General features: G+C 57.9%; 46 protein-coding genes (2 of these 46 cut by a window edge). 4 read left to right on the plus strand and 42 right to left on the minus strand.

The window, feature by feature from the left end; translation table 11 throughout:
• The 22 genes from BMZ79_RS20385 to BMZ79_RS20490 all read right to left on the minus strand — a co-directional run.
• Nucleotides 1–624: the start of a YhgE/Pip domain-containing protein gene (locus BMZ79_RS20385; protein WP_090643078.1), read on the minus strand. It extends 885 nt beyond the left edge of the window; 624 of the gene's 1,509 nt are visible here — the first part of the coding sequence; the start codon lies at nucleotides 622–624; its stop codon lies off the left edge, out of view.
• Nucleotides 625–693: 69 nt separating this feature from the next.
• Nucleotides 694–1,317: a TetR/AcrR family transcriptional regulator gene (locus tag BMZ79_RS20390; protein ID WP_177222237.1), complete on the minus strand. Its 624-nt coding sequence runs from the start codon at nucleotides 1,315–1,317 to the stop codon at nucleotides 694–696.
• Between the two features lie 236 nt (nucleotides 1,318–1,553).
• Nucleotides 1,554–2,114: a P-loop NTPase family protein gene (locus tag BMZ79_RS20395; RefSeq protein ID WP_090643083.1), complete on the minus strand. Its 561-nt coding sequence runs from the start codon at nucleotides 2,112–2,114 to the stop codon at nucleotides 1,554–1,556.
• A 75-nt stretch (nucleotides 2,115–2,189) separates the two neighbouring features.
• On the minus strand, nucleotides 2,190–3,482 hold the full coding sequence (locus BMZ79_RS20400; RefSeq protein WP_218154739.1) for a glycoside hydrolase family 5 protein: 1,293 nt from the start codon (nucleotides 3,480–3,482) through the stop codon (nucleotides 2,190–2,192).
• A gap of 41 nt (nucleotides 3,483–3,523) precedes the next feature.
• Complete coding sequence (locus BMZ79_RS20405) at nucleotides 3,524–4,066, minus strand: GNAT family N-acetyltransferase (protein WP_177222238.1); 543 nt, start codon at nucleotides 4,064–4,066, stop codon at nucleotides 3,524–3,526.
• 96 nt (nucleotides 4,067–4,162) lie between these two features.
• A complete protein-coding gene (locus BMZ79_RS20410; RefSeq protein WP_090643088.1) occupies nucleotides 4,163–6,175 on the minus strand; it encodes a glycosyl hydrolase in 2,013 nt (670 codons plus the stop codon).
• A 61-nt stretch (nucleotides 6,176–6,236) separates the two neighbouring features.
• Nucleotides 6,237–7,193: a carbohydrate ABC transporter permease gene (locus BMZ79_RS20415; protein WP_090643592.1), complete on the minus strand. Its 957-nt coding sequence runs from the start codon at nucleotides 7,191–7,193 to the stop codon at nucleotides 6,237–6,239.
• Between the two features lie 63 nt (nucleotides 7,194–7,256).
• A complete protein-coding gene (locus BMZ79_RS20420) occupies nucleotides 7,257–8,162 on the minus strand; it encodes a carbohydrate ABC transporter permease (protein WP_090643090.1) in 906 nt (301 codons plus the stop codon).
• Entirely contained in the window at nucleotides 8,159–10,735 is a 2,577-nt protein-coding gene (locus BMZ79_RS20425) for a DUF5696 domain-containing protein (RefSeq protein ID WP_090643093.1), read from the minus strand. The genes BMZ79_RS20420 and BMZ79_RS20425 overlap by 4 nt, the downstream gene beginning before the upstream one ends.
• Nucleotides 10,736–10,749: 14 nt before the next feature.
• Nucleotides 10,750–11,370 carry a Yip1 family protein gene (locus BMZ79_RS20430; RefSeq protein WP_090643096.1) on the minus strand — a complete coding sequence of 207 codons (621 nt, stop codon included), beginning with the start codon at nucleotides 11,368–11,370 and terminating at the stop codon, nucleotides 10,750–10,752.
• The gene (locus tag BMZ79_RS20435; RefSeq protein WP_090643098.1) at nucleotides 11,351–12,820 is read right to left on the minus strand and encodes an NHL repeat-containing protein; all 1,470 of its coding nucleotides are present in this window, start codon (nucleotides 12,818–12,820) and stop codon (nucleotides 11,351–11,353) included. Before BMZ79_RS20435 ends, BMZ79_RS20430 begins: the two co-directional genes overlap by 20 nt.
• Before the next feature lie 13 nt (nucleotides 12,821–12,833).
• The gene (locus BMZ79_RS20440) at nucleotides 12,834–13,700 is read right to left on the minus strand and encodes a carbohydrate ABC transporter permease (protein WP_090643101.1); all 867 of its coding nucleotides are present in this window, start codon (nucleotides 13,698–13,700) and stop codon (nucleotides 12,834–12,836) included.
• A gap of 3 nt (nucleotides 13,701–13,703) precedes the next feature.
• Nucleotides 13,704–14,615: a carbohydrate ABC transporter permease gene (locus tag BMZ79_RS20445; RefSeq protein ID WP_256252937.1), complete on the minus strand. Its 912-nt coding sequence runs from the start codon at nucleotides 14,613–14,615 to the stop codon at nucleotides 13,704–13,706.
• A 72-nt stretch (nucleotides 14,616–14,687) separates the two neighbouring features.
• Nucleotides 14,688–17,624: an extracellular solute-binding protein gene (locus BMZ79_RS20450; protein ID WP_371263754.1), complete on the minus strand. Its 2,937-nt coding sequence runs from the start codon at nucleotides 17,622–17,624 to the stop codon at nucleotides 14,688–14,690.
• A 242-nt stretch (nucleotides 17,625–17,866) separates the two neighbouring features.
• Nucleotides 17,867–19,285: an ABC transporter substrate-binding protein gene (locus BMZ79_RS20455; RefSeq protein ID WP_090643103.1), complete on the minus strand. Its 1,419-nt coding sequence runs from the start codon at nucleotides 19,283–19,285 to the stop codon at nucleotides 17,867–17,869.
• Between the two features lie 651 nt (nucleotides 19,286–19,936).
• Nucleotides 19,937–21,010, minus strand: a complete 1,074-nt coding sequence (locus BMZ79_RS20460; protein ID WP_090643106.1) for a LacI family DNA-binding transcriptional regulator — start codon at nucleotides 21,008–21,010, stop codon at nucleotides 19,937–19,939.
• Between the two features lie 58 nt (nucleotides 21,011–21,068).
• Nucleotides 21,069–21,962: an ATP-binding cassette domain-containing protein gene (locus tag BMZ79_RS20465; protein WP_090643109.1), complete on the minus strand. Its 894-nt coding sequence runs from the start codon at nucleotides 21,960–21,962 to the stop codon at nucleotides 21,069–21,071.
• Between the two features lie 3 nt (nucleotides 21,963–21,965).
• Nucleotides 21,966–24,833, minus strand: a complete 2,868-nt coding sequence (locus BMZ79_RS20470; protein ID WP_256252916.1) for an ABC transporter permease — start codon at nucleotides 24,831–24,833, stop codon at nucleotides 21,966–21,968.
• 40 nt (nucleotides 24,834–24,873) lie between these two features.
• On the minus strand, nucleotides 24,874–25,887 hold the full coding sequence (locus BMZ79_RS20475) for an efflux RND transporter periplasmic adaptor subunit (protein ID WP_177222239.1): 1,014 nt from the start codon (nucleotides 25,885–25,887) through the stop codon (nucleotides 24,874–24,876).
• Nucleotides 25,880–26,545 (minus strand): ABC transporter ATP-binding protein, encoded by a 666-nt coding sequence (locus BMZ79_RS20480; protein WP_371263755.1) that lies wholly within the window; start codon nucleotides 26,543–26,545, stop codon nucleotides 25,880–25,882. The genes BMZ79_RS20475 and BMZ79_RS20480 overlap by 8 nt, the downstream gene beginning before the upstream one ends.
• A 426-nt stretch (nucleotides 26,546–26,971) precedes the next feature.
• Nucleotides 26,972–27,505, minus strand: coding sequence for a GNAT family N-acetyltransferase (locus BMZ79_RS20485; RefSeq protein WP_090643119.1), 534 nt, complete (start codon nucleotides 27,503–27,505; stop codon nucleotides 26,972–26,974).
• Between the two features lie 151 nt (nucleotides 27,506–27,656).
• On the minus strand, nucleotides 27,657–28,109 hold the full coding sequence (locus BMZ79_RS20490) for a VOC family protein (protein WP_090643121.1): 453 nt from the start codon (nucleotides 28,107–28,109) through the stop codon (nucleotides 27,657–27,659).
• Nucleotides 28,110–28,309: 200 nt separating this feature from the next.
• Here BMZ79_RS20490 and BMZ79_RS20495 point away from each other — a divergent pair, with 200 nt between their 5' ends.
• Complete coding sequence (locus tag BMZ79_RS20495) at nucleotides 28,310–28,729, plus strand: YmaF family protein (RefSeq protein ID WP_090643124.1); 420 nt, start codon at nucleotides 28,310–28,312, stop codon at nucleotides 28,727–28,729.
• A 120-nt stretch (nucleotides 28,730–28,849) separates the two neighbouring features.
• Here BMZ79_RS20495 and BMZ79_RS20500 read toward each other — a convergent pair whose 3' ends face one another.
• Nucleotides 28,850–29,518 (minus strand): Type 1 glutamine amidotransferase-like domain-containing protein, encoded by a 669-nt coding sequence (locus tag BMZ79_RS20500; protein WP_090643126.1) that lies wholly within the window; start codon nucleotides 29,516–29,518, stop codon nucleotides 28,850–28,852.
• A 268-nt stretch (nucleotides 29,519–29,786) separates the two neighbouring features.
• Here BMZ79_RS20500 and BMZ79_RS20505 point away from each other — a divergent pair, with 268 nt between their 5' ends.
• Complete coding sequence (locus tag BMZ79_RS20505; protein WP_143089008.1) at nucleotides 29,787–30,152, plus strand: hypothetical protein; 366 nt, start codon at nucleotides 29,787–29,789, stop codon at nucleotides 30,150–30,152.
• A gap of 398 nt (nucleotides 30,153–30,550) precedes the next feature.
• Here BMZ79_RS20505 and BMZ79_RS20510 read toward each other — a convergent pair whose 3' ends face one another.
• The 7 genes from BMZ79_RS20510 to BMZ79_RS20540 all read right to left on the minus strand — a co-directional run bounded on the left by BMZ79_RS20510 (nucleotide 30,551) and on the right by BMZ79_RS20540 (nucleotide 40,831).
• Nucleotides 30,551–31,390, minus strand: coding sequence for a phytanoyl-CoA dioxygenase family protein (locus BMZ79_RS20510; protein WP_090643131.1), 840 nt, complete (start codon nucleotides 31,388–31,390; stop codon nucleotides 30,551–30,553).
• A 19-nt stretch (nucleotides 31,391–31,409) separates the two neighbouring features.
• A complete protein-coding gene (locus BMZ79_RS20515) occupies nucleotides 31,410–32,942 on the minus strand; it encodes an extracellular solute-binding protein (RefSeq protein ID WP_090643134.1) in 1,533 nt (510 codons plus the stop codon).
• Nucleotides 32,943–33,111: 169 nt separating this feature from the next.
• Nucleotides 33,112–33,972, minus strand: coding sequence for a carbohydrate ABC transporter permease (locus BMZ79_RS20520; protein ID WP_090643136.1), 861 nt, complete (start codon nucleotides 33,970–33,972; stop codon nucleotides 33,112–33,114).
• On the minus strand, nucleotides 33,966–34,826 hold the full coding sequence (locus tag BMZ79_RS20525) for an ABC transporter permease (RefSeq protein ID WP_256252938.1): 861 nt from the start codon (nucleotides 34,824–34,826) through the stop codon (nucleotides 33,966–33,968). Before BMZ79_RS20525 ends, BMZ79_RS20520 begins: the two co-directional genes overlap by 7 nt.
• 234 nt (nucleotides 34,827–35,060) lie before the next feature.
• Complete coding sequence (locus tag BMZ79_RS20530; RefSeq protein WP_090643141.1) at nucleotides 35,061–36,818, minus strand: cache domain-containing sensor histidine kinase; 1,758 nt, start codon at nucleotides 36,816–36,818, stop codon at nucleotides 35,061–35,063.
• A gap of 6 nt (nucleotides 36,819–36,824) precedes the next feature.
• The gene (locus tag BMZ79_RS20535; RefSeq protein WP_090643144.1) at nucleotides 36,825–38,378 is read right to left on the minus strand and encodes a response regulator; all 1,554 of its coding nucleotides are present in this window, start codon (nucleotides 38,376–38,378) and stop codon (nucleotides 36,825–36,827) included.
• 203 nt (nucleotides 38,379–38,581) lie between these two features.
• A complete protein-coding gene (locus tag BMZ79_RS20540; RefSeq protein ID WP_090643147.1) occupies nucleotides 38,582–40,831 on the minus strand; it encodes an FAD-dependent oxidoreductase in 2,250 nt (749 codons plus the stop codon).
• 132 nt (nucleotides 40,832–40,963) lie between these two features.
• Here BMZ79_RS20540 and BMZ79_RS20545 point away from each other — a divergent pair, with 132 nt between their 5' ends.
• A complete protein-coding gene (locus BMZ79_RS20545; protein ID WP_090643149.1) occupies nucleotides 40,964–41,767 on the plus strand; it encodes an AraC family transcriptional regulator in 804 nt (267 codons plus the stop codon).
• Between the two features lie 147 nt (nucleotides 41,768–41,914).
• Here BMZ79_RS20545 and BMZ79_RS34740 read toward each other — a convergent pair whose 3' ends face one another.
• The 10 genes from BMZ79_RS34740 to BMZ79_RS20590 all read right to left on the minus strand — a co-directional run bounded on the left by BMZ79_RS34740 (nucleotide 41,915) and on the right by BMZ79_RS20590 (nucleotide 52,336).
• A complete protein-coding gene (locus BMZ79_RS34740) occupies nucleotides 41,915–42,076 on the minus strand; it encodes an SDR family oxidoreductase (protein ID WP_371263766.1) in 162 nt (53 codons plus the stop codon).
• Nucleotides 42,076–42,291 (minus strand): SDR family NAD(P)-dependent oxidoreductase, encoded by a 216-nt coding sequence (locus BMZ79_RS35600; protein ID WP_218154749.1) that lies wholly within the window; start codon nucleotides 42,289–42,291, stop codon nucleotides 42,076–42,078. Before BMZ79_RS35600 ends, BMZ79_RS34740 begins: the two co-directional genes overlap by 1 nt.
• Before the next feature lie 198 nt (nucleotides 42,292–42,489).
• Nucleotides 42,490–44,295 (minus strand): sensor histidine kinase, encoded by a 1,806-nt coding sequence (locus tag BMZ79_RS20555; protein WP_090643152.1) that lies wholly within the window; start codon nucleotides 44,293–44,295, stop codon nucleotides 42,490–42,492.
• 23 nt (nucleotides 44,296–44,318) lie between these two features.
• Nucleotides 44,319–45,764 carry a response regulator transcription factor gene (locus tag BMZ79_RS20560; RefSeq protein WP_090643154.1) on the minus strand — a complete coding sequence of 482 codons (1,446 nt, stop codon included), beginning with the start codon at nucleotides 45,762–45,764 and terminating at the stop codon, nucleotides 44,319–44,321.
• A gap of 158 nt (nucleotides 45,765–45,922) precedes the next feature.
• Nucleotides 45,923–47,557 (minus strand): extracellular solute-binding protein, encoded by a 1,635-nt coding sequence (locus BMZ79_RS20565; protein WP_256252917.1) that lies wholly within the window; start codon nucleotides 47,555–47,557, stop codon nucleotides 45,923–45,925.
• Between the two features lie 74 nt (nucleotides 47,558–47,631).
• Nucleotides 47,632–48,528, minus strand: coding sequence for a carbohydrate ABC transporter permease (locus BMZ79_RS20570; protein WP_090643159.1), 897 nt, complete (start codon nucleotides 48,526–48,528; stop codon nucleotides 47,632–47,634).
• The gene (locus BMZ79_RS20575) at nucleotides 48,522–49,502 is read right to left on the minus strand and encodes an ABC transporter permease (protein WP_256252918.1); all 981 of its coding nucleotides are present in this window, start codon (nucleotides 49,500–49,502) and stop codon (nucleotides 48,522–48,524) included. Before BMZ79_RS20575 ends, BMZ79_RS20570 begins: the two co-directional genes overlap by 7 nt.
• 258 nt (nucleotides 49,503–49,760) lie before the next feature.
• On the minus strand, nucleotides 49,761–50,174 hold the full coding sequence (locus BMZ79_RS20580; RefSeq protein ID WP_371263756.1) for a YetF domain-containing protein: 414 nt from the start codon (nucleotides 50,172–50,174) through the stop codon (nucleotides 49,761–49,763).
• Nucleotides 50,114–51,265, minus strand: coding sequence for a serine hydrolase domain-containing protein (locus BMZ79_RS20585; protein WP_090643164.1), 1,152 nt, complete (start codon nucleotides 51,263–51,265; stop codon nucleotides 50,114–50,116). Before BMZ79_RS20585 ends, BMZ79_RS20580 begins: the two co-directional genes overlap by 61 nt.
• Nucleotides 51,266–51,316: 51 nt before the next feature.
• The gene (locus BMZ79_RS20590) at nucleotides 51,317–52,336 is read right to left on the minus strand and encodes a phosphotransferase (protein WP_090643166.1); all 1,020 of its coding nucleotides are present in this window, start codon (nucleotides 52,334–52,336) and stop codon (nucleotides 51,317–51,319) included.
• 300 nt (nucleotides 52,337–52,636) lie between these two features.
• Here BMZ79_RS20590 and BMZ79_RS20595 point away from each other — a divergent pair, with 300 nt between their 5' ends.
• A complete protein-coding gene (locus BMZ79_RS20595) occupies nucleotides 52,637–53,416 on the plus strand; it encodes a S8/S53 family peptidase (RefSeq protein ID WP_090643169.1) in 780 nt (259 codons plus the stop codon).
• On the opposite strand, the gene BMZ79_RS20600 is transcribed toward BMZ79_RS20595, so the two are convergent.
• Nucleotides 53,413–57,063: a hypothetical protein gene (locus BMZ79_RS20600; RefSeq protein ID WP_090643172.1), complete on the minus strand. Its 3,651-nt coding sequence runs from the start codon at nucleotides 57,061–57,063 to the stop codon at nucleotides 53,413–53,415. The two genes, BMZ79_RS20595 and BMZ79_RS20600, sit on opposite strands and share 4 nt — an antisense overlap.
• Nucleotides 57,064–57,119: 56 nt before the next feature.
• Nucleotides 57,120–57,671: the final stretch of a hypothetical protein gene (locus BMZ79_RS20605; protein WP_090643174.1), read on the minus strand. The gene runs 990 nt beyond the window's last position; only the last 552 of its 1,542 coding nucleotides appear in the window; its start codon lies beyond the right edge, outside the window; the stop codon is at nucleotides 57,120–57,122.

The following is a 57,671-nucleotide window of genomic DNA, read 5'->3' on the forward strand; positions in this document are numbered from 1 at the left end:
CAGCACGACCGGCGCGCTGCCGTTCGAGCTGTTCGGGCCGATGGCGTTGATGCTGCGGCTCGTTACCCGGATCGGCTCGGCGAGCGCGTCCGTCTGCGCGGGCGTAAGCGTGCCGCCCGGCCCGGATTTCGCCAGCAGGCGATCGCGAAGCTGCGCGTTCGCGCCGCCGAGCATTTGGGTCACGATGCCGCTTGCCATCGTCGCGCCGTTATAATTCATGCCCTGGTTCACGTACAAGACGGCGGAAGCGGACCGCGGATCGGGCGAGAGCAGGCTCGACAGCTTCTTCGAGAAGTCCGCCGGAATGACAAGCGCGGCATAGGCCTCTTCGCGGTTCATCGCCTTGACGGCCGCCTCCTCGGAAGCGACGACGCGCCAGACCAGCGCCGGTCCCTCTCCTCCCGGCGGCACGGCATTCCGAAGGCGCTCCGATAGGTCGCGGCCGAAATTCGTGTCGCCGGCGGGCGTCATGCTCCCGGCATCGCCCTGCACGAGCAGTACGGGCAAGTCGCGCGGTACCGGGTTAACGCTTGAACCGAGCTGGGCCAGACCGAGGACGAGCACGACGAGAAAGACTAGGAAGACGGTAAGATAAGGATGCCTCTGTCGAAAAAAACGGATCATAACAAGTTCGAGCCTCCACTTGATTCTTAATTCATTCTACGTTCGGTTAACAAAAGGGCAAAAAAGAAATCACTTTCGCCATTGGGACACGGAGAAAGCGACCATGTTACGGATATGGCTCTCGATTTCGACGTCAACCACGTTAATGAAGGAAACCTCGCGGAGCGCGCAGACGACGCCGAGCGCCAGCAATTGATGCGCGGCCAACGCATAGTCCATCTCATGGATTTCGCCTGCCTCCGCCCGCTTCTTCAGTACCTCGGTGAGCGACTGGTGGCGCAGCTTGATCATCTCGGACATGAAGTTGCGCTGCTCCGATTGAATGGATTCCGCGTCGCGGAACATCATCCGGATGAAAGCACGGTCCTCCGTCAGCGTTCTGTACAACCCGATCAGAAACTGGGCGAGCGCGTCTTCCAGCCGCTGGTTCAGCTCGATCGAAGCAAGCAGCTTATCCATGCTGGCCATCCGCGCTTCCTGCGCTTCGACGAAGACGGTTTCCAAGATCTCCTGCTTCCCGCCGGGAAAATAATGATACAGCAAACCGTCGGTAATGCCGACGTGCTTATTGATCATCCGCATCGAAGTGCCGTGAAAGCCGTGCTCCGCGAACAACTCCTTGGCCCCTTGAAGAATCTGGCCTCTCCGCTCCGCCGCCTGCATGTCTCTGCTCGTTCTGGGAATCCTAGTCACTGCATTCGCCTCACTGTCCTTTGATTTCATTCAACGATTGTATAACGAGATAGTAAACGATATTTACTCGAAAGTCAATTTAGGAGCGGCGCGGAGCATCATGCGAAATATGGAAGGGAACCGGGGTGTCGCGCTCCTTCGCGACAAAATAGTCCAGCCCGATATTTCTGGCTGGACTATCGTGATTGCGGGCATCGATCGCCGGATGCCGGCCGGCCGCGGTTCCTCAAATAAGGTTATGATCCATCCTCCGTTGAACGGTGCCATTCTACGATGCCCCATCTGCGGATAATTTCTCGGGCTATTTCGGACGGCGGCTTGTTTTCCGCGTCTACGACGACGTGCTCCAGCTTCTTGACGGCGAGTTCCGCGGCGAGTTGGGCGGAGCGCCGGAGATGCCAATTCAACGATTCGAACGTCTTCTCCCTGCCGCGAATCCGGGCATGGTTGACCTCAAGCGACGCAACCAGTCGAACTAAGAATAGCTCGGCTCCGGGTACCGACCGTCGGATCTCGTTCAGATCCGCTTGGCTTTCCATGACGCTGGGAATAATCAGGCACTTGGCGCCATGCGAGCGATAATTGCTCCAGACGGCAGCAAGATTGCTAAAGCCGAGTTCCTTGTTAAAAGGGTCGTCTTGGGGCGGTGGGAATCCGCGCCTCACATGATCAAGGTCGACCACCGCATGCGGAAGCGCATGGTCGTATTCCAGCGCTTCCGACAGCGCATCCGCGGTACTCGATTTTCCGATGCCCACGGGTCCGATGATAATTAATACGGGAACTTGCGCGTGCATAGCATTCACCTCCGAATGAAACGTTCGTTCATCCCTTCTGCCCTTACCCGTCCGCCCTTTCCCCGCTGTCCCCCTTCAATGGGCCTGGTTTGGCGGAACGAGCGCGTCCAGCAATTCCTGCCGGTACTGATTAGCCGCGGGGTCATAGACGCCGAAGCCCGCGCAAAATTCCCAATAGGCCCAACCGAAGCCGCGCTTCTCCGCTTCCTCGCGCACGGCGGTCGTCCAGCGCGCCCGCGAAGGCATATCGGCTTTGCCGTACGCGCCGAATTCGCCGAGATAGATCGGACGGTGATGCTCCTTGGCCCAATTGTCCGCCTTGTCGAAGGCTTCCGCGATCGAGCGGGGACTTGCCGGATTCGTTTCCGCCGGATTCGCATTGTAATCGCGGAACCAATCGTCCACCCATTTCACCAGCTTGGCGGCCGCGATCGGCTCCACCTTCCGCGACGGGGGACCCGGCCACGCGACGCCGACGGTTCCGATCTCCGGCCCTGCCCACTCCGCCCCCTGGTGCGTGAAGGGAAAAGGATCGTAGTAATGGAACGTCGCGACGACGTTCCGTTCGCTATCCGGTATGTCGAGCGACGCGAGATCCGCGAAGTTGCTCCAATTGACGGACCCGATAATGACGGTATGCCACGGATCCTCGCTCCGAATCGAATCGAGCGTCTTCTTCAGCAGCCGGTTCCATTTGGACCACGTCAGAGAACCGTTCGGTTCGTTGAGCAGCTCGAAATACACGTTGCCGGGAAGCTCCTTGTACCGCGCCGAGATTTGCTTCCATAGCGCCAGGAAACGAGGCTCCTGCTCAACCGAATCCAGATAGAGCTCATCGTAATTATGCATGTCCAGCACCACGTTCAGCCCCTGCTTCAGCGCCTGGCCGATGACCCAATCGATGCGGTCGAAAAAATCGGGCTCGATCGCGTAAGGAGCCTTCGCCTCCGCATGCCCCGACCACTTGATCGGGACGCGGACCGTTTCGAAGCCCGCATCCTTGATCGTCTTGAAGTAGCTTTCCTGTAAAACGACTCCCCATTCCCCTTCCGTCGGCGCCTCAAGCGCGTTGCCGAGATTGACGCCTCTCCCGAGCAGCTTCGCCTGTTGAAAGACGTCAAGGGGCGCCGACTGCGGGGCGCGCTTCGGCAGCTTCGGATCCGGCGCCGACTGGGACGAAGCAGCCGGAGCCGGGGCCGGCTCGGGAGACGGCGGACGCTTCTCCGCTTCGTTCGCCGCCTTCGCCTCGGCGACAGGCTCCGTCTTGTCGGATGCTTCGTTTTGATGGGTTTGCGCGTTGCCCTTGCACCCCGCTGCCGAAACAAACGCGAGCAGCGAGACCGCGAGCGCAATCGTCCGTAATTTCAATGCCAACGCCCCCCTCAGCCGACCTGACCGGTCCGCTCGCGCTACGTTTCTTGCAGCGCTTTTGCCAAGATGAAGATCACTTCTTTGGGATTGTAGCTGCGTCTTAGTTCTTCTCTTCGTAACCTCCCATTTTCATAATCAGCCACCCGGACCCGCTCCAAGTGCTCATGGTTGGCTCCGATGACGACCAATTCCGTTGGTTGATAGCCGTTTTTCAAATAAAACGCTTCTACTTTGGGATCATCCGCCGAGCCTACGCCCATCGTCTTATATCCCTTTTGCTTCGCGGCTTTTTCGAATACATGCAGCATGTTCGTTCCCAGCCCGACCCTGGCATAAGGCTTGGTAACATCCAGATTAACCGCGATCCCGTTCACATTCATGACCGACTCGTTTTTCTTGGACGGACTTCCGTAGCACACGCCGACTACCTCGCGGCCATCCGCCGTGACGAAGTACAAGTCAGGTTCGCTCTTCACCCGCCGCATAAAATCCTCAAAGGTCTCGCGATCCAAATACTCGCGTTGAAAGGCATAAGCTTGCTTATAATCCGATTCCTCGATCAATCTGATCGCGATCCCCACCGGGCAGCCCTCCGTATTCATTCATCCATCCGATTGCCGACGATTAACAAACCTGCAAGTCCAGGGAGCGGCATGCGGGCGAGCAGCCGATGCAGCTTAACGATAGACGGATGCCCGGATGCTTCGCTCGAGCGGCGAGTAGCCGCCCGCTCCTTCCCGCTGCAGCGACAGCCGCTCCTTCAGCGGAGACGTCCGGTTGCACATGAATCGAACCTTCCCGCTGTGATTCGGCGACGCGGCATGCACGAGAAACGGATGGCATAGAATGACGTCCCCGGCCTCTCCCGTCGTCTCCGCGACCTGCAGCCGCGTGCCGTCTTCGTCGATATAGGCCTGCTCCATGAAAAAAGCGTTCCGTTCCTCCGCGCTCATCGGTTCGCCGTCCCGTCCCGTCAGCTTGGCGAAATACGGGTGCTCGGCATGAAGGGCGCGAATGCCGTCCCCCAGCTCGACGCCTTCCGGATACCGGGTCAGGTGACGCGCGACCGTCTTATGCGAGCCTTCCACGACCAACGTGCCGCCGCCGTGCGGCGCGATATCCGAGAAGAGGCACAGGCAGAGCAGACCTTGCTCCGGCGAATCGACGTAATGCCGGAAATGAATGCCGTCCCAGTGCCAGCCGTTCGTCGGCACGAACCAAGGCTCGCCCTTGCCGACGAAGAAATTGACCGGCCACCAGCCCCAGCCCGGCAGCTTGTCACCTTCCGTCTCGCCGGCGACGAAGCGATGGATCGTGCGGCCCGCGCCGGTCAAGTCCTCGACCGCGTCGGCGAACAGCGCCGTATTGCAGGCGTCGAACGCGGCGTGGCGGTAATTTTCGCGGATGTTGACCATCGGCTCCCGCCACGTCGAGGGGTCCTCGCGCAAGACGCCGGCCTTCTCTTCCAGCTTGCCCCACAGGAACGACTGCGCCTCCAGAGCCGCTTCCCGCGGAAAGGCGCCTTTAATATGCACATAGCCTTTGTCGATGAACTGTTCGATTTGTTCGGCCGTCAGCGCGCTAATGCGCATGATTCCATCAACTCCTCTGCTAGAATCGGACGCCCTCCTAATCGGAACGCCGTTGTCTTCGCGATTCGTCCGGCCTTCGGGATAACGGAGGAGATCGGGCAGCTCGTCGCGCGTCACCGTGAAGGGATGCCGATAGACTTTCTTAAGCATCTCCGCTTCGGTATAGCGCTCCGATACGACCGTCTCGCCATCCTGCAGCTTATGCAGAAAATCGCCGTACCACGTGCAATTCCACAGCCAGAGCGCGCCGCTTGCGATCATGAGGTCGGGATCCGGAAGCGGTCCGTTCTCGGAGAGCGCGATGAGCTTCGCGGACTCCGTATAGCTCATCGCCTGCCGGAAGCGGTCAACGTGCGGCTCATAATTCCGCGCGGGCGAATACGCGTCTTCGCCGATGATGTCCACGTACGCATCGCCCGGATACCAGTCCTTATGCTGTCCGTTCCACACCCAGATCAGATTGTGCAGGCCGTGCAGCCCCGTCATCCGGTCGTACATCAGCTTCCAGAGCCGGATGCACGGCTCCGGTCCCTTGGCGCCCCACCAGAACCAGCCGCCGGACGCTTCGTGGAGCGGCCGCCACAGGACGGGGACGCCGGCTTCCCGGAGCCGCGCGAGCAAGCCGGCGATCGCGTCGATATCGCGCAGCAGCAAGGCGTATTCCTCCGAGGACGGATCGTCCATCGCCCGGGCCAGATCGAACGTCGTGGCCGCGGTATAGAAGCCGCGGTGCCAGCCGTTGTCGGGCGGCTGATCGACCAGATCCTTCGGCGCGTTCCAATGCCAGCAGAAGGTGACGATTCCGCCTGCCCGCCACCATGCCAAGGCAAGCGCCGTATCGGTACCCACGGCGCCGCGCTCCGCGCGGGACGGCGAATCGTTCATGAAATCGAAGCCGCCGACGGCCGGATAGCGCCCCGTCTCCCGGAAGATCACGTCCATCTCCGGCGTTGCGCGGACGCCGATCTGCTGTCCGGTCAGCATCCGTTTGCCGTACGTATCGCACAGATACGCCATCAGCCGCTTCGCGCAATCGTCGGCTTGCGGGTTAATCAGGTTCGGTTCGACGTTCATCCGCCACGCCCATTCGACATTCATGCCGCTCCCCCCTTGTCGGTTCGTTTGTTCTTGCCGCGCTTCGCTTCCGCCGCTCCCTCGCTTAGCCTACGACGCCCGAACGCTCGACGCTCTCGACGAAGAAGCGCTGCACGAACAGGTACATCGCGATCAGCGGGGAAATCGCGAGCAGTATGCCGGTGTCGACGATCAAGGACACTTGGTTCGGATCCACCTTGACGTTCGTGCCGCTGCCGATGCCCATGATGCCCGGCAAGTACTGGTTCACGTCGGCGGGCAGCGAAGACACCTTGATCGACATCAGGTCGCTCGCGCTGTTGAACAGCGAGGCGTAGAAGATGTCGTTGTACTGCCAGACGAACGCGAACAGAATGACGGTAATGAGCGGCGGAATCGCGTTCGGCAGCATGATCGTGAAGAAGGTGCGGATGCCGCCGGCGCCGTCGATGAGCGCCGCCTCTTCGATTTCGCCCGGCATGCCGCGGAAGAACTGGCGGAAAATGTAGATGAACAAGCCGGACTTCAAGCCGTTGGCGAAGGCGGCCGTAATCATCGACGGGCCGTAGGTATTGAGCATGTTGATGCCGTCTTTGCCGGTGATCAGATGGATGACGCCGAACAAATCGAACGAGCGGAAATGAATGTACATCGGGACCATCAGCGTGCTGGACGGAATCAAGATCGTCAGCACGACGAGCGTGAACAGGATGTTCTTCCCCGGGAAGTTAAACCGGGCAAAGCCGTAGCCCGCCAGCGAGCACGAAGCAGCCTGGAGAAGCGTCGTGGACGCCGCGAAGAGGAGCGTGTTCTTCAGCAGCGGCCAGTAATTCAGCACGGCCATCGCATACCGCACGTTCTCCATCGTGAAATGCACCGGAATCATGTAGATCGTCGGATTGTAGATATCCGCCTTATCCTTAAAGGCGACCGACAGCTGCTGCAGGATCGGATACAGAATGATGAACGATATCCCGATGATCAGCACGTAACGGAACATGAGCCACAGCAGCGACGCCGTCTTGTTGCGCGCCTTTTGCATTTGTATGACGACGGCTTCGTTTTGCAAATCGGGGAATTTCAATGCCTTCGCCCTCCCATTCGCTCAATTGTAGTAGAACACCCTTCTGGACACGAGAATGCCGACGATGATGAGGATGACGCTGATGACCGCGGTATATATCCATGACATCGCGGCGCTGAGCCCGAAGTTTTGCGACTGGAACGCCGTATTGTAGATCGTCGTCGTCACTTGGCTGTTCGTGAACGAGTCGATGATCGTATAGATGATGTTCGTCAAGATCAGCGGGCTGACCATCGGGAACGTAATCTTCCAGAACGTCTCGTACGCCGTCGCGCCTTCCATCTTGGCGACCTCGTACATGGACACGGGGACCGATTGAAGCGCGGCCAGGAAGATCAGAATCTGCACGCCGGAGCTCTTGATGATTTCGTAGATGCGCTGCACGGCGCTGATGATGTAGTCGATAAACCACATCGGCAGTCCCGCGTCGGACAACGTGAAGGCGAGCGTCAGCGGGTCGAAGCCGTTCTGCTGCTGCCCCAGCTCCTTCGCCATCTCCGAGCTGCCGGTCAATTGAATGAGGCCCGACGTTTGGGCCGCGGCAATGGCGCCGGAGGCCAGAATGACCGGCAGGAAGAAGATCGCGCGCGCGAACGGGCGTCCGACGAATCGGGTGTTCAGCATCGTCGCCGTAAACAAGCTGAAGAACAGGATCATCGGCACGTTCCATGCCATCTCGCTCAAGGACTGCGTTAGAATCCGGTTGAAATTCGGATCGATCGACAGCGCGTTCTTGAAGTTATCCCATCCGATGAAGTCGAGCGTGTACCCGCCTCCCGGGGCGATCTTCATGTTGCTGAAGCTGAAATGAATCGATTGAAACAGCGGCGTCGCGAACAAAAACACGAACCCAAGCAGCCAAGGCAGGATGAACAGGATGCCGAGCAGCGCGCGTTTCTGCGTCAAGGTCAATCGTCTGATGTTCACGGTCCGTCACCACCCACGGTAAAATTTTTCGCGCCGATTCGCACGTCTTGAACGGCGACCGGCTGATCCGTATAGTTCACGTAAATCGACGTCCCGTTGCTGTAGCCGACCTTGACGACGCCGGGCTTCAACCGCGCATGCTCCGTAATCGTCTCGCGCTGCAGCCCGGCCAGCACGCTGTTCAGCTTGCCGTACAAATCCGCCGCGTCCCCCAGCCAATCCGAGTAATGCGTCGAGAACATCGACTCGTACGCCGTCAGCTTCAGCTTGGAAGACGACTCGTAGGACCAGAAGAAATGCGGCGCGGCGCCGTATTCCAGCGAACGAAGCAGATGGTACGTCAAGTCCTGCTCGTCGTCCAGGTTGATCGGCGCGCCGGCATACTCCTTGTAGCCGTGGACGACCATCTCGTAGAACGGAACGGCCTCGTCCTCGATGCTGAACGCGCTGGAAGCCATCGGCACGTTCAGCAGCCGGTCGGCGTATTTCAAGGCGTATTGGTTGCCCCCGGTGAGCATCACGTTCGGATAGCTTTTTTCGATTTTGCCGAGCTGATCGGTCACGATATTCTTGGCGACGTCCCGGAACACGACGCGATTGACGCGATAATCGGCCGTCAGCGTATCGCCCATGTCGCGCAGCGCGACCGAATCCATTTTGTACTTCTTATAGCTATCGACGAACTGATCCACGAAATACGGCAGCTTCGCCGGCGACAATAGATAGAAGGAGCCCCACTGGGCGTTCATCGCGTTCAGCGCCCGGTCGTACGGCTGCAGCAGCGCCTGCTCTCGCGTGACGAAGCGGGCCGCGTCCGAAGCCGGCTTGAAGTCATGGTTTTCGCGCAGCACATGCTGGAAAGCGACGTCGGGATACAAGTTGCCGCCCATGTCCTTCAGCTGAGCCGCCAGCCTGGACAGGTCCGATTTGCTGCCCAGCTGGCCGTCGAGCTTGACGGTCTCCGGAATCGTGTGATCGATTCCTTCGTTGAACCAGCCGACGTAGCGCATCTGCACGTTGGACACGCCGGCGGCCTGGATTTCCTTGGCGATTTGGCTCGCTTGGCCGATCGTCGTCATCGTCATCAGCCCTTTATACGGCACGCCGAGAAACGATTTGCGTATGTCCACCGCGCCGAGCAGGTCGACGTAGAACGGCAGCTGCTCTTGGGCCTTCAGCGGCTGCAGCACGCCTTCCTTCGCCAGATTGTTCCGGTACAACGCCGCCATGCCCGAGTACGACGCCCGGTCGCCGGAAAGAAAATCGTACCGAAGCTGAATGTCGCCCGCGAAGCGATCGTCCGTCAGCAGCTGGAATTCGTCCACCTTGTTGCCTTTGTACAGCTCGAGCTCGTCTTCGCCGCGAATGGCGAAGCTGGCGTAGGCGCTGTTGTAGGAATTTTTGCGGCCGCTGATGTCCGCATTGATGCTGGCGATGCCCTCGCCCTTCTCGATCGTGGCGAACCATGCCTCGTCGCCCGTCTTCATGCCGAACACCGGCAGCCGTGCGGCCTCCGCGATCTGCCCGCGACGCTTCGAATTATCGTTCTCGTCGTCGCCGTACACCCGCTGCGCATAGACCTCTTCGCCCGTTTTGCCGTTATTCAGGTGGATCAAGCTGCCCGAACCGTCCGGAACGAGCATGTAGCCTTGCTCATCCTGGCCCGCCGCGCCGAAGAAGTCGAGCAGCTCGACGGAGCGGATCTGGTAGCCCGGGCTCTCCTGAATGTCCTTCACCGGAACGCGCACGAGCAGCGAGTCGCCGGAGAGCCGGTATTCGATCGGAATCGTAAAGTTCGGCTTAGCCGAAGCGCTGCCGCCGGACGCGCCGTTCTCGTCGTTGTCCGCCTTCAGATCCTCCGGCGTGTACCCGGCTTTGGCGAAGGCGTCGAGCATCCGCTTCAGCACGAGCGCCCGCGACACTTCCGTATCCAGCCGCTCGAGCACGTCCGGATTGTCGTCCAGCGGATAATACCGGTTCGATACGTAATCCGCCGTCTTCTTGTCCAGCTTGCCGAGCACCTTCTCCTCGAACCGTTTCTTGCCGATCCGCTTCGGCAGCGCGTCGATCCCGAGCGACGTATCCCCGATCGTATAGGTGATCCGCACGCCGTTCTCGATCCCCTCCGCCTTGAACTGCTTCCGCTGGATGCTGTCCGTAAAATTGGTGATCGCGCCGAGCGTTCCGATCGAATCGCGGTAGTTCAGCGTGACTTGCGCGGCCAAGCGGTCCTTCTCGAACGGCGACGCTTTGGCATCCGAGCCGATATCCCCCGGATTGCTGTGCCACGCCTTGCCGCTCGCCCGGTTAAGGACGGCGATCTCGGTCGTGTCCGGATTCATGTAGAGCGCGAGCGCATCCGTCCGCGCAACGAGCTTCATGCCCGGGACGGCGTTGCTGCCGTCCGCCATATACGTCAGTTCGTTCGCCGCGGCAGGCTTCATGTCCGATCGCGCGAACGCCGCGATGTCGGCGGCGGGCGCGCCTTTCGCATACAAGCGATAGGCGAATGCCGAAGCGGCGATAATCCCGGCACAGGCCAGCGCCGCATACCATTTTGTTTTTCGTTTCATGGGCGCGGCCTCCTTTAAGTCCGGAATATGAGTTCACGGTATACGTCATAGATGAACCAGTAAATCTGCGAACCGAGGCTGAACGCCAAGGTGGCGATGAAGACGACGAACCCCATGGCGATGACGGTCAGCGCCATCGTCAGCACCGTCTTGGCCGGCGTGTATTGGTGGACGGTCATGATGCCCACGAACAGCATCACGACGAACCAGAGGCTGGAGATGCTGTTCAAGAGATAATAGAACGCCGTCTCCTCCTGCGTCATGAATCGGCTGACGAACGTCATCGGCAGGTTGATGAGCACGATCGGCAGCAGCGCGTACCCGGTCGCCATCACGATCTCTTTGAACTTCCCTTCCCCTTCCATGAGCGTCGTGATCGACCAGTTCGCGATGCAGAATAACAAGAAAGGAAGAATCGTGAACTCCAAATCGTCCAGGCTGTTGAGCGTGCGCGGATCCGCCATGTTGACGAGAAAGCCGGCAAATTGCTTCTGCAAGATCGTCGTCAGGACGAGCGCGAGCAAGATCAGCAGCGCAACCTTCAATTTGCCCTTGCCCTCGTACTTCATGTCCCAGAATCCGTCGAACGGACGCACGATAAGATGGAGCGGAAATTTAAGAAAGTCCTGCTTCACGCTTCACAGCCCTCCTTCTATTGACGAGTCTGGCAACGCGATACGCGATAAACGCAATGACGAGAGTAAGCACGACGGTCATGACCGTGCCGAACTGTTCCTTCAGCACTTCCCGGCGATAGCGCTTGTACGCGACCGAAAAGTTTTTGCGGCTCATGCCGAGCTTGAAATATTCCATCGCCTTCTCGTTGTTCTTTTGCATCAGGAGCGACTTGCCGATGCCGAGGTAAGCGATTTCATAGTTCGTGTTCAAGCGAAGCACGTCGCTCCATATCTTGACGGCGACGTCGTCGTTGCCGTTGTAATGCTCCGTCGTCGCCTGCCGGACAAGGGTGCCGAACGCCGTCGGACGGAAGAGGACGATGTTTTTCTTGCCGCTGTCCAGCACCGCGAGCCGATCGCCGATCTGCTCGACGGCGACGGGCGTATTGAAGACCCCGAGCTGGTTGCCCCGGCCGCCGAAGGCATACAGCAAGTCGCCTTCGTCGTTGTAGGTGAACAGCCGCGCGCGGTTGGCGTCGAGCGCGACGTACATGCCGCCGCCCAGCACCTTGATGTCGGTGAACTTGGACGGACCCGAATTGTTGCCGAACATCCGGAAGCGGATATCGCCCTTGACGGGCCAGTAGCCGAGCCGCTTCAGGACGTCGTCGCCGGACGGATTCAGCCGCCTGATCGGCGTGTCGGACGCGATATCGATCGCGGTCGCATACACGAAGCCCTTGGGGTCGATGTCGGCATTCGAGAATTCGGTCGGGATGAACAGCTGCATCTGCGCCTTCTGCGCCTTGGTGGACAACGACTTCCAGAGCCGGTCCCAGACGGAAGGCGACACGTTGATCGTGCCGACATAGCCCATGAAACGATTCTTGTCGTCGAACTGCATGATGCCTTCGAATACGCCGCGCGCGATGACGAATACGCGATCCGCCGCATCGACCGTGACTTTGAGCGGCACGAATTTGAAATCCGCGGGCAAAATATCCGATTTCGGAGCCGCGATAATGCGGATCAGCTCGCCTTGCTCGGACAGCACGACGACGCGGCCGTGGTCGGTGTCCGCCACGTACAGCTCGTTCTTGTCGGAGACGAACAGCCCCTGCGGCGCCGCGAAGCCGTCCTTCTTGCCGTCGTTCGTGAACGTCTTGATGACGTGATCGACGCGCAGCTCCGGATCCAGCACGATAATCCGCGCGTTGCCGCTGTCCAGGATATACGTGGTCTTATCCGGCGCAACGAACATGTCGCTCGGCTCTTTGAAGTCGCCGACCCCCAAGCTTTCGCCCGTTAACGCGGCATCCGGCACGTACGGGGCCGGCAGCGGCGATGAATCGCCGTAGTAATCGTACGTGTAGGCTTCGTATGGCGCAGCCGCCGACGCCGAGGGAATGCCGATCGATGCGGCCAGCGACAGGATGGCGGCCAGCAGCAAAACTCTCTTCAAGCGCACGCTTCCACCTCCCTTAGTCCTTCATGCCGGAAGTCGTCATCGTTTCGATAATGCGGCTTTGCGAGAAGACGAACAAGGCGATCGGCACGCTCATCAGGATGAGCGCGACGGCCGAGCCGACGCCGGCGCGCGCGATGCCGCCGAAGATGATCTGGTTGGACGCATAGTGAAGCGTCTTCAGCTGCTCGCTATAGATGAAGCCGTTGCCGTCCGTTCCCCAGAGCATCTGGAAGAGCAGGATGACCAAGGTCAGCCAAGCCGGCTTCACGTTCGGCATGACGATTTGCCAGAAGATCCGGTATTCGTTCGCGCCGTCGATCTTGGCCGACTCCAGCAGCGCGTCGGGAATTTGCTCCATGAATTGCTTCATGAGGTACAAGCCCAGCGAGAACGCGAACGCCGGCACGATCACGGCCCAGTACGTATCGATGAAGCCGATCCAGGACATGACCATGTAGTTCGGAATCGCCGTTACTTGAGGCGTGAACATCAGCGAGAGCACGACGACGGTGAAGACGAGCTTCGACCCGGGAAACTTGTGCTTCGCGAGCGGATACGCCGCGGCCGATGCCAGCAGCACGTGTCCGACCACGCCCATTCCGGTTATGAAGAAAGTGTTGAAAATGTACCGGGAGAACGGGACCCACGATTGGCCGAGCAGCGTCATCAGATCGATGAAGTTGCTCGTCGTCGGATGCCGAACGAAGAGCGTCGGCGGGAACAGGAAGATTTCGTCGAGCGGCTTGAACGCCGCGTTGATCGCGTACACGAGCGGCAGCGCCATGAAAGCGGCGACGGCAGCCAGAAACACGAACATCCAGAACGTTCCGGCAAACGAACGGTTCACTCGTTTCTTGCGAATGGGAAGCGCTAACCTCATCTTCTATTCCCCCACCCTCCTGAGAAGTCGCTGCACGACCAGGTTCGTCCCGACCATCAAGGTGAACAGCACGGTCGCGATCGCCGATGCGTAGCCCATCTCGAAGCGGATCGTACCGAAGTCGATCAAGTGCGTGACGATGGTTTCGGCCGCGTAGTTGACGCTCGGGAAGCCGGCCAGGTAGATGGACACGTCCGCGATCGCCAAGGACGAGGTGATCTGAATGACGGCCCCGAACATCAGCTGCGGCTTCATCGAAGGAAGCGTGATGTACCACAGCTCCTGCCAGCGGTTCTTGATGCCGTCGACCGCGCCCGCTTCGTACAGCGTTTTGTCCACGGTTTGGAGTCCCGCGATGAAGGCGAGGAAGCCCGTCCCGAGACTGAGCCAGAGCTGCACGAGGATGATGATCGGCATGATGTACTGCTCCGTCTTCAGCCATTGAATCGGGTCGAGCAGTACGCCCGTCTTGATCAGGAACCCGTTCGCGATGCCGTAACGGTCTCCCGAGAAGATCATCTGCCAGAGGAAGTAGACGTTCCCCGAGATGGACGGCGCGTAGAAGATCAGCGTCATGAACGCGCGCAGCTTCGGGCGAAGATCGTTGATGATCCAGGCGAAGACGAAGCAAGCCAGATAGCTGAGCGGTCCGGTAATGACGGCGAAGAGGATGGTATTCTTGATCGCGATCAAGAACACGTCGTCTTCGAGGAACAAGCGGGAGTAGTTCTGCCAGCCGATGAAGCGCGGGAATTCGAGCATGTTGAAGTACGTAAAGCTGATGACGACGGACATGATCACGGGCAGCACCGTGAAGACGGCAAACAGCAGCATGTAGGGCGACATGAGGATATAGGAATGCTTGTGCGCCTTGATTTCCTTCCATTTGATCGCCAGCCAGCTTGTCGTTTTCACGGCTGGCGTCCCGGCGGCTACGGTCACGGAAGGCTGACTCGGTGTACCGATCGTTGACACGCGGATCCCTCCTTATTCCGGCAGGCCGAATTCTTTGCGCTTCGCTTTGATCTCGTCTTGAATGTATTGGGTGTAATCCATGATCGCTTCGCGCGCTTCCGTGTTTTTCTCGACGACCACTTTCAAGAACGCGTTCTGCAAATGGCGCCCGGTGAAGTAGCCGCCCGGCACCTCGGGAACGCCCCTGACGTACGCGAACTGCGCTTTGAGGTTATCGTAATCGGCGACCGGCCAAGGCAAGCTGTCGAGCGCTTTGATGTTCGCCGTCGGATAGCGCGCGGAAGCTCCTATCAGCGCCTCCATCTCCCGGCCGAAATTCGTTTGGGTCTTCTCGTCGGTCCACCATTTCATGAATGCCCAGGACGCGTCCTTGTCCTTCGCGCCGCTCAGCATCAGCGTGCCGTTGCCCGTGCTCGGCGTATCTCTGCGGATGGTGCCGTCCGCCTGCTTGGTGCCCGGAATCGGCGCGAAGCCCCACATGCCGCGGATTTCCGGCGCGAATACGGTGAGCTGATTGTACGTGGTGTAATCGACGATCCCGATCGGCATTTCGCCGGTGCGGAACCGGTTCGCGAAGTCGAATTCGCGTTCCAGCTTGTAGTCGCCGTACAGGTCCGTCCACGTCTTGAACGTTTCGACGCCGATTTTCGAATCCAGGTCGGACGCTTGGCCGCCCTCCCGGTAGAATTGACCGCCGTTCTGCATGAGGAGCGAGCCATAGATCGAGTTCGGCGGAATGTTCTGGCCCGGCACCGGCACCGATGTCTGCGGAACCGTGATCGGCATGCCGAACTGCATCCGGTTCTTGCTTAGGACGGTGAGCAGCTTATACACGTCGTCCCACGTTTGCGGCACTTCAAGGCCAAGCTCCGCCAGCACGTCCTTGCGGTAGAAAAGCATGTTGAAGGTTTGCGTCTCCGGCAGCGCGTAGACGCCCTGCTCGTACGTGTACGGAACAAGCGCGCTGTCGCGGAACCGCTTCGCCACGTCCGGATAATCGGAGAATCGCGTCAAGTCGGCGGCCGCGCCGCGCATCGCGTAGTTGACCGGAATATCGTTGCTGATCTGCATCGCGACGTCCGGGCCGCGGCCGGCCAAAGTTGCCGGAAGCAGCGTGTTCATTTGCACGAGCTTCAAATTCACGTTGATGCCCGTTTGCGGCGTGAACGTTTCGTCGATCATCGCCTTCAGCGTGTTCGCCTGGTCCCGGCCGCTGCCGATCCAGACGGTGATCGACTGCTGGTTCTTCTCCTCCGAATCGTTGCCGATCTGGTTGTAATCGATCACGAAGGAATACGCGAACGTCGATAGCTCGTGCTTCAGCTTCGAGAAGAAGCCCTCTCCGGACGAAGGAAACTTCTTGTCCGGCGACGCAATGTACATTTCGTCGAGCTGAAGCGGCATCTCGATCGCCTTCTGGAGCCAGGTGCCGAGACCGCCGGCGTTGCTCTTGAATGCGGCGAGTCGGCGCGGAATCGTATCGGGATCCTTCACCAATTCCTTCAGCTGCAGCGCCATCGTCTTCAGGAGCGCTTCGGAGTCGCTGCTTCCGCCCGACAGCCGTTTCAGCTCGGCGCCGACGGCGGAAAGCCGGTCGCTCTCGGATTGGAACGTTTCCAGCATCTTCGGCACTTGCTTATCCAAGCGGTAATCCCGGTATTTATCCGGCGATGCGCCGGTAATCATGATGATTTTGCGATACATGGCATTGAGCGTGTACAGGCTCTCTTTCACTTCGCGGATGAGCGGAGCGAACTCGCCGAGCGTATCTTCCATGCGAATGACGTTCTTGCCTTTTTCGAGCTTGAACAGGTACGGCTCGTCGCCGCCGATGACGTCGATGCGGTAGCCGTTCTTGTAGCGGAACGGAATTTGTTCGGCTTCCTTGAACGGAACCTCGCCGTTGATCAGCAGACGGCGCGTCGCGTACAAGCCGCGAACGAATTCCTGCTTGGACTTCAAGGCGATCTTATAGAGTCCCGTTTCAGGCGCGTCGACTTCCCACTCGATCCATTGTCCCGGCAGACGCCAGTTATAGCCGCCGATCGTATTGACCCGGATGAGCTTCGGGCTGTAAGGCGTAACGGAGGAGGTGGAACGCTCCGTCTGCGGATACAGCGTCGGCGACGACTTCGCGACGGCCGCTTCGCCTTGCACGGTAATCAGCCGGCTGTCGGCCTTCTTGAGCCCGTCCTTCTCGTACTGCTTGAGCGCGGCTTCATAAGTCGCGGGCTGCTTCTGCCGATACAGCTTCAGCTGATGTAGAACCATCGGCTCGCGCTGCGAGACGAACGTGAGCGTGTGTTGGCCGGCGCTCAAGTAAAACTTGAACGGATCGGCGTAGTAGCCGTCCGAATCCTCGAGCAGCGCATCGCGCCACGCCGGCTTCTCGATTTGCTCCGGCCGCAGGTCGTTGCCCAGATTGTCCTGCTTCATATGATCCAGCTCGTTGTCCCATACGCGATCGAATTGCAGGTAAGACGCTTCCGTGAACGGAACGACGCCGTCGATTTGCAGCGATCGCTCGATGCTCGAGCTCTTGCCCGCGATCGGGTAATAGTCAAGCCCGATGTTATAGAAGCCCTCTTGCGTCACATGAATGTCCCAGGATACGCTGCCCTGTTCGCCGGTCTTAAGGGACGTGCCGGCCCGGCCTTCATAATCGTCCAGCTTCTCGAAACCGTCGCCCTCCACCTTGGCGTAGCTTGCGGCATCGAGAACGATCTCCTGATCGGCGAAGCCGGCGTTCTCGTGCTTCGACAGATAGTCCGCGTAATCGCCGCGGCCCTCCTGCAGCGTCGACCAGGCGCCTTCGGCGAACGCCGATCGGCTTCCCGCGGCTGCCGTGCCGTCCTTTCCCGATCGGGACCATACGGCGAGCAGCGCAATCGCGATGACGACGCATGCCGCCGTCATTCCCCATTTCTTCAGGCGTTTTCTCCCTTTCAATGTCAGCCCTCCCAAGCGGCGGATTGATCTGCGGTTCTCGCATCCCGCTGACGAAAGCGCACTCGCGTACCGTCGTCTTCCTGGAACGCACCTATATGGATACCAAACACGTTAGCCTAATGTTTGATCGTGTTATCCGCTTCGTTAGCCGGTTGTTAGGCTCGCTTTGCATAGAAAAGGAGGGTTGTACCGGCACGTCCGGCCTCCCCTCCCTTCCTTCCCTATCAACAGGTGTCCATGCGTTATTTTAATTTATCGAGCGCGGTTTGCGCAGGGGCTTCGTACTTCTTAACCGTGGCGGTCACGGATTGGTTCTTCTTGATGATGTCGTCCAGGATCGAGAACCACGGGTAGTCGGCAACGCCTTCTTCAAGCGAGATCCGGCCGGTATTGTTGATGTGCTGCAGCGCCATATCGATGTCCGCTTGGTTTTTGAAGAGCGCTTCCAGACCGTTTTGGCCGAGGTATTCTTCCGTGGAAGGCACGTCCTGCAGCTCTTCGTAGATTTGGTACACGATTTGCGGGTCTTTTACGCCCTTCGGAATGACCCAGCCGTTCTGGGCGGTGTTCGCGTAGGTGAACTTGCCGTCGCCGCTCGGACCTTGCGGGTTCGGCACGACGCCGACTTCGAACGGCAGGCCGCCGACGTTCCAATCGAAGTTCGAGGACATCGCGACGTCGCCGTCTTTGAACGTGGACGTTTCATCCCAGCTGTTTTTGTCGCCTTTTTTGACTTTCACGACGTTTTCTTTGTTGTACAGCCGGTTGATGAATTCCAGCGTTTCGATCATTTTCGGATCCGTGAAGCCGACGGTCAGGTCGTCGTTGACGAACAGCGCGCCGTTCGTTACGCCGAAGTCGCGAGCCGCGCCCGGCGCCCAATCGGAGAAGCCCCAGGTATCCGGCTTGCCGTCGTTATTCGTATCCGTCGTCGCCTGCTTCGCGACTTCGAGGAATTTATCCCAGTTCCATTGCCCGCCCGCATACAGGTCCTGCGGATCCGGCAGGCCGAGCTTCTTGAACAGATCGCGGTTGTAGAACATGCCTACGGTCGAGACGCCTTTGCCGCCGAAGAAGTACTCGTCCCCGAGGAGCTGCGGAAGCTTGATCGTGTGTTCTTGCTCGTTGTTGATATCGCTGGTGCCTTGGGTATACTCGCTCAGAGGAAGGATTAAGCCTTGTTTGATCGGGGCAAGCGCTCGCTTGAACTCAAGGATGGAGATGTCGGCCATCGGCGTTCCGGAGAGCGCGGCCGTCGTGAACTTATCCATGTATTTATCGAACGGGATGTTGTCGTATTTGATTTTGACGTTGTATTTCTTCTCGATTTCGTGCAGTTTATCGAGCGCTTTCTTGGAGTCGGCCGTATCGCCCTTCGGCATGCCGTCCCACCAGGCGGAGATATGGATTTCTCGCCCGCCGAGGTCGATCGGAGCGGGGGCGTCCTCGTTCGTCGCCGCCGCGTTGTTGCCGGAGGCGTCGTTGCCGGCCGAAGCATTGTTCGCTGCCGCGTCATTGCCGGCAGCCGTGCCCGTCGACGCGTCGTTGGCAGGCGGATTGTTCGCGGCGTTGCCGCCCGCGTTATTGCTCCCGCCTCCGCATGCCGTTAACGTAAGCATCGTCGTCGCAAGCAAAAATGTAAGTGCTTTCACTTTTTTCATTTGCAAAACAACCTCCCGCTTTTTAATGAGCAATATCCGTTTGCTCCGGCAAGGTCTACCGGTTTCCGAGATGGATGTTTAGTTCCCTCTTCTTCGTAACCGTTTTCATTCTATTGTTTTAGCGTACCCCCATCACCACCGGTTTGCGAAGTGTTTGATGACTTGCATGTCAATAATAGCATCGCGATCCAAAATCAGTCAATCAAATTTTTGCAAGATTCACAACATTTTGGCAACATTATTGTAGTTTTGTTTTTATTTTGTTATTTTATTAGGGGTATTCGATCGCCCGTGACCGCGCGCAAAAAAGAGCCCCTCCTCGCATCGCATTCGTTTGTAGCGCCTACAAACTGCGCTGAAAGGCGGAGACTCCGGGTCAAGCCATTTTGGATCCGATCGCGATCATCGATGTTTCTTAGCGCGAGTAGGTTGCGTATTCCTCTAGTTGCGGCAGGCAATGCGCGATGAAACGGAGAGACGGCGCAGCGTGGATGACGAGCCGCATATGCAGCCGTAAGTTAGCCCATTCGGGCCGGGAGAGGGAAACAACGGTTAGACGTAGGATTCGGTGATCCGATGCAGGCAAACGCACTCAAATCGACAGCGTTCACGGCAAATTTTTTAGCAAAAATTTAGGTTGTCTGCCGCGCGTTATTGCGCTTCTGCCTCCGCCGCCTCATGCTCTTCTTGCTCGGCTTCGCCGCTTAACGGGTAGGCGTAGTTCTCCCGCAGAATAACGTCCGCATAAATCAGTTTTTTCTCATGCGCGGTTCCCGGGTTTTGAATGCGCCATAACATCTGGTCCACGGCGCGCATCCCGAGCAGCTCCTTGTTCACGTTTACCGTCGCGAGAATCGGATGGGTATCGCAGGTGTTGTCGAAGCCGGTTACCGCGCAGCGGGCCGGCACTTCGATCCCCAGGTAGCCCAGCTGCTCAATGAGGAACTTCGCGTTGACGTCATGCGCGCATACGTAGACTTCCGGCAGGTCGACCGGCCGATATTGCTTGAACAAGAGATAGATATCCTGCGCTTCGGGGCCGATCAGCATAGGGTCCTGTTGCAGTTCGATCTGGCAGTTCTCCAGCGCCGAGCGGAACGCAAGCCATCGGTCGAAGTAGCTTTGGGCATCCTTGATGTTCCCGACGAATTGAAATTTGCGGTACCCTTTGCTGATCAGCGTCATCATCATCTGCTGCATGCTGTTAAAATTGTCGGTGAAGATCGTATCGCACGCAAAGACGGGATCGCTGTGATCGACCATGACGACGGGAATGTCCATTTGCTTGATCTTAAGCAGCATTTGCGTCGAGACGGTCCCGATCGTAATAATGCCCTGAATCGCCGCCGGATTCAGCAGCTTGAATACGTTATCGTCGGAAGGCTCCGTTATGGTGATGATGTCGAGCCCGCGCTGGCGAAGACGCGAGGACACGCCTTCGAATACCGGCCCCCAATAAATGTGTTCCTTGTTCTGGTACCGTAAGTTCGGAAACATGACCACGATCGTGCCGTCCCACTTGACCTCCTCGAATTCCTGCAGCTCGCCCGTGAAATGCTGCTGCTGCTCGTTGTTCTTGAAGTACCCCAACTGGCCGGCGACGCGCAAGATTTTTTCCCGCGTTTTGGCGCTCACGCCGCTCTTCCCGGACAAGGCGCGAGAAACGGCGAACTTGGATACACCCGCAAAATCGGCGATTTCTTGAATTCTCACTTTTCCTCTCATGATGTCCCATCCGTTTCTCTTTTTATTTTTCGTTTGGTCGTCGCAGCGTTTAGCTCGTTCAGCCTCCCGTTTTGCCTGCCGGCGAGATGGGCCGCAAAACGATATGATCCTCTTCCAGCCGCAGCACGACCTTGTCCGCGTCCTTGGCGCCTAGGGCTTCCAAGTAGCGCTCCGGCACTTGAATCCGGCCGGAACGATCCATGACGGCATATTCGATATGGGTATCGAGCTCCGTCTCTTCGCCCGGCGCGTCCTCCGCCTCGCGCTCCTCCGTACGTCGGATCATCTCCGACGACGTCCGGCCGTCCCGGATGAGCACGACCCGCTGCACCTGTTTGGCCAGATCCAGATCATGCGTCACGATGACGATGGTCAAGCCCATCTCGGCGTTCAATCTGCGGAGCAACGCCATGATTTGGTCCGAGGTCCGCGTATCCAGCGCGCCCGTCGGCTCGTCGGCGAGCAGCAGCTTCGGCCGGTTGGCCAGCGCGATCGCGACGGCCACGCGCTGCTGTTCGCCGCCCGAGAGCTGCTGAAGCTTGTGGCCGGTCCGCGAACCGAGTCCGACCGCTTCGAGCAGCTCGATCGCCCGGAGCCGTTTTTGCTTCCGGTCATGCAGCAGCATCGGAATTTCGACATTCTCGCGCGCGGTCAAGTAAGGGACGAGATTTCGCGCTTTATTTTGCCAAATAAACCCGACGGTTTCGCGTTTATAGACGTTCAGATCGTTGTCGGTCAGCTTCAGCATATCCTTGCCGGCGATCGTCAACCGGCCTGCCGAAGGGCGGTCCAAGCCGCCCAGCATGTTCAGCAGGGTTGATTTGCCGCTGCCCGAATTGCCGATGACCGCAACCATTTCGCCTTGGTTCACCCGCAAGTTCAATCCTTGCAGCGCAACGACCTCGACTTCGGCGGTTTTATAGATTTTAACTAGATTCTCGCATGTAATCAATAGCTAATCCTCCCCGAGCTTGACCGCTTGGTGAATATTCATCCGCTTCATCAGCCAGGTCAGAATGACGAGCCCGGCGGCAAGCATGAGACAGGTCGAGATGCCGAGCCGGAAGACGTCCGCATGATCGCTAATGACTTGGAAAGGCGGCACGATCCGGCCCGGATCGAAGGAAAGCTGGAACAACGGCACGTAAATTTGCCCTGCGGCGAATCCGGTCGCGATGCCGATGAAGAAGCCGGCTCCTGTCGTCAGCAGCTGCTCCAGGGTCATCATGCCGAGTAGCTGCTTGAAGGAAATCCCCATCGCGCGATAGATGCCGAATTGCAGCATGCGCCCCTGGAGCAAGAGCAGCCAGAAGAGCATGAAACCAAGGAAGCTGACGGCGAGCGAAATGATGAAGCCGAGCGTCATGACGCCGTTGATCGCCATCCGGAACGGATCCATGCGGCTCTCGGCAATGCTGCCGATCGTATCCTCGAATTTCTCGAGCTTGATCTGCCGCTTCTCCATCTCGCCTAGCAGCGCTTGCCTGTTCGCGCCGGGCTTCAGCTTCAGCCAAACGTCGTACGGCTCCATCCCGAGCTCGTTTTGGATCGTATCCAAGTGGCCGACGATCAGCATGGGATTCCGCGGCTTGCCGTCGCCTTCCTTCGGCCCGGCGACCGGATTCGGGTTGAAGGCCGGAAAATACGGCACGATGCCGTATACGACGAGGCGCGTCGGACGAATCCCTTCCCAGCCCACGTCCAGCGTATCGCCGACTTTGGCGCCGTAATAATCGGCTGCGGTCTTCGACAGCAGCACCGCATGCGTATCCGAAGCGATCACGTTCAGATAATCATAGAACGGGTACGGCGTCAGGCCGTCCTTCATCCACGCGGCATTGCCGAAGGCGTCCGTATCGATGCCCACCAGCTTGACCTTGCCGCTCTTCGTGCCCAGCCAGGCCTCCCCTTCTTCCTTCGTAAATACCTTTGCGGCCGTATCGACGCCCGGCAGCGATTCGATCAATTCGAACGGCGGCTCCATGTAATGGATGATGTCCGGCGGCGGCGCCGACTGCACCGGCTGCGTCGCCTGCGGAACCGGCGAGGCGGCCGGCGGCGCATCGTTCTCCCAGTGCTGGCGAAGCACGATGTCGCTGCCGCCGGCGTACCGGATTTGGTCTTCCATGTTCACGTTCAGCGTGCGTGCCGTATTCGCGTTATAGATGCCCGTGCCGACGGTCAGAATCAGAAACAGCATGAGCCCGTGATAGATGCGGTTCCGTCGAATGACCAGCAGCAGCGTCGTGTAATATTGCGGCGCCCACAGCCTGCGGCCCATCCGGTAAACGACCGCCACGAACAGCGGATACAGCCGAATCATCAGAAGGCCGAAGCCGAGAATGAACAGCGTCGGGATCGTATAGAGCAGCGGATCGGCGGACAGCGATTTACCGTCCAGCCCCAGCTTGACGAGATCCGTCATCCGCTGCCGGAACACGTAATGGCCGTACAACGCGATGGCGATCAGCACGAGGTCGACGGCGAAGAGCTGCCAAACGGGCCGTTTGCCGTCGCGCGCCTTCGCCCGCTTCTGGTCGACGATCGAGTGTTTCGTTGCGACGAAGACCGGAATCAGGTTGAGCACCCAGGCGGCGATTACCGCGCCAGCCGCGTATTTCCAGCTCTCGGCGTCCATATCCGCCTTCATCGATCCGCGGTCGACGAAGTTCAGGAACGTGCTCGTCGCTCCGAGCACGCGCGTAAAGGCGACGCCGAGCCAAGGACCGATGGCGAAGGCCGCCAAGGCGAGCAGCCCGAATTCGACCGCGTACATCAAGACGAGATGTTTCCGCGACGCGCCGCGGCTGCGAAGCACGGCGATCTCCGACTGCTGGCGTTCGACGAGCATGCTCGTCACCATGAAGAAGTAGAACGCGATCAGAATAAACAGCGGCACGTTCAGCGACCAGAGCAGCGCGCGCAGCGTCTTCTCCCGTTCGCCGTAAGCCGTCATCGCCTCGCTGCCCGGCACCGAAACGGAGGAACTGACCGAATAATTGTACGCCCCCATCATATCCGGCGCCAGGTTCGTCTTCAGCTGCAGCGCGTAAGCGGCCGTATCGAGATCGAATCGCGAATAATCGCCGATCGCCGTCCCGCCGAGCTTGCCGATGATGATCGGACGCTTCGCGATGAAATCCCGTTCGAACAACCGCTCCGGCAGGAAAAGCGTGTTCTGGTCGTTCTTCAAATCCTGCATGCCCCAGAACGGATCGTTCAGATCCTTCTCAGCGATGACGGCGACCGGCTTGACGCGGATCGCTTGATCCTTCACCTTCGGATCCTTGATGTCGTATTCCTGTCCGAGCAGCATGCCGAGCTGTCCGAGCGCGCTGTCCGTGACCATGACCTCGTAGACGCCGTTCGCCTTCGCCGCCGAAGGCAGTTTGCCGTCGATCAGCCGGACATGGGCTTCGATGCCGGAGCGCATGGCCAGCTTGGCGCTGCGCTTCACGTTCGGATCGACGCGCGTCGGATCGGCCGGCGCAAGCCCGAACCGGACCGTCTCGACCAGCTTCTGATCCTGCGTCACGTGGAGCAGCGGATTCCCGGCAATATGCGAGGACCAATAAGCGTCGAACCGCTTCAACACGCTCGCCTGCACCTTCGCGTTGTCCGTTTGCATGGTGAACTGCGCGGCGACCATGCCCGGATGCTCCCCGGTCTGTTCGTAGCTCCGCTCCAAGTCCAGTACGAGCATATGATGCAGCACGGCGTTCTTGTAGATCGGCATGCTCGACGTCAGCGCGATGCATAAGAGCATGCCGCCGAACAAGCAGATGACGAGCCAATAGTTTCGGGCCATCTTTCGCAGCAGCATGATGAGAACGGATAACATTCCCTCGATTCCCCCCGGTGGCTTAAGGAAGAATGATCTTCATTCCTTCCTGAACGCCTTTCACGATCTCGTATTCCGTCGCGGTCGCGAGACCGGTCTCGATATCGATCTCCTTGCGCCGCTCGCCTTCCAGCACCTGCACGAACGTACGGCCGAAATACGCGCGGATCGCGCTCTTCGGAAGCACGATGACATTATCGCGGCGGGCCGCGACGATCGTCGCCTCCGCATGCGCGCCGAACGCGGCGCCTTCGGGCAGCTTATCGAGCTCGATGTACACGGTCTTGCCGTATTCGTCGCGCAGCCGTTCATCCGCGGTTTCCGGAGCGGAGGCCGGCGTCTGCGTCACCTTGCCCTTGTACGTTTTGTCCTTATACGTGACGTCCGCTTCCATGCCGAGCTTAATATCGGCAAGCGCCGGATTGGCGGTTACTTCGAGGGCCAATCGCATGCCGTCCGGCTGAGCGACCGCCGCCAGCACGCGCCCCGCGTCGAAATGATCGCCGGGCTGCAAATCGGTCGAATAGGAGACGACGCCGTCCGTTTTGGCGCGAATGACGCTGCCGTCGGCCTTCTTCTTCGCCTTGTCGTACAGCAGCTCGGCAAGCTCGAAATCCAGCTTGGCGATATGCGCGCTTTCCGCGTCTCCGTCTCGAGTCGCGTCGCTCAGCGCCTGCTTCTTGCGTTCGTATTCGATTTGGCGCTCCAGCAGTTCGATGTCGGACCCGTTATTCTCCAGGGTGACGAGCACGTCGCCTATCTTCACGGCGCTGCCGGCCCTGACGTCCACCGACTGGATGACGCCCGCGTCCTGCGGTTGATAGTACGCGATCTTCGTCGGCACGAAGGCCGCGGAGCCCGAAACCTGCTTCACGATGCTGCCGCTCTTGGCGTCGATCGTCCGAATCTCGGCCTGCGCCGGCTTGACGAGCGGAGGCTTTAACGGCGCCTGCTCGTTCGGCAGCAAGCTGCAGCCGGCCGGCGCGGCACTCGCGATGAGCAGCGCGCCGAGCGCCAGCGCCCGGGCTTTAGACACGCTTGATGGTATCCGAACCAATTCGTCCATCCTCCAGTGCATGAACCTGATCGACGAGATTCATGATGTGCGGGTCGTGGGTTGTGAGCACGACGCTTACGCCTAGGGTGCCGACCAGTTCACGGAATACTTCGATGATTTGTTTGCCCATGCGGGAATCCAATTCGGCCGTCGGTTCGTCCGCCAAGATCAGCTTCGGCTTGTGGGCGATGGCCCGGGCGATCGCGGTGCGCTGCTGCTCGCCGCCGGAGAGCTCCTGCGGGCGATGGTGCATGCGCTGCGCCAGTCCGACGAAGGAGAGCGCTTCATCGGCCAGCCGTTTGCGGTCGGAAGCCGGCGCGCCGGCAATCCGGAGTCCCAGCTCGACGTTCTCGAACGCGCTCAAGTACGGCACCAACGCGAACGATTGAAAAATCAGCCCGATTTCTTTTTTTCTCATCTCGTTTTTTTGCTGTTCGCTCATTCGGCTTCCGTCTCTGCCGCCATAGAAGACCGCCCCTTCGCTCGGAGCGTCCAGCGCGCCCATAATATTCAGCAAAGTCGTCTTGCCCGAGCCGGACCGGCCCTTCAACGCGATCAAGGAACCCGCGCCGACGCTGAGCGTGGCGCCTCTTAATGCATAAACCCGCGTTTCCCCTCTTCCGAATACGCGCGTCACGTTGCGGACATCCAGTATCGGAGCCCGCGAAGCCTCTGATTCACGCAAAATCAATCCCCCCTTTGACAATCGGCATCGCTTCGGTAAACGCTTTCATTTCCATAACTCTACTATAGCAAACGGTTATTAAATAGTACATTGCCTGTTATGCGATTTTCCGTTATTTGTTATGAATATTTTTAGGATCGTGCTAATATTCCGCCGAACTCTTATGCATAAGGAAACGCTTTTCCTCCTTGCCCATGCAAAAAGCCCAGGATCTTCATCCTGGGCTTTTTGCATGAGCGATTGAAACTCTTTATGCGGGTCCCTAAAGGTTTTCCGGTCCCGTCCGAATTTGGTTTGCTATCTCGTCCATTCGGTTGCGAACCATTTCGAATCCGACGTCGCCCGCGCCTTAGCGGCCGCGGCCAGTCATCGAATCGGTTAGAGCGGTTTATCCATAAAGGTCACAACTTCAGCGTCCATTCTGGTATTCCCTTCCGCATCCATCGAACCCCAGCGAATCGTTAAGTCGCCATGGCCCCAATCGACGTAGCCGAGCTTTTCGTAAAGCCGTTTCGCATCCGGATTGTCGCTGCTGCCGACTTCCAAGCCGATACGGGTACAACCATGCTCTTTTGCCAACCGCTCCGCTTCGCCTATGATTGCCGTTGCGACCCCTTTGCGCCGGTATTCATCAATCGTCAATCCGCCTTCAAGAAAGGCGCTGTTCGTCACATCGATCCGAGCGGATACTGCTTCATCCTGAGGCCCGCTCCATCGAACGAGGAAACCGCCGACCGGAGCTTCGAGATGCCAAGCAATCAGATATACGCCTTCGCCGTTGCTCTGGACCTCGTATCTTCGATGTTGGGGGCGGGAATAGTCCCCGGGCGAGAAGATGCGATGCACGCAATCGATTTGAACCGCTTCAGCAGGTTTTACGACAAACTCAAACGGCTTTTCCGGATCATCCATATGCTGTTCCTCCGCAGATCATGAAAGAATGGTAGTTGAAGTGCGCATGTGTTAATCGTCCGTTAGTCAAACAAAGGCCCCCGAACCATCTTGGTCGGCCGCCTTCGTCAGCGGAATCCCGTCCGGGTCGCCATGCGATTTTCAACGTCGCTTATTTCTTTCCGAGTTGTTCCGCCAAACCGATTAGAAGCCCTTCGTGTCCGCGAATGTAGCAGAGCCGATACGAATTTTCGTATTGAACCACTTCGCCAACGAGCTGAGCGCCATGCTTCATGAGCCTGGCTACCAATTCGTCAATGTCTTCGACGGCGAACATGACGCGTAGATACCCAAGGGCATTTACGGGAGCAGTCCGGTGATCCGATACGGGAGGCGGAGTGAGAAATCGCGAAAGTTCAAGGCGGCTGTGGCCATCCGGGGTAACCATCATCGCAATCTCGACATGCTGCGAACCCAGCCCGGTTACGCGGCCAGCCCATTCGCCTTCGACGGTAGCCCGCCCTTCGAGCTTCAAGCCGATCTCCTCGAAGAAAGAGATTGCGCCGTCAAGGGATTCTACCACGATGCCGACATTGTCCATTCGTAGTAATTTGTTATTGTCCATAAATTCTCTCTCCTTATGGGTGCGAATGTACTGCCTAATCACCTTCCTATTTATTTTATCAGAGATTTCTAATTTCTTCCTAACAATTAACATCTAGTCACAATTAAAGCTTGTGCCGGGCGGGCTTAAGCCGCTTCCCGCATCTTCTTTCTCCATAGACTAATCCTGTACTTTATTCCTTATAAGAGAAGGAGCCCCATATGAAAATTCCCGTTACTGGGTTTGTACTGGATTCTGGAGACGATGATCGTCAGCACTCGCACAAACTTTATATAACTTCCTTCAATGGAAGCCCGGTTCATGTTCATTCCATTTCCGGTATAACATCCATGAATGACGGACACGCTCACCAGTATGCGAGCTGGACTGCCCCTGCCCCCACCGGTGTACCTCATGTCCACGGCTATAATACCGTTTCTTCCATGAGTCAAGGTCATGCGCATCGCATTCAGGGAACCACGGGTCCCGCCATCGCGCTTCCAGGCGGCGGACATTACCACTTATTTGAAGGGTTTACGACAATCGACGGCAGTAACCCGCATTCGCATGCCTATAGCGGGCGATCAAGCAATGAAGTCGGCAGTCGATCAACTAGGCATACGCCTTATTCTTCATTTTAATACGAATTGTAACGATCCCGCCCATTGGCGTAACGAAATAATGGAGCAGCTGCCGCCGGCGAACTGCTCCAAGATGCGTTTGAACGATCGTGTCCCGTTAGCTCCGCAGCGATGTAACGATCAGGGTGAAAACAGTTTCCACTGCCCTTCGGAAACCACTTCGACTGCTCCGTCGATCACTTTGATGGCGGTCTGATCATCCATCGCATACGCCGGCCCCCGCATCCCGGCGGCCCATCTCTCCGCGGCAGCCATGGTGTTGCCCGGCAGCATTTCGTGTTCCAGATGCGGAAAGATCGCGAAATCGACCAGCTTCAGCGCTTCGTCGCCACCGCCCGGCGGCGTCCAGCCCACGAAGTACTCCCCGATATTCGGTGCCATCACCATACTCCCGGCGCTCAGCCCCACATAGACGGCGCGCAGCGACGGCAAGAGATCGGCCAATCCGGACTGCCGCATCCAGTGGCACAGGTAAAGGGCGTCGCCGCCCGACACCAGCAGGACGTCCGTCTTCCGGACCAGCGGAACCCAGCGCTCCTTGTCGATGCTTGGCAGCGCTGTGAGCTCCAGCACGCCGACGGACTTCCAGCCCAGGTCGACCAGACGATCCTCGGAATTCCCGCTGATGAACTGCCAGGTTTTGACGCCGGGGCCGACCCAGGGGTGCCCGTACATCGCGGTGGGGATGCACAGGGCGTTGGATTCGGCGATCGGCTTGCCCAGCATGTCAACCAGCGCGTCGCGTATGCTTGTGTTAATGATGCCTCCCGATGTGAGCAATAACTTCATGCCTTTCACTCCTTAACGTTATATGCGTCTGTCGTCCTTTAGACGTTTCAAAGCAGGGTGCGGTTGTCTATCGGGACAGCTTCGGCTTCCTGCATGGTCTGTGTTCGATATCAGGTTTGCACGATCCTGCCCGCCGGCTCTTCTTTGGTCTGAAACTAATAAAGGAATTTTCCGGATCATACCGAACGTGCAATAAAGGGAGGCGATACCAAGGGCTACAGATGCATTTAAAAGATTGAAAGCGTCGTCCTGGCAAGACGCTAAGTTCATGGCATTTATTGCGCATTTCCATGAGCTTGAAAAGATTACATACGCCTTTGAATTCAGAACCGTAGATGCGCTTCATGTTTTCTTTCTTACCGACAATTCGCTGGATGAGGTCACTTCTTACGAAGGAGATCGGCTCTCGGTCAGCTTGGATTCCATTTCATTCAGGGACATCAAAAAAAACAACATCACGTTCAGTGCGTTCAACATTGATCCTGACGAAGACGTGGAATTTAGTAGGCTTCCTTTCGTCGCAACCATCTCGACCACTGCAAGAGAATTCACATTGGACTTCTCCGATGAAAGGAACCGCTACAAACTTAAGGACGTAAGAGATCTGCTCTTCAAGCTTAAGACATTGATTTAGCCGCTCTCCGGAGCGGTTTTCTTTATCCGAATCCGTAACCGGTCTCTACTGCGACTCCGTATCTTCAGCGATCCGATTGAATCGTCACATATACGAAAACCTTCTTAGTCGGACTGTAATCTTGGGCCGTATGTCCTTTCACGCTCCACGATGCGGTGTACCCTTCCGGTATATCGGCCGCGCTATGCTCGGTACCATCCGGTAGTTTCACTGGAGCGGGATAAAAACGGCGCGTTGTTGTTCCATCTTCCCTCCTATCTTTGATTTTCTACCTTAATCTACCATATTACGGAAAGCTTTGAACCCGCTTATGGCACTAATTACATATCCCGATAATGAAGAATACGAAAAGGCAGCCGATCTATCCGGATCGACTGCCACCTTTTTCGTTTACCGCGTCATTCGTTCGAATAGGCGTCATGACCGGGGCCGGCTCCCCGCCATAACGATTTGAGCGGTACCATGGATTCTTCGGGCACGTAATACTTGAAGCAGTTGCTGCTGATATCGCCAAGGAGCTGGCGCCGGATCGGCGAAGCGCCTTCGAGCAATCGATCCGAAGCCCGGTGATAATCGATCGGCCGCATCCATATCGGGCTGTAGCCGATAAACAACTGCCGCCGCGTAAAGCCGGATCGGTTCGGGGCGCCGGCATGCCAGAGGTTTTGCGGGAAGATAAACGCATCGCCCGGTTTGCCGCATATTTGGATTTCCCCTTGGACCGGCACATCCACGTCCGTTTGCACCGGCGAGAAGTCGGCCTTCAGGTGGCTGCCGGGTATGATTTTCGTATTGCCGCGATCGGGTTCCGACATGTCGCTCAAGATGTAGCCTACTTTCACGTAATAGATCGAGGTCAGCCCGTGAACGCGCGGAAATTGCGGATGCGGTCCATCCTGATGCCAATTGATGAAGCTCTGGGAATCCGTCTTGATATCGTCCGGATTTGGCTTGCGCATCGTTAAGTGCGAGATGTGCAGCTGAATATTGAACCCGAGTATATGGACCATGAGCGGCAGCAATGCCGGTTCATCGATCAGTCCGGCGATTTCCGGATGCCGCTCGACGCTGTTGTACCAATTATAGGACAGCGACTCGGCTTCGCCGGCCAGCAGTTCATCGACGGCCAGATTAAGCCGCGCGACCCGTTCTTCCGGCAGCGCGTTTCGCAGAATCAAGTAACCGTCCCGGTGGAATTGCCGGACCAACTCCGCGATATCGGGCTGTTGGGTTGTCATGGCGACCCCTTCCTCCTTCTTATTTGCCGTACCCGAGCTCCTCCAGCTGCTGGGTCGATGCATCCATGTACGTTTTGAAGTTCATGCTCGATTCAAGCGTCCGAAGGAAGGCGTCGTATCCGGTGAGCGGGCTTTTGCCGTAGATGAATTTCACGAATTCTTCTTCGATGAAACGGCCGGCGTCCGCCGGATTGTATCCATCGGGATTGGTCAGGAAGCCGTTCAGAATCTGAATTCTCGGCTGGCTGTTGGCGAATTCGATGTACTTCGTTTGCGGCGCGAATTTCGTCTGCAGGTAGGTCATTTCCGGCCGGCCGGTAAACTGGTACAGCCATGTGAAGCCCGCTTCCTTGCCCATCAGCTCGGTTGGCACGACTTTATCGCCATCCAGGTTGTAGTGCGTTCCGCTGATGCCGAACTGCACGAGCATCGAGCCGTCCTGGCCGGAAACGTAGTTCAGCAGATCGAATACTTTCTGAAGCTTATTCTTGTCGTTTTCCAGCGCTTTCGGAATCGCGTAAATGCCGGAGGTGCCGCCGATGTCGAACGGACCGTCGTATTGTCCGCCCGGACCTTTCGGAGGCGCGAGCTGGATCCAATCCGCGTTTGGATTCACTTTCTTGATTTGCTCGGTAAATTGATCCTTGCTGAGGTTCGGCCAATCGATCCAGACGATTCCGGCTTGCCCCTTGATCGCCTTCTCCTGATGCTGAAGGCCGGTATTGGCCATGATTTCCGGGTCGACGGCCCCGGTGTCGATCAGCTTCTTGATATAGCCGAGCGCGTCTTTCATCGCCGGGTCGTACAAGGAATTGGTCAGCTTCCCGTCCTTGACGTAGAACGTGTTTGGGTCTCCGACGCCGAATGCGCCGAAGATCGGGGCGAACGCGGAGAGCTTGCTGCCGGTCAGCCCAAGCGTGTCCTTCTTGCCGTTGCCGTCGGGGTCTTGATCGGCGAACGCCTTCACCACGTTCAGAAATTCGTCGGTCGTCGCAGGGGGCTGGAGGCCGAGCTTATCGAGCCAATCCTTGCGGATCCAATAGGTATTGTACGGGATGTTGGGCGCTTTCGGAATGGCGTAGACCTTGCCGTCCATCGTCGTCTTCTTCAGGCTATCGTCGCCGATAAACCCTTTGACCGGCTGCAGCTTATCCATGTAGGGGGTCAAATCGAGCAACAGCCCCTGCTCCACGAATTGCTTCAGCGAAGCGCGGTCCGGCACCTGGAACAGATCGGGAAAATTACCGGATGCCAGCCGCACGTTCAACTGGTTTTTGTAATCATCCCCGGACGCGTAGACGGTTAAGTTCAAATCCGATTGAATCGCTTTGTCAATGGCTTGTTTAATAAAATCCTTATCCGGGGTCGGCAAGTTATTGCCGGTTTCGATGATGTCGAGTTTGACCGCGCCGGCCGGTTCGGCGGCTTTCACGGTGTTGCCTTCCGGCGCGCCGGAAGACTCCTGATTGGAGGAATTGCCGGACGAACAGCCCGCAAGCACGAGGCACGACAGGATACTGACGGTAAGGATACCGGAAGACATTCGCTTCATGAGTGAGGTTCCCCTTTCTAGTAGGGCCGGGCGATGAAGCGGCGGGACGGGCGGATCGAGTGGCGGGTAGCGGTCATGTTTGCGTCAGCCGACGTTCTCGCCAGGCGCTTAAACGCTTGTATTGTTTCAACCGGCCTCGCCCGTTCCTGCAGTAACGGGGTGCCGAGCTTCAACCTTTGACGGAGCCGAGCAGCATGCCTTTCGTAAAGTGCTTTTGCAAAAACGGATACACGATAATAATGGGCAGGCTGGCCAGAATAACGGAAGCCATTTGCAGCGTTTCGCTCGGCGTCATATTTTCGGCGTTTTCGAGCGGCTGCTGCGTTTGAATCAAAATCTCCCGCACGACCACCTGAAGCGGAAACAGCGACCGGTCGGTCACGAACATGATGGCTTGAAAAAATTCGTTCCAGTGGCCCACCGTGTAGAACAGTCCGATGGTCAGCGTGACCGGCACGGACAGCGGGACGACGATTTGCAGCAGGATGCGAAATTCCTTGGCTCCGTCGATTCTCGCGGATTCGAACAGCTCTTCGGGGAGCGACTCGTAGAAGCTCTTCATAATGAGCACGTTGAAGCTCCACACGAGGTTGGGCAAAATCATCGCCCAAATCGAATCCAGCAGCCCGAGCGACTTGACGACCAGGTAAGTCGGGATGATCCCGCCGCTGAACAGCAGGGTAAACACGACCATCATGAGAAAAAAATTGCGGCCCGGCAGCTGCTTGCGGCTGAGCGGATAAGCCATTAACGCCGTGATGGCCATATTGAGCATCGTGCCGACGACCGTGATCAGCACGGTAACGCCGAACGCGCGGGGGATATTCGATTCCGTGAGCAGCTTATGGTACGCGTCGAACGTGATCGATCTCGGAACGAGGATGAAGCCGCCGTTTTTGAGCACCTCGCTGAACGGCGTGAGCGAGACGGATAGGACGTACAGCAGCGGGAATACCGCGACTAGCCCGCAAGCTAGCAGGATCACGAAGACAATGGCGTTCGCGATGCGGTCGTTCGCGCTTTTTACCATATGCCTTCCCCCCAACGCTTCGCGAGTTTGTTCGATCCCAGCACCAGGATCAGCCCGATCGCGGCCTTGAACAATCCGACCGCGGACGCCAGGCTGAAATTCAGCTGCTGCAGACCGGTACGGAACACCCAGGTATCGAGAATGTCGGCGACGGCATACACTTGGATGTTGTACATGATGTAAATTTGCTCGAAGCCGGCATCGAGGATATGGCCCAGGTTCAAGATCAGCAGCATGATGATGACGGTCCGGATGCCGGGGAGCGTAATGTGCCAGATCATCCGCATTCGTCCCGCGCCGTCCACCCGCGCCGCCTCGTAAAGCGTAGGGTCGATGCCGGAAATCGCGGCCAAATAGATGATCGCTCCCCAGCCCAGATTCTGCCAAATTTCCGATCCGACCAGGATGGACCGAAAGTAGGACGTCGAGGTCAGGAAGGGAATGGCCTCTCCCCCCGCGTCTTTCACCCATTGATTCACCAATCCGGAGCTTTGGGACAGCAGCGCGAGCAAAATGCCGTAGATGATCACCCAGGACAAGAAATGCGGCATATACGTTAAGGTTTGGATCAGCGACTTGAACCATTTGATCCGGCATTCGTTAAGCAGCAGCGCCATGGCAATGGGCGGTATCATGCCGAAAATCAGCTTGTAAAGGCTGATCAGGAACGTGTTCGTCAGCAGCTGCGAGAAGTAAGGCGAATGAAAAAAGGTTAAAAAATGCTTGTTCCACGGGCTTGCCCACGAGCTGTTCCAGATCCCTTCCATCATGTTGAAATCCTTGAACGCGATGATGACGCCGTACATCGGGATGTATTTGAAGACGATATAATAAACGAGTCCCGGCAACAGCATCAAATAAAAGGCCTTGTAGCGCCAAATGGTTCTGCCGAGGCCGGAGACGACGCCCGGTTTCGGCGCGGGTTCCCGCACGGGCGGCACTGCGGTCCGTTGGTTCATAGCATAGGATCACCTCGCTTCGTTGTAAGCGCATTCGTCGAATGGCCAACCCAAGTATAGCAAGGCAAGCTTCGCCTTAACTATGCAGCGATCTTACGAAATCAAGCACAAAACCGACACTCTTTCCGATCATCTTCGCACAACGGGGATCGTAATGCAGACGACCGTTCCCTGATTCGGCCGGCTGCCGATCCTTAGCCCGTAAGACGCGCCGTAGCGAAGCCGCAGACGATGGTGAACGTTCGCCATTCCGATGCCGGAGACGTGCTCTCCGATATGATCCGCCCGCTGCTCGTTAAGCGCTTTCAAGAGCATCGGCTTCTCCATCCCGGTTCCGTTATCGCGGATAAAGAACCGCAGTTTCCCTTTGCGCACGGATCCCCGGACGCGAATGAGTCCGTCTTCGCGGCGGCTGGGCGCGATCCCGTGAAAGACCGCATTCTCCAAGATCGGCTGCAGCGTCAGCTTCAGGATCCGGCAAGACAACGCTTCGGGATCGATGTCCTGCTCATACCTGAATTTGTCTCCATACCGGATCTTCTGGATTTGCATGTACATGTTCAGCCCTTCCAGTTCTTCCTCCACCGTCAAGAATTCCGATGTTTTATCGAAGCTGAACGATAGCACGCCGACAAGCGCCCTGATCGTTTCCTTGACCTCTTTGGTCCGATGCTGCTTGGCCAGGCTTCCGATGCAGGCCAGCGTATTGTACAGAAAATGGGGGGCGATCTGGCTTTGCAGCACCTTCAATTCGAGCTGCTTCTTCCGCTCTTCCATGTGCTTCGTTTCCTGAAGCAGATTGCGGATCCGCTCCATCATGGCGTTGAAGCTTTGGGCAAGACGCCCGATCTCGTCCTCCCTTCTCACGACAAGGCTCGGAATCACGCCCATGTCGTGAACCCGGTCCATCTTGACCGCCAGCATCCGGATCGATTTGGTCATATAGCGGGACATGGCAAACGCCATGAACAGCAGGACCCCGAACCAAATGCCGGCCGCCGTCTTGTAATTATCGAACAGGCGGATGACGTTCTGATAGAAATAACGGTCTTTGATCAGCACGAGCAGCGTCCAGCCCAGCCGGTTCTGTCCGGATTTGACGACGACGAGCTTGCCGGTCGGCCCGCTCAAATCGGTTGCCGTCACCGGGAGCCCGGCGAGCCGATCGACGAACGCTTCGGGAAGGTCCTCGTGATACGTGCCCGGTCGTTGCGGCAGCATGCCGTTATCGCGGTCGAACGTAACCACCTTGTCCTTATCGGACATGATGACGAACGTCTGATAGGTGCCGGAAGTCAATTCGCTTATTTTCCGGTTCAATTTATCCAAGTCGAGCTCGATGACCGCAACCCCGATAATGTCCCCGTTGTCGGCGCTGATCGGACGGGAGATGGCTACCGTCTCGCCGGAGAGCGGCGATACGTAGGGCTGGCTCACGACGGCCGCCCCGTAGGTTTGCTGCGACTTGTCGTAGATCTCGTTCAGCTTCGGATTGCCGATAATCTCGTAATTGACCTGGGAGCTGGAGAACACCTTGCCGTCCCTGCGGATGACATACAACGTTTTCACGAGCGCGCCGTTGTTTTCGGCGATGAACCGGAGCGACTCGGATAACTTGCCGCCGTCCCCTTCCCGCAGCAGATTGGCGTCCGTCGACAATAACAGCAGCACGTTCCGGCTGTTGTCCAGATAGGTGTCGAGAAACTGGTTGGTACGCGCGATCAGGACCACGGAATCCGATACCATCTGGTTCTTAAACAAGTCGGCCGCCCGATAGTAGTTGTTCCAGGCCAATAGGATAAAAAACGCAAACGTGACGATGAACAAAAACAGAAACTGCCTGGTCGCCAAGCTCCATCTTCGGTACCAGCGATAGATCCGGTTCATTCGCCATCACCCCTTGTCACCATGATTAGCCAACCTTAGCTCGGTCGGAGCCGTTCCCGTCCATTCGCGAAAGACGGCGGAGAAATAGCGATAGCTCGGGATGCCTACCTGCTGCGCAATCTCGTATACGCGAAGCGAGGTGTGCCGCAGCAATTCGGTCGCCTTCTCGATTCGTGTCCCGGTCACGAAATCATTGAACGAAATGCCGGTTTCTTCCCGAAACAGCCGGCTCAAATAATTCGGACTTAACCCGACCTCCCGGGAAACGGCGCTCAGCGTGATATTCTTCTCCAGATTCCCCGCGATGAACGCCTTGGCATCCGCGATTTCCCTGCGGCACTTCTTGATCCTGGCGTACGACTCGATCTCATGAACGAAAACTTCCGCCAGCTCATGGAGCGTACCGGCATCGGCGATCCGGCTTGGCGCCTTCCGCCCGCTGCCGGCTTGCGCCGCTTGTTCCCGGTGCCAATCCCGGAGCCGCTCGGCGACGAACACGCGCAGCTCCTCGGGCGCGAACCGTCCGATCATCGCCCAATCTATGAAATCCCCGCGAATGACCTTCGCCAGCTGCTCCCGGTCCCATTGCGCTCCGCGAAGCTTGTCCGACATGTCGTTCGCCGAATGTTCGTCAAGCGAAGCCGGTCCGGCTGACGGCATCGGAAATACCCGGCCGGTGCCGTCATAGAAGACCGCATCCGGCCTTTCGCAAACGCCGCGGTACGCAGCGCCAAAATCCGCGCTTCTCCGGATGGGCTCGCTGATGACGCCGTATAGCCTGTACGCATCGCTAAGAAAAGGAAGCCTGAAATCGATCGAGCGATACAGCTCTTCCGTGATCGTCTCCATTTCGCGCCAAACTTCCGGCGGATCGCCTTCTTCCGCACGAAACATAAGCACGTAAATGCCCGTATCGGCCGGAAACCAAGAAAACGGCTTCAGGTTCTCCAGCGTCGTCAGCGACTCTTCGATGGCTTGATGAACGAATAAACGGCTTTCTTTTCTCGATTCCGCATGCAGGGCGGCCAGCCGTAACGGAAACCGGCTTTGAAAAGCGGCTTGCAGCCAGGCCGCGAGCCCGCCGTCATCGGCAGGCTGTCGAGTCATGACCATGAGCTGCTCCGACCTCTTCCGCCGCAGGCGTTCCGCCTCGCTTTGCCGCAGCGATTTTTCGCGATACGCGCTCTCCTTCGCCCGCTGCAAGGCTTCCGCGAGATCGCCGTCATCCATCGCGACTTTCACAAGGTACTCTACCGCGCCGAGCTTGACCGCTTCCTTCGCATAAGCGAATTCCGAGTGGCAGGTCAGCAGAATCACCTGGATGCGAGGGAACTCCGACTTCAAGCTTCGAAACAGCTCGAGTCCGTTCATGACTGGCATCGTAATGTCCGTGATGACGATATCGGGAGCAAGGCATCGGCAAAAACGCAGCGCTTCCTCGCCGTTCTCCGCTTCTCCGATCCATTCGGCCTGATGCTGCTCCCAGGCAAACAAACGAAGCTCCTGCCGGATCGGCAGTTCGTCGTCGACCACCAATACCGTGAATCGATCGTCGTTCATGTGGCCCCTCCCCCGATAGAAACAATCAACTAGAAACAATCAACTGGAAGCGATCAACTAGCAGCGATCACTAACAATTAAATAGAATCGAACAACTAGAAACGATCACTAACAATTAAATAGAATCGAACCATTAGAAGCGGACAGCAAGAAGATGGCCTGCGGAACAGCCGCAGTACCATCTTATTTGTATTCCCTATGATCTATTCGTACACCCGGACTTCGACGATTTCGGCGCACGGACTTCCGTTCGTCGCGTAAACCGAGATCCGGATCCGGTCCGTGGCGACCGCCGCGTCAAGCGTGTGGACGCGTTTGCGTTTATGATTGTTTTGTTCTTCCGCCATCGTAATCCATTCGCCGTTCGCATAGCCCTCAACGGCATAGTTTCGGACGAGTTCCGGCATGATTGGAAACGGCGTGCGGTGGTGATGAAGATTGATCAAGTCCTCGTTGACGTCGTCGTTGAACGTAACGTGGACCGACCGGACATTCGCCTGCTTCGCCCAATTCAGCTCCAACCACTCCGGCGCGTCCGGCCGCATGGCGACGGACGACCACTGATGCGGCCCCGCATACGGACGGTGATAGCCGTCGACGGCTTTCTCCGGGGAGAACGCATCGGTCCGCGATAGCAGACGGAAGCAGAACGGCTTGCGAACGAACGGCCGCATGCTCCATTGGATGACGGGCTGCGACGGCTGATGGTCCTCGAGGTCTGCCGATACGATCGGCGTCGGTCCTTTGACGAACGACAGGACGCCCGTTTGCGGTTGAGCGGACACGTACAACGACAGCCGTTCGTTGCCCTTTATTACAAGAAAAGCATTCTGCGGCGCAGCCGGTTTCCAGCGAACGTCCAGCTTCACCCACTGCTTGGCGCCTTTGCCCACCTGCGTCGATGCTGCCGTCTGCAGCGTATGCGGCACGTAGTTCTCGCCGCGGCCCGTATTCCAGAGCTCGACCGTCAGCGTCGCCGCCTCCGCGGCATCGACCAACAGTTCGATGCCGTCCACGTCCGGGTCCGCCGGCAGCAGCAAGCCGACGTCGGACGCAAGCGGATAGGCTTCCGCCGGCGTGTCCGCCGCGAGACGGGTCATCGTGCTTGATGCCTTGACGTTCGCCCGCAGCGCCAGGTCGGCCGGATCCTCGTTGCGCAATCCGATAATCGAGGCATCCTGCCTCAGCATCGTTTGCTGCAACGCATGCAGATGGCCGTTATGCAGCTCTCGCGGCGTGATGCCCTTCTCCACGCTTAAAGCCGCCCCGGTGCCCGCGGCTTCCCCGATGACGGCGCAGGTCGCCATGACCCGCGTCGTGCCGAACGCAACGTGCGACGCGCTGATGTCGCGGCCGGCCATGAGCAAATTGCCGACGTTCGCGGAATACAGCGAACGGAACGGAATATGGTAGATGCCGTCCATATGCAGGTGCTTGGATCCGCTTTCAGTCGAATACATGCCTTGCGGCGGATGCAGATCGATGGACCATCCGCCGAACGCGATGCGGTCCTCGAATTCGCGCTGCGCCACGATGTCGTTCTGATTGAGCACGTAATCGCCGATAAATCGGCGATACTCCCTTTTTCCGGGGAGAGAGCCGACCCATTCCAGCGTCATCGTCTCCGCATCGAATTTGCCCGAGTTTTTGATATAATCCCAAATCCCGTAAATCGCGGCCCACAGCTCATCGCGTATCCGCTCGTTATCGTGAACGGTATCGAATTCGCCGCCCCATTCGATCCACCAATAGGCGCAGCCGTTATCGCCGCTGCGAATGACCCGTTTCAACGGAATCGTCGTCTGCGCGATGTCTTTGGCGAAAGAAGGCGGGATGTAGGTCACCGGCTGGCCTGCATCCTTCGTGTAGAACAGGAGCGTGCTGCCGAGCGTGATGTCGTCGGCAAAGGCAGGCGCCCAATCCTCGTTATATTCGTCTCTCGCCTCGCGGCCGACGCGATGCTTGGCTCCGGCGAGAAACCCCACCAGCCCGTCGCCCGAGCAATCGAGATACACGGCGCTTTCGAATCGGATCCGCCGCTCCGATCCCATCATCCAGCCGGTAACGGAGCGTATCGTCCGATGATCCTCGTCTCCGTCGGCTTCTACTTCATGCACGTCCGTATTGAGGAATAAGCGGATATTCGTCTCCGCCCGCACCGTCTCCATGACGACCAAATCCCAAAAATAGGGGTTTCCTTCCATATTGCGATACTGGTTTTCAATGAACATTTCGCCCATGATGCCGGTTTCCCTCGCATAGCGGTGCGTTCCGTGCGCCGTAGCGCCGCACACCCATACCCGCACCTCGCTGCTGGAATTTCCGCCGAGCACGGGCCGGTTCTGAACCAGCGACACCGTTCTGCCCAGCCGGGCCGCGGCGACCGCCGCGCAAACCCCCGCCAACCCGCCGCCGACAACCGTAATATCCGACGAGACGACCTCCTGCCTCATATCGCGTTCACTCCTTCATATAGGTTGAATATCCGTAATTTCATCATATAAGTTCCTCTTTCCAAATAACATGCACCGTATTACGATTAGGGATATACTTTATTTCAGGGTTCAACAAAGGCGGGGACGCGGATGAAGTCGGGTGAAGACGCACGGTTGGTTTCGCATGTGTACTGGGACCGGAAAGAACGGTTCGCGCTCGACCGCGATCGTTATCCTTACTGGTCGATGTTTGCCGCCGAAGAAGGCAGATTCGTCTATTCCATACAGGCTCATACCGGGGAGGCCGGATTCGGCGACTTGGTAATCTGTCCGCCGAATACATGGTTCCATCGTCGAACCGTGAGCCCGCTTAGCTTTCACTTCTTCCATTTCGGCTGGGAGGCGGATGCGGAGGCGGATACGGAATTTTGGTCCGCGGAAGAGCTTGGACCCAAGGGGAAAATCAGCGTTGCGGATACGGAACGATTGTCGTCCGACTTCCATTATTTGAAGCGGCTGGCAGCGGAACGGGACCGGATCGCGCAGGCGCATAAACAGCATCTCTTGAACGACCTGCTGCGGCTGTCGAGCTTGGAGCGGGGAGCTGATGCGAATCCGGTACAGGGCGGCATCCCCTCGGAGCTGCAGGAAGCGCATCGGCACATGACGGTCCATGCCTACGCGCCGTTGAACATGCGGAGTTTGGCGCATGCGCTGAAGCTGACGCCGGTTCAGCTCACCCGGCGGTTCCGCGCGGCCTATGGCATGACGCCGTCCGAATTCGTCACGGAGCTTAGGCTTGCCCGGGCTTGCCGGCTGCTGGAGGAAACCACCCTCAGCATGGATAAAATCGCTTCCCGGTGCGGGTACGAAAACGGCTTTTATTTAAGCCGCGTGTTTCGCCAAAAGCGCGGCATGACCCCTTCCTTTTACCGGAAAGCGCATCGGGTGTAGCCAAAGTCACGACAAGCAAATGATGTCAACACCGTTTCCTTCCCCGTCTCTCGCGAAACGCAAACAACCCCTTCGTATTTACGAAGGGGTTGTTGAGGCTGGCGCGCTTGCGAACGCGAACCTCGGCATGATGCTTCGCGAATGGGTTCAGAACATCCCTCCGCCGGCGCCGATTGTCTGACCGGTGATCCATCGCGCTTGATCCGATGCCAGGAACCCGACAATGTCGGCAATGTCTTCCGGCGTTCCTGCGCGGGCTAGCGGTGTTTTGGCAATCTCTCCGTCGATAACCGCCTGTCCGGCCTGAATTAAAGTCGGCGTGAAGTCGTGTCGGGAAGCACGCTGTTGACGGTGATGCCCCGAGCGCCGATTTCATGCGCATGCACGCGAACCAATCGGTCGGCAGCCGCCTTGCTCGCTGCGTAGACGCCCGTTCCGGGACGGGGCATGCGTGTCAGTCCGGCCGAGATTGCCACGATCCGCCCTCCGTCAGGGACTCGGATCGCGGCTTCTTTGAGGGCAATGAAGCTCGCGCGCGCCGTGTTTCACGTTGGCGGCGTTGAGGACCACGATTCCACGTGACCGAATTGCTCTTCCGTGACGGTTACTCCCAACAAATACACAAACGTCGCCGCGACGCTCCATGCAAACATCAGCAGCGTGACGAACCGGAACGCACAGCCCCTCCCCCTGTCGCATCGCGTTTATTTCCGTTTCGATGCTTAGCGCAGCGACGGAATTTTGACGGTTACGGTCGTTCCGTAACCCGTCCGGCTGTCGATGGCGATTCCGTAACGCGCGCCGAACAGAAGCCGCAGCCTGTCGTGGATATTGGTCAGTCCGATGCTTTTCGCCGAATGGCCGTGCGGCTCGCGTTCCGAAACTTCCATGTCCAGCTTCGTCTGGAGGGCGGCCAGCTCCCCGGGCTCCATCCCCTTCCCGGTATCCATAATTCGGACGCATACATCGCCATTCGCTTCCAGGCACCCGGTCACTTGAAGCCTTCCCCCTTGGTCCATTCGCTCGAGCCCGTGATAGACGGCATTCTCGACAAGGGGCTGCAGGATCATCTTGGGGGTTTTCAGCTCGAGCAGCCCTTCCTCGACCTCCATGCTCATCGCGAATTTATTCTCGTACCGAATGGCGATAATCTTGATATAGGCCTGTATGCACTCCACTTCTTCCCGAAGCTGTACAAGCTCGTCTTGTTTGATGCTGTAACGGAAAATTTTGGACATGCAGGACGTGATTTGCGCGATCTCCCTGCTGCCGTATTCCAATCCGATGCCGCTGATGCAATTCAGCGTATTATAGAGGAAATGCGGGTTGATCTGGCTCTGCAGGGCGGAAAACTCCGCCTGCTTCTGGCTCAGCTCGGACTTGTGCAAGCGAGCTTGGGTAGTGAACATCTCCCTTGTCATACCGTCCATTTCGTCCATCATCCGATTGATGTCGCGGGCCAGCGAGCCTACCTCGTTGGTTGACCGGACTTTAATGCGGAACCCCCTGTCCCTTCTCCCTACCCGCTTCATATCCATGACAAGCCCCATCACCGGGCCCATCAGATTGTTCATAAAGAAAATGCCCATCATCATCAGGATGAAAATAATCCCGATCCCCACGATAATGCTGACCTTCCGCATGGGGTTCATGTCCGCCGTCAGTTCATGAACCGGAATCATGCTCACGATCCGCCACCCGTCCGCCTGCTCCAAGCCTTTGACCTGGACGAGGATCTCTTCCCCGCCGATGGTTGTCTTCACGCCGTTAAGCAGGACGTCCTTGTCCCTGGACAGCGCATCCTTGAACCATGTGCCCCGGGCCTTGGCAGTCGTGGACGCAATGACCTCATCCTGGCTATTCAGAATGTACAAGGTGGAGTTGGGCGTCAATTCCGTATTTTCCACGAGGCTCTGCAGCTTGTCCATGTCGATCATCACGGTGCAGTAGCCCGTTAGTTGCGAGAAATGAATCCCTCCGATCGATTCCACGATCTGCGCGATATAGAAAAACTGTTCCGTTTTCGTTCGATCGTCTTTTAACAGGGTCGTGAACATCCCTTGATCCCGAAGAGAAGGATCGTCCTTATACGTCCGGATAAAGCTCGCATACCGGTGGAGAAAGAAAATATCGCCGCCCGAGGAATCCAAGCTGTACAGCTGCTTTCCCCGAATGTCGTCGATCACGATTCCGTTCACGTACGAATTAAAGGATCTCATATAGTCCATGAGATCCAGCGCATAATTGCCGCTATCGAACGCTCTCTTGTAATCGTCGTCCTCGACGGCATATTCCTGGATCAGTTTGCTGTTGACCGCGATGCCGGCGCTGACGCGAATGTCGTTGAACACGGAATCGATCTTGCTTCGGGTTTGCTCGATCATTTGATTGCCGAATTTGGCGGCTCTAGCTTGCGTTAGATGAGAGAAGCTATAAAAGAAATACACGACCATGACGGCGAACAGCGCGATGGCGATAAAAAAGATCAGCCAGATTTGATGTTTCAATTTCAGTTTACTGGTCTTCATGGCGGCCTGCCGCTCCGTTCGCGTTAACTTTTTCTGAATTTGGTAGGCGTGACCCCGCAATGCTTCTTGAACACTTTATTGAAATAGTAATACTCCGCATACCCGGTCTTCACGGCGATTTCCTCGATCGACAAGTTCGTCTGTCTCAGGAGATCGCGGGCTTTCTTGATCCTGAGCTCCGACACGTATTCGGAGAAGGTCTTGCCCAGCTTTTTTTTGAATAATTGACAGCAATACACTTGATTAATGTAGAATTGGGCCGACAATTCCTTCAAATACAATCGCTGTTCATAGTGACCGTCAATATAGGCGACCATCCGGTTAAAGCAGGACAAGATGTCCCCTTCCGGCAAAGAACGGCTATTCCCTTGCTTGATGGAAGCGAAGACGTCATGCAAAAAGCCGCACAGCGACGCGAAGTGTTCGAACCGTTCCTTGATCTCGGCATAATTCAGGAATTCAAGCTCCATGTCCTTCCATTCCCCGGCGTAGGCGTTGATCAGGATCCCTACGGCCTGATTCCACAAGCAGACCACTTCGCTCATGCCGAGGCGATGAACCTCGAAGTAAGCCGGCAGCCCGTTTATGTACGCATCCAAATAATCGTCATATTGGTTTCCTTGAACGATGCGATGGATCTCATCGATGCACGGTTTGACCAAATGAACCTTCGGCTCGTAATGAACGGCGCCCGGGTCTTCGCTTAAAAAAACCTGGGAGGCCGACAGGTCCGCTTCTTTAATCAGCTTGCTCATCTGGGCGAGCTGGCCGGAAATGCTGCTAATGCCCATCGTACGAATGCCGGGTCGACTCACGGTTAATTCATCCCGGAGTCCTTCCAAGCAAGCTTTATCCTCCGCCATCAGAACGATCAACCTTTTTCGGGTTCCGGCCTCGACCTCCATCGCATAGACGGGCTTTCCTTCCAAAGCCAGCAGCTGTCCGAACTCCCTGTCTGCTCTTTCGAAATCGATGGCAAGCACCTGGTAATAGCACGATTCCGCGGAATCGGGAAGCGGCAGGTAACGCTTGATCTCATCCGGATCCGACGAGGTCAGCGACTCCAGAATGAGGGGATTGCGCGCTGCGCTTCTCTGCGAGAAATGCATGGCCAGTACCGCAAGGAACGGATCGGCCATATCTACATCGAGCGGCTTCAGGAAATAATTGAGCGCGCCGCAGCGCAGCGCTTCCTGGGCGTATTCAAATTCCGCGTATCCGCTTACGACGACGAACTCGGTGTCAAGCTCATGCGCTTTTGCCCGCTTCATCAGATCCAATCCGGAAATGTCCGGCATGCGGATATCCGTAACGACCAAATCCGGTTTGTTCGCTTGTATGGCCTCCCATGCGTTGTAAGCGCTTGTAAATTGTCCTATGATTTCAAAACCGTGCTTTTCCCAGTCAAAGGCGTTGCGGATTCCTTTAATCGCCCACGACTCATCATCGACAATCATGACCTTGTGCATGGGGTTCCTCCTGAACTTGTGGATTTCTTGGAAATAATAGCAAAGCCCTTAGGGAATGGCAATCGAAATACGGATAAACCACGCGGAAGCTTCTTCGATGGTTTATCCGTATAGAGAAGATGATGTGCCGATAGCGAGGATGATTGACGGATAGAGGCTTATTTGCTGCCCGCTTTGATTTCTCTGTAGTGCTTCACGTTCTCGTCTTGAACGGCCTTGCCGCCCGCGTCCATGTATTCTTTCACCAGCTTATCGTACAGGGCGTCGAACTCGGCCGGCTTGGCCACGATCAGCCGATCCGTCATTTGTTTGTTCATATCGCCCAGCGTCTTGCCGTACTTGATATTCGCTTCGTTCGGAACCCCGTAGTAGAAGCCGGTATAGCCGTCCGTCGTATTGATCTTGTAGGAATCGACGGCCAGTTTCTCATAGCTCTGATCTCCGGCTGCCAACGCCGCCGCGTACGTTTTGACGTTCTTCTCGGTATCGCCCAGCTCTGCGCCGTTGACGATCAGCGTATAGTCCAGATTCAGATTGCTCATCTGCATATTTTCGCCGGTTTGCGCGATCCCTTGCGGGATTCCGTTCACCATCGTGTGGTTGACGCCTTCTTGGCCGAACTGCAGGAAGAATAACACATCCGGGTCAGCCATCCAGTTCAGATATTTCATGGCCAGCTCCGCATGTTTGCTGCTTTTGGGAATGAAGGAGAACAGACCGTTTTCATTGTACATTTCTTTCAGGTATTTGCCCTCTCCGTTCTTAAAGGCATCGATCGGAACAAAGCTGGCCTCCGGCGCGTTTTGCTTCAACGGTTCGCGAATTTTTTGAACCATCGGATAATCCCAGTTCGCGGCGTAAAAGCCTACCTTGCCGTTCGTGACGTCGGCGTCCGCTTGCTTGGCCGTCTTGTCCAGCGCAAAGTCGGGGCTGATCAGCTTTTCGGCGTACAGCTTGTTCAGCCATTTGAACGCATCCTTGTTGCCGGGCTTCAGCCAATTGGTCGTGGTAACGAATTCCTCCTCCGACATCGGACCCCAGAAGGATTGAAAGAGATTTCCGAACGCGTAGTTCATGCCGGCAGCCGCCGTGGCCCACGGAATCACGCCGTTGACCTTGCCGGGATTCTTGTCGCGGAAGGCAACAAGTGTGTCATACAATTCGTCCCGGTTCGTCGGAACGGGCAGTCCCAGCTTGTCCAGCCAATCCTTGCGGATGAACATGCCGTTCCACGCAAGCAGCGTCCGCTTGGCCGGAATGGACACTTGTTTGCCCTCGTATTTGCCGTAAGCCAGCACGGTGTCCCCCAGATAAGCTTTCAATTGCTGGCCGTGCTTCTCGAGCAGGTCGTCCAAGGTATACAGGCCTTTGTTTTTGGCGAAGCGGGTGACGGTGGTACCGTCGTACGTGAAGGAAATATCGGGCGCTTCGTTGGCAGCCATCAAGACATTCAGCTTGTCGACTTCCTCGGAGCGGGGGACGGTAACGAACTTTACGACGGCGTTGTTGGGTTTGCCGAATTTCTCGTTGACATACTTGGTCCATGTATTGTTGTTTAGATCCGGCTGTCCCTGAATGCCTCGATCAAACACTTCCACGGTCAACGTTTCCGGAGAACCGGAAGACGCGGCCGGTGCATCGTTCGATGCCGCCGGCGATTCGTTGCCTCCGTTTCCGCAACCGGCCGCAACGCCGGCCAGCAGAACCGTACTAACCAGCAGCGCTGCTTTCTTCTTCATGCTCGCGTTCACTTTCAACCACCCTTTCGTATCGGATGCATTCCTATCATCCATGCTCTAAATCTCTTGGATCTTTCTTTCATCCAACAGCCCTGCGATCACCCCTTTCATCTTGGTCCGGTTCTCCGTCAGCCCTTGATCGCTCCGGTCATCACGCCGTCTACGAAATACTTCTGGAGCTTGGGATAAACGAGCAGTATCGGGATGGTCGTGAACATGACGCTGGCCGCTTTCAGCGACTCGGGCACAATGTAGGCGCCTACGCTTCCTTCTCCCCCCTGTTGGCTATCCAGCTGCTGATTGGCCGAAATGATCTGGTACAGCTTCATCTGCAAGGGATACAGATTTTTATCCGTAATGTAGAACAGCGCATCCTGGAATCCGTTCCATCTGTCCACCGCATAGAAGAGGCTTAACGTGGCGATCGAAGGCAGCGACAGCGGGAGCACGATCTTGATGAGAATGCCGAAGTCCGAGCACCCGTCGATGGCTGCCGATTCTTCCAGACTCTCCGGTAGATTGGTGAAGAAGGTCTTCAGGATAATGACGTTGAACACGCTCATGGCGCCCGGTAAAACCAAACTCCACATCGTATTCATCATCCCGAGGTTTTTAACGAGCAGATAGGATGGAATCAACCCGCCGCTGAAATACATGGTGAAGACAAGCGCCGACAAGATAACATTTCTGCCCATCAGCCGTTTCTTCGTTAGCGGGTACGCCGCGCAAATGGTCAGGAACATGCACGCCGCGGTGTAGATCATCGTAAGCACAATGCTATATCCAAGCGTATAGAGCATCTCCGCATCGCTTAGGATGGTTTTGTACGTGTCGACGGTGAAGCCCACCGGCCAAAGCCCTACCTTCTGCGAAATAATCGCTTCGTTGGAGCTCAACGAAAGCGCAATCATATACAAGAACGGAACAATGCACGTGAAGGACAAGGCCACAATAAAGACGATGATCGCGATATCCGCTATACTGGTTTTTTTCTTATTGCCCATGCGGCTTGCCAGACTCACCATATCCCATCCTCACCCAATTTCTTCGCGATATAGTTGGCGGCAAGCAACAGGATCAAGCCAACCACCGACTGGAACAAGCCGACCGCCGTTGCCTGCGAGAAATCGCCCGAGCTGATGCCCACGCGGTATACGAACGTGCTGATGACATCGGAATAATCGCTGACCAGCGAATTCCCCATCACGAAGGGACGGTCGAAGCCGATGGACACCATCCGGCCGATTTGGAGGATTAGCAAAATATTGATCGTCGACTTTATGCCCGGCAGCGTGATATGCCATATTTTGCGAAGCCGGGTGCACCCGTCGATATCGGAGGCCTCGTACAATTCCTTATTGATGCCGGTCATGGCCGCCAAATAGATGATCGTGCCCCAGCCGATATGCTGCCATACGCCAACGGAGATATAGGTGACCAACCACGGTATTTTCTGAGACAGAAACTCGATCTTCCCGGCGCCGAGGCTTGCCAGAAACGCGTTGACCATTCCGCCGTTCGAGAACATCAGGTAGACCATCCCGCCGATAATCACCCAGGATAAAAAGTGAGGCAGGTATAAGACGGTCTGCGTGATTTTTTTGAATTTGGCCATCCTCACTTCATTGAGCAGTATCGCGAGTATAATCGGCGCCGGGAAGCCCGCGATCAAGTCGTACACGTTCAGGGCCAGCGTATTCTTCAAAGCGCGATAGAAGCTGTCCTGCCCGAAAATAAAACGGAACACATCCAGTCCGACCCACTCGCTCCCCGAAATCCCCGCAAAAATGTTGTAATCTTGGAAGGCCATGATCACGCCGTAGATGGGAGCATACTTGAAGATCAGGATATACGCAAAGGGCAGCAGCAAGAGCAGGTATAACCAGGCGTCCCGTTTGACGTTATGCAGAAATCTGTTTTTCTTCGCTATGGAAGGATTCCCTGGGGAAGCATCACCCGGGGAACCGTTCGCTCGAGACTCGTCTAAAACCGCTTTCATTTCTCTCATCCCTCCGGCCGTATTAAGGAGCTTTCATGGTTTCATTATAGCTTCCGGGGAAAATTAGAAAATGTACTCGTTTAAATGATTTTTGTACTCGCTTAAAAAGGGTTGGCGGGCTGTATCCTGGCATGGTTAGCAACGCTAGAGGGCTTATACCGTTTTGTTCATATAGAAAAAGGAGCCGGGCGGGATCCGCCTGACTCCTTTATTTTCATTCCGCTAGTCGGGCCGAATCTTCTCCCTGTCCGGCAAGCGCTAGTCATTGCCGTTCGCAGCGGACAGCTCCATGCAGAGCGGTTTGGCGCGAGGATAAAGCTCGTAGCCCAGCTCCCCGTTCGTCTCCAGGGTCCCGGTCCGAATATCTTCCATTTGAGATATCCCCGCCATTCGGAGCCTTTTCTCAAGATCGTCCATCGACATCCCCAGTTTTCGCAAGATTTCCACGATCGGTTTTCCCTCCTGGATGACGGGAACGGCCATTCCCTTGAGCAGCCTCTCCGCACGGTTCGAATGAAGGGTGAGATATTCCGCCGCGACGAGAAATGCGATAAATCGTCTCCTGCCACGCTCGACTCCGCTTCGGGCGGAATGCCAAGTCAAGCAAGACGTTAGTCTTCCCAGACGCTCGCATAGGCGTAATTGCGAATCGTGCCGTGCCAGCGATACCAAGGCGAGCCGCCTTCCTGCTGCGCATAGAACAGCGCCACTTCCGCCTCCGGATCAATGGCCGCGTAACAGCCGCGGGCGCCGTCCCATCCGAACTCGCCGTTTTGGCTTAACGCGTTGTTCTCCTCGCGGTCCACGAGCGTCCGTACCCCGAGCCCGTAACTGTACCCGCTCTTGCTCGCTCCGCCGAATTCGGCGAAATCCCGCTGCGCCTGCGGACTTAAGCGGCGCGTCCTCATTTCGTTGACCGTCTCCTTCCGCAGGATGCGTTCGCCGTTCGGCGCCAACCCGTAATTGCACAGCGCCTCCGCGAACAGGATGTAATCCCGTACGGTCGAGTACAATCCGCCCCCGCCGCTCTCGTAAGCCCGGCCCGGCTGCAGGTTGAAGGTCTCTCCGATGCTCGCGGCGGCATGCGTCTTCCCGTTGAAGTCGTTGTACAGCTTGCAGAACCGCTTCTCGTCCTTCAGAACGAACGACGTATCGCGCATGCCGATTCTGTCAAAGAGGTTCTCCTTTAAATACGTCCCGAACGTCTTGCCCGAAAGCACTTCGACTAACGCGCCCAGCACGTCATGGCAGGCGCCGTATTTGAACCGGGTGCCCGGCTCGAAGAGCAACGGCTCCTTGGCAAGCGCCCGGATGACGTCCAGCGTTCGGCCTTCGCCGCCCGATGCCTTGATCACGCGGCCGGTCTCCGCCGTATCCCGCCGGTCAATCCCCGCGGACATGCTGAATAGATGCTCGATCGCGATCGGGTTCTGCGCGGAACGCAATTCCTCCGCCCCGTCTTCCCGCCTATGCCTCACGGCCATGTCCTTGTATTCGGGCATGTAGGCATGCAGCGGATCGCCGAGCTTGAACGCCCCGGCTTCGAATAACTGCAGGAGCGCCGTGCACGTGATGACCTTGGTGGCGGAATACAGCCGGAATATCGTGTCCGGTCCGAATTCGATGCGGTTCTCCACATCGGAGAATCCCGCATAATGCTCGAAGACGGGCTCTTGCTTGTAATACACCGCGATTCCCAAGCCGGGAACGTTTTTCTCCGCGTAAAACCGGTTCAGGTAGTCCTTCAGTTTCGAGAAGCTCATGTGATCCCCTTCCCCTCCGTTCGACTTATCGCGTTCACGGCCGCGATCGGATCAGTCGGCCCCGTGCAGGGCCGTCTTCATGTCATGGATTTGCCGGAGCGTACGGACAACCTTCGTCCTCTGTTCATCGTCTTCCGCGTGAAGGTACCCTGCCGCAAGCCGATACCCGAATTTGAGCAGGATCAGCTCGTAGACGCAAGGATCGGCGATGGAAGATACGTTCGCATACTCCGAAAAGCCTTTGTAATACGCGGGGACGCAGCGCCGGTAGTAGTCGACCATGCGATCGATGTCCGCATCATCCGCAATCAGGCTTGCGATATCCTCGCCTAGGCGGCCCCATCCGCAGGTATCCCGGTCGATCAGCGCGAGCTTCCCGTCGGCAAAGATGAGGTTGGTTACCCAGAAGTCCCGGTGGCACAGCACGAGGGGCAATTTTTCGATGCGGGCGAGGATTTCGTCCGCTTGCTCGTCGATGTCGATGAGCATCCGCCTCAGGTGCTGCGGGAAGGCACAGTCCTCCGAGCGCAAATAATCGTGGACGACCGGCCATGACCGGTCATGCAGGTACGTATGCTTCATGAAATCCGAATCGCTCAGGTTGGTCAGGCTCCGCAGGACGGCGGGCTGCTCCGCGTACAGCTTGCCTTGATAGCGTCCTAACTCCAGCGCAGCCTGTTCGTACATGTCGCCGGTCAAGGCTAACCCGCTCATGCCTTCGATATATTCCAGCCACAGCCGAATTTCGTCTTCTTCGGCATGGATCTCGGCGAGATAACAGGCCGGCCAGCGGAAGGCATCCGAGAACGTCGCTCCCAAGCCGGACGCATACAGATCGTATTCCCGGCGCCAAGAACCGGGATCGCCGTACCGCTCCCATTTCTTCTGGATTTTCAGCACGATGCGGTACGGCAATGCATCGCCGTCCGCGGTTTGGGCGATCCCCGTTACCAGGCACACTTGTCCCACGGCTCCGCCCTTCAGCGGCATGGACTGACAGTCGGCGGAGACGACATCCGCCTTGAACCGTCGGGTCAGCACCACGATCAGCGTGTCAAGGTCAATCTTCATTTGCGTTCATCCTCGCCTCCAAGAACGTCTTTTCTACTTTCGATAAGATTCGACGGCTAATGGAAGTATCCTGCTTGATCGGTACGAAGACCGCCGCCCCTAGCGATCGGTTTGCCTTGCAAAATCCGTCGTATAAGCGGCTGTTCATGGTACTCTATTCTTGAAGCAGGGCGGCGGCCGGCTTGGCGCGATCCGTTCGGCTTTGACCGGCAGGCTCCCGGCTGCGCCTCCTCATCTCGCCTGCTCTCCCTGACATGAAGGAAAGAAGGTTTTCCCGTGATCGAACCGACTCCCTCGTCTATGACGATCGCCGTGCTGGATTCCGGTGTAAATGCCGATCAGCTTCCGCCCGGTACCGTAGTGCTGCCCGGCCTTAATCTAAGCGGCGAAGGCGGCGAAGCGGATACCGCCGACCACGGCGGTCACGGCACCGCCATAGCCGCGACGATCGCCGGCATCGCGCCGGCCGCCCGTATTCTGCCGGTGAAACTCATGGATCGCCGCGGCGCGCTCCGCGACAGATCGAGAATCGAGAATGCCTTCGCATGGCTACTGGCAAACGCCGAGCAATTCGGAATCGGCGCGGTCTGCGCCGCGTTCGCGGATTCCAGTCATCGCGTAACCGACGAAACGCTGCGGGGCACGAATCTGCAGCGTTATATCGCGGCTTTGCGGGCGTCGGGCATCCTGACCGTGACGGCCGCCGGCAACTGGTATCCCGAGCACCGCGGCCGCAGCCCGCACGGCATGGCATGGCCGGCCATTATTCGGGAAACCGTAAGCGTCGGCGCGCTGGCGGAAACGGAAGAAGGCGCCGGTCTCGCCAGAGCGAGCCAACGCCTTCATGCCAGCCTGAACACCGGCTGCAGTACCGCATTCTTCGCCCTGCCGGGCGAACCCGGCATGACGAGCGGCGCGGCCGCCGTCGTCGCGGGCTGCTTCGCCGCGCTGCGGCAAGCCTATCCGCAGGAGGCCGGGGAGCGGCTGCTGGAGAGGCTGCGCGCCGGCTGCCGGGAACTCGTCGACGAGAACGGCTTGGCGTGGCCGGTCGTACGACCGGGCGCGCTCGCGCTCGGCTAGTTGGTCATCATCAGTCCCGTATTCATCGCGACCGGCACGCGGACCATATTCAGCACGAAGGAGAGCCCTTTGCCCGCGCCTCCGCCGCCGAGCAGCAGGGCCTTCGTCTCTTCGTCGTCATCCAGGTTCGCTGCCGCGAGCAGCGCGTTACCGGCGTGATCGAACAAACTCTGCATCCAAGCGAGCGATTCCGATAGATTCTCGTTGCTCGCGTTGCCCGACCCGGATGTGTTGGTATCGTCGATGACTTTGCCGAAGACGGCCGTCCGGAATATGAAATGGATCACGTTCCCCGCAAGCTCGATGCCGGAGTTGACTTTGCGCAGCGTCTTGGAATCGGCGCCCGGCTTGTTTTCCGCCAGGAGGAGGGCTACCGTCTTCGAAGCCATGAGACCCGATAGGGCGAGCATCGTCCATTCCATCGCCGAGACATCCTCGCCTTTGTCCACGTGCATGCCGAACTTCTCCGCCGCGACGCCGACCGCTCCGAATCCCGCGCCGAGCCACAGCTTCCAAGCTTCCGTCGGTTCGGACTTGCCGCTCGACGCCGCGATGCTCCCCTGTACGTACGCCTGATAGCCCGCGATGATCAGCTTCACGAACGAGGCCGTCAGACCGCCCACCCACGAAAACTTGCGCAGCTCGTCGACGTCGGACTGCACGGTCACGTCTCCGAACGGGAACGCGATCACGCTGCCTTTCTTGAACGGCGCTTCGCCGGCAATGAGCTTGTAGGCGATCGTGGCCGGAATGGCGCAGAGCAGCATCACGCCGTCGATCATCCGGAACGACGTATCGAGATGGGTGCCGGGCGCGACCAGCTCCGCCAGCTTCTCGATGAACGGGAAGCGGATCTTGGCGAATAGCGCGTCGCGCGCGACGCCGATCAGGTCTTGCATCAGATCGATCGTGCGCAGGACGAAGTCGCGCAGACCCGTCAAGAGCCCTTCAAGCAGATCGGCTCCGACCGTGACGATGGCATCCTTGATCGTCTGGAAGTTCACTTCGCCCGGCGAAGGAACCTTGCCGCCGAAGACGCTTCCGAGGTCGGCTTGCAATTTATTCCAGGTTGCCATCAGATCATTGATCTCGTCCCCGAGAAGTCCCTCCGCGAAACGGTCCGCCGCGTCGATCGCTTCCTTCATGACGGAAGGACCTTCCACGTGGACGATATCGTCCATCAGCCGCCCGATGCGCTGCGTGACCCAACCGACGATGCTGTTGCCTTGCACGTCGTCCATCACCTTCTGGATCGGCGACGCCGCTCGGCGCAGCTCGTCGACGACGCTCTGGCCCGGTCCGGGACGGCGCGGCTCAGCCGGCACGGGTGCGCCGCCGTTCGTGCGCCATTGCTCGATCTGGGCGATCGCCCTGCCGAAGCCGTCCGAGACGTGCGTCTTCAAGCTGCCGACCGACTGTCTGACCGACGTCAACGCGGCGTCCGTCGCCTCGACCATCGCATTGCGGACGAGCACGATATCCTCCCATTGGAACAGGAACTTGAGGTAGTCCCAGAGCTTCTCGATGCCCGTCTTGACCTGCGTCCACAGCCACTTGAAGAAGGCGCCGGCTTCCTCGAGCGTCGCGAGCACGAATTTCTTGATTTTATCCCCGATGGCGCAGATGAACCGGAACGCCCCTTCCGCCTTGTGCAGCACGAAGGTAACGGCTTCTTTCGCCTTCTCGCCGATCCCCTCGAAGAAATCGGCGATCGAATGGCCGAGATTCACGAAGAACCGCTCCGCGCTCTCTGCCGCATCGACCAGCTTCGAGATGACGTCGTCATGCACGAGCCGCACCCCGTTGCCGTCCGCTTGAATGCCCCATCGGTACGAATCGGGAAGCGCGTCGGGCCGCAACGCGGAGCTGAACGGCGCGTTCGCCGGGACGGCGCGCACGTCCGGCGCGGAGCCGTCCGCGGACATGGCGAGCTTCGCCGCTTGGTTAAGCGAGGCGGCGACCGCGTCCACTTGCGCCCGGTCGGCGCCGGTGCGGAAGCTGTCCGGCAGCAGCGGCACGTCTCCGTTCGGCGTGCTGACGACCGCGCCGCGAAGCTCGTCGGCGGTCATCGAGCGGAACCGGTCGAACACGCCGGATGCCGGATTGACGTCGACGTGTCCGTCGATGCCGTCGATCGTGAAGCGGTATACGGCCGGCGTCAGCGATCGGACGCGGTTATACACGTTGACCCCGCCGTTCATGTCGGTCACCGCGGCTACGGCCTGATCGGGACCGATCAGGACCGCGTTCCCGTTGAGGGAGACGCTCGAAAGGACGGAGGCCGTCACGGAGACGTTGACGCCCCGTCTCGGTAGGCCGGCGTCGTCCAGCAGCCGAAGCGTCGTTCCGTAACACGCCACCTTCATGACTTGATCCGGGTCGGCGGCGTTCACCGGCCCTTCCTGCCAGGCGTTCGCGGCGCCGTCCAGCCAAACATGCCCCGCATGCGCATCGGCATACACGACCAGTAGCGATGCCGACGAATGACGGTCGCCCGGGATCGGCGCCATCTCCTGCACGCCGCTTCGGAGCCGCAGCGACGGTCCCCATTCATCGGCCGCTCCCGCGCGGCGGACGACGTTCAAGTCCCCGTTCTGCAGCAGCGCCCATACGGATACGCTGCCGTCCGCGGCTTCGCCAGCGACGAGGTCCCGCACGTTCGCGGCCGCTGCCGCCTCGGCGAGCTGGATTGTCCGCGCGGCTTCCGCATTGTCGAGCTCGGCGCCGGTAATCAGGTGCAGACCTTGCCCGCCGATATAGAGGTTCGCCCCGTCCTCCGTCGTCAAGCCCGTCTCCAGCACGTTGGCGCCGGCCGGGCAAGGCAGCCCGACGATCGGAGGAATCGTGACGGGTTTGCCGGCGTTGTCGTAGTCGGGGAACGGCCGGAAGGCCAGAACCCGGCTGCCGCTGCCGATGCCGAGCACGTGCAGCCCGCCGCCGTATGTCGGATGAACGCCGATTTCGAAATCCAGCACCTCCTCCAGCGTGACGGCGGGATTGAAGACGAGCGCGCCGGCGAAGGAAGGCGTCCTGTCGCCGTCGCCGCGCATCAGATAGATCGCCTCGTTCGGTCCCGCGCTGCCCGCAAGCGCGACCGTCCACGTCCCGTCGCCTTCGTCCAGCACGCGAATGCCTTCGATGCGCGCATCCCCCCTGGTGCCGCAATCCGTCCAGGCGACCTGGCTCCAATCTCCGGCCGCGCTGGACAGATTATACGCGACGAACACGCGGCTCCGGGTTTGATCCGAGCCGGCATCGACCGCGATCGCGACCGTGATCCGGTCGTCGTCGGTCCAGCCTGCGCCCACGGCGCGAACCTGCGGCGTTCCTCCGATCGCGGAGGCCATCGGCGCGGCAAGGTCGGTCAGACGCCAGCCGCTGTCCGCGGCTTTGTCGTTGCGCACGAGATACAAGCCGTTTTGGCTGCCGATCGTCAGCATCATCGGGGCAAGGGCTCCCGACCGATGGTCGGGAAGCGCGATCACGCGTCTCTGATAGCGGCCGTGCGCGGACGGGTCGGCCAAGTCTTCGCGGCCGAAGGTCCGGGCCGCTTCGATATGGTCGATAATCTCGTTCGATACGGTAAAGGCTTGCGGTTGGCCGGTTTGATCGGTTGCGGCGAAGCGTACTACTCGCGGATTATTCATCTTGGGAATCCCCTTTCTTCAATCGGAATGAATCGTCGCCGGCGTCGTCTTGCCGGTTATGGCGCTTTATAGATCACGTCGAACATCATGTCTCCGGTCTGATCGGAGAACCGGAGGTTCTGGAACGCGAACGCGCCTCCGCCCGGCGGAATGAAATGGTGATGGGACATGTCGACGGCAATGTGGCCGAGCGCGTTCTGCAGCGCGGCGTTCAAGGCGTTGACGTTATCGGCGACGATCTCGCCCAGCATCTCGAGCAGGGTACCTTTGTTGATGCCGAGCAGCTTCGGAATCCAGGACATCGCGTTCTCGACCTTGCCGAAACCGCCGGCTGCTTCATGCGACTGCAAGTCGCCAAAGGCGTAGTTCAGCGCGGCATCCACGCTGAACGCCGACGTGCCTCCCGGCGTCGAGAGCGCGACGGAGCCGCTCAGCGCCTTGCTGCCCGAGCCTTCCAGACGCGCCGTCTCCATGCCGGCGGGGCCGAGCGTATGCTCGGTGTAGGTGAACGAGCCGTCGATGCTGCCCGTAATGGACAAGGCGTTGCGTCCGGGGACGATGGCGATTTCCAGCCAATACCCTCTCGTATCCACGACTTTCCGGTCCAC

This window comes from Paenibacillus sp. UNC496MF (assembly GCF_900113915.1).
Taxonomy (GTDB): domain Bacteria; phylum Bacillota; class Bacilli; order Paenibacillales; family Paenibacillaceae; genus Paenibacillus_Z; species Paenibacillus_Z artemisiicola.

Bases quoted from the DNA above. Each gene is read 5' to 3' on its own strand.
- BMZ79_RS20600 (WP_090643172.1), bottom strand. From the start codon at position 57,063: ATGAATAATCCGCGAGTAGTACGCTTCGCCGCAACCGATCAAACCGGC.
- BMZ79_RS20585 (WP_090643164.1), bottom strand. From the start codon at position 51,265: ATGAGCTTCTCGAAACTGAAGGACTACCTGAACCGGTTTTACGCGGAG.
- BMZ79_RS20410 (WP_090643088.1), bottom strand. From the start codon at position 6,175: ATGAATGTCGAATGGGCGTGGCGGATGAACGTCGAACCGAACCTGATT.
- BMZ79_RS20455 (WP_090643103.1), bottom strand. From the start codon at position 19,285: ATGAAAAAAGTGAAAGCACTTACATTTTTGCTTGCGACGACGATGCTT.
- BMZ79_RS20520 (WP_090643136.1), bottom strand. From the start codon at position 33,972: ATGGTAAAAAGCGCGAACGACCGCATCGCGAACGCCATTGTCTTCGTG.
- BMZ79_RS20525 (WP_256252938.1), bottom strand. From the start codon at position 34,826: ATGCTGTTGCCGGGACTCGTTTATTATATCGTCTTCAAATACATCCCG.
- BMZ79_RS20555 (WP_090643152.1), bottom strand. From the start codon at position 44,295: ATGAAGACCAGTAAACTGAAATTGAAACATCAAATCTGGCTGATCTTT.
- BMZ79_RS20440 (WP_090643101.1), bottom strand. From the start codon at position 13,700: ATGAGGTTAGCGCTTCCCATTCGCAAGAAACGAGTGAACCGTTCGTTT.
- BMZ79_RS20545 (WP_090643149.1), top strand. From the start codon at position 40,964: ATGAAGTCGGGTGAAGACGCACGGTTGGTTTCGCATGTGTACTGGGAC.
- BMZ79_RS20500 (WP_090643126.1), bottom strand. From the start codon at position 29,518: ATGAAGTTATTGCTCACATCGGGAGGCATCATTAACACAAGCATACGC.
- BMZ79_RS20540 (WP_090643147.1), bottom strand. From the start codon at position 40,831: ATGAGGCAGGAGGTCGTCTCGTCGGATATTACGGTTGTCGGCGGCGGG.
- BMZ79_RS20490 (WP_090643121.1), bottom strand. From the start codon at position 28,109: ATGGACAATAACAAATTACTACGAATGGACAATGTCGGCATCGTGGTA.
- BMZ79_RS20595 (WP_090643169.1), top strand. From the start codon at position 52,637: ATGACGATCGCCGTGCTGGATTCCGGTGTAAATGCCGATCAGCTTCCG.
- BMZ79_RS20425 (WP_090643093.1), bottom strand. From the start codon at position 10,735: ATGAAACGAAAAACAAAATGGTATGCGGCGCTGGCCTGTGCCGGGATT.
- BMZ79_RS20415 (WP_090643592.1), bottom strand. From the start codon at position 7,193: ATGCAAAAGGCGCGCAACAAGACGGCGTCGCTGCTGTGGCTCATGTTC.
- BMZ79_RS20560 (WP_090643154.1), bottom strand. From the start codon at position 45,764: ATGCACAAGGTCATGATTGTCGATGATGAGTCGTGGGCGATTAAAGGA.
- BMZ79_RS20485 (WP_090643119.1), bottom strand. From the start codon at position 27,505: ATGGATGATCCGGAAAAGCCGTTTGAGTTTGTCGTAAAACCTGCTGAA.
- BMZ79_RS20470 (WP_256252916.1), bottom strand. From the start codon at position 24,833: ATGCTGCTGCGAAAGATGGCCCGAAACTATTGGCTCGTCATCTGCTTG.
- BMZ79_RS20535 (WP_090643144.1), bottom strand. From the start codon at position 38,378: ATGAACGACGATCGATTCACGGTATTGGTGGTCGACGACGAACTGCCG.
- BMZ79_RS20575 (WP_256252918.1), bottom strand. From the start codon at position 49,502: ATGAAAGCGGTTTTAGACGAGTCTCGAGCGAACGGTTCCCCGGGTGAT.
- BMZ79_RS20495 (WP_090643124.1), top strand. From the start codon at position 28,310: ATGAAAATTCCCGTTACTGGGTTTGTACTGGATTCTGGAGACGATGAT.
- BMZ79_RS20515 (WP_090643134.1), bottom strand. From the start codon at position 32,942: ATGAAGCGAATGTCTTCCGGTATCCTTACCGTCAGTATCCTGTCGTGC.
- BMZ79_RS20530 (WP_090643141.1), bottom strand. From the start codon at position 36,818: ATGAACCGGATCTATCGCTGGTACCGAAGATGGAGCTTGGCGACCAGG.
- BMZ79_RS20460 (WP_090643106.1), bottom strand. From the start codon at position 21,010: ATGAGAGGAAAAGTGAGAATTCAAGAAATCGCCGATTTTGCGGGTGTA.
- BMZ79_RS20510 (WP_090643131.1), bottom strand. From the start codon at position 31,390: ATGACAACCCAACAGCCCGATATCGCGGAGTTGGTCCGGCAATTCCAC.
- BMZ79_RS20570 (WP_090643159.1), bottom strand. From the start codon at position 48,528: ATGGTGAGTCTGGCAAGCCGCATGGGCAATAAGAAAAAAACCAGTATA.
- BMZ79_RS20590 (WP_090643166.1), bottom strand. From the start codon at position 52,336: ATGAAGATTGACCTTGACACGCTGATCGTGGTGCTGACCCGACGGTTC.
- BMZ79_RS20395 (WP_090643083.1), bottom strand. From the start codon at position 2,114: ATGCACGCGCAAGTTCCCGTATTAATTATCATCGGACCCGTGGGCATC.
- BMZ79_RS20505 (WP_143089008.1), top strand. From the start codon at position 29,787: ATGGCATTTATTGCGCATTTCCATGAGCTTGAAAAGATTACATACGCC.
- BMZ79_RS20565 (WP_256252917.1), bottom strand. From the start codon at position 47,557: ATGGATGATAGGAATGCATCCGATACGAAAGGGTGGTTGAAAGTGAAC.